Source organism: Nitrosomonas sp. Nm58 (assembly GCF_900107335.1).
In the GTDB taxonomy this organism is placed as follows: Bacteria; Pseudomonadota; Gammaproteobacteria; order Burkholderiales; family Nitrosomonadaceae; genus Nitrosomonas.
Genome location: NZ_FNPQ01000014.1, coordinates 1 through 57,671 on the forward strand (window position 1 = coordinate 1; position 57,671 = coordinate 57,671).

The following is a 57,671-nucleotide window of genomic DNA, read 5'->3' on the forward strand; positions in this document are numbered from 1 at the left end:
AACAATGTCTGTAAGCATCGTAATAGGTTGGCGCTGCGTGAAGAAGTGAAATGGGTGATAACAGCCAGGAGCGTATAAACAAACCAGACACCTCGCTCATCGCCTTTGCAACGGTGATTAAATTCCTGCTGGAGGGGAAAGAAGATATTGCGTAGAATGAACAGGCAGCGATGCCTGTTTTATTATTGGTTTCAATTACTTAACAGATGAAATTATAACAAAAACCGTGCGTTGCTGCAATCATATGTTACTGTATTTAAAGGATAAGTTTCGATATTTACCCTGCATACAACAGGGTTAATATCAACGCTATCTTGCCATTCAAGAAAAAACCCCGTTAATCCAAAAATTCCAGAGAATTGAATCACCGGTCCATAAAAAAAGCGTGAAACTTTAGAAAGGAAACTAATCATGTCCAGAATAAAACGAATAGTAGTAGCCACAGACATGTCCCAATTTGCGAGCTGGGCCGAAGCGCGTGCCGCCATGCTGGCACTTGAACTGGATAGTGAATCGCTGGATGTGTTACATGTAATTGACAATCTAGCATTGGAATCGCTGCGTAACCTGGCACTATCTCCCCTGGATACAGAGCAGCGGCTGATGGAATCAGCCCGCAAACAGATGGATGAAATTGAACGCAATCTCTCTGATAAATACTGTGTTCCGGTTACTACGACAGCGTTGAATGTTGGCCGTACCCACACCGAGATTGAACGCTACGCTAGCTTTGTAGACGCCGGCCTGGTCGTGCTGGGGGCACATGGTGATGGTTTCGTGAGGGAATTGTTTGTTGGTTCCACCGTTGACAAGGTGCTTCGCCAGTTGACCCGACCATTGTTGATCGTCAAGCGGGAGCCCCGGGTACCGTACCGCCAGATACTGATACCAGTGGATTTCTCACGATATTCCCGGCTGGTGATCGAATTTGCTACGAATATCGCTCCGCATGCGAATATTATCGTTCTGCACGCATTTGAGGTGCCTTTCGAAGCCAAGCTGCATTTTGCCGGTATCGGTGGCCAACACATTGAGGGTTACCGTGCCGAACTACAAAAGCAAAAGAGCAGGCAGATGCAGGAACTGGTGTCGGATTTTGAAACTACAGGCGGTTCATTATCTCATTTTGTAGAATGGGGCTCTGCATCTGCTGTAATCCAGGAAAAAGCGAAAGTACTTGAACCCGATCTGATCGTCATTGGTAAACTCGGGCAGTCCGAGAGGGAAGGAATGTTGCTTGGCAGTGTTACAAAGCAAGTGATTCAGCAGTCGGATTGCGACGTGCTGGTAGTGGAAGGGGCAGGCTGAAGCAACCTAATTATTGTAATCAGGTAATAGTCAGTTCGATCTTTTCCAGCAACGCTAAATAAAAACAATCATTAACAGGCCGTTGAAAAACTCGGCATTTTCATTCTGAAATTTCTCTTTTAAAAGACTGCAAACACTTTGGTTGTTTTTGCAGATCTATTTTACCAAAGAGGCTCATTTTTTGATCAGTTTCTGTCCGGGTTTCCTGTAAACCCTGCTCTTGAAGCAGCGATGCTCGCAGCAATCACTCCGGCGGTATCGAAGGACGGCCTTCCCTCAAGTAAACAGCACCAAACTGCTGATCCATTTGCTTGAGTATCCTATCCACCAGCACCTTCAGACGCCGCAGTGCATGATTCAATATAGTAAGGCTTTTGCAAAATTTTACCGGAGCAAGTCCGTTTTTCAACAGCCTGTTAAGATCACCAGTATGGTACCAGTACGATTCTTGGCAGAGTCATACTAATGTGACAGAACCCTGAAAGCTTGGCAGAGCAGTGTGTCTAGCGTTAATTGTAGTGCTTGTTTACGTGACGCGAGGCTGGCGCGGAAATTGGCCAATCTATAGCCACTCGTGTGCGTCAAGGGGTAGCGAGGCAGACATCTTCGTAGCGAGTCACGAGCCCCGATTCTCGGCACCATGCAGCCGACGCCAGAGCAGGTATAGGGGCGTTCCGGCTAAGATAGTCGCGATTCCAAGACATCCTTCTACAGGTCGCTCATAGAGTGCGCTCCCAACTATGACGATTGACACAAACAGGTAGAATGCCGGGACAAACGGATAAAGAGGGGTGCGATAGGGACGAAGCAGGTTCGGTTCCCGTCGACGCAGGATCGGTACTGCCCCCACTGCGAGTGCGCTGAAGAGCATCGACGCGATACCACTGTAAATCACCAGTTGCTCGAAACTCCCCGATAGAATCAAGGCTGAAGCCCAGAGGCTTTGCAGTAGGATGGCATTGATCGGCGTGGATTGCCTGCCAGAGGTGTTTGCAAAGACGGAGGGAATCAAGCCGTCTTGTGCCATGGCATAGTAGACGCGCGGTCCAGCCCACACCATGGCGCTCACGGCTCCTGCAATCGAAAGGCACAGGATGGCGGTCACGAACCGACTTGCTTCGAAGCCCAGCAGAGCTCGTGCGACTTTATCCGCGACAGGCAGGATCGGGGGCTTGGCCAGCTCCGTCACCGGCAGAGCGTAGAAGTAGAATCCGTTCAGTATGAGATAAAGCAGCGCGACGAAGAGTGTGCCGCCGATCATCGTCCGGGGGATTGTGCGGGCAGGATCGATGATCTCTCCCGCCAGATACGCCGAGGTATTCCAGCCAGAATAGGCATAAAGAACAAAGATCAACGACACGACATAGGATCCAATGCCGGAGACAGGATGAGTATTCGTGGGAGCAAGATGCGCCCAATCGCCTGCTCCGACTATCAGTCCCGCCACGATGAATAAGAGAATGGCTCCCACCTTCAGCACTGTCAGGTTTCGTTGGAGAGTCCCTCCTGTCCCACCGCCGGCCAGGTGGAAGCCTGTGATAGACCAGAGGAGGGCCAAAGCTAAGGTCGTTGACAGTAGGCCTTTCTCGTCATCAAGCGGAAGGAGTTGGAGAAAGTAGACGGCAAAGCTCACTGTGCTTGCTGCAATGGCAGCGCTGAAGCCGATGGAGAAGGACGTCCACCCGCTGAGGAACCCAACGAACGGCCCATAGGCTCGGCGAAGGTACGCATATTCTCCGCCGGCTACCGGAAATGCCGCGCCCAACTCACTATAGGAGAGGGCTCCTGCGAGCGCGATCAGCGCCCCCACCAGCCAAATAGAGAGGATCAAACCCGGATGACCGAGGTCGCGGGCCATGAATCCAGTCGTGGTAAAGATGCCGGTGCCGACTACGCTACTGACAAGGACGCAACTGGCCGTGAACCAACCGATGTAGCGGGGAAGTGTGGACGGGTTTCGCTTGGTTTTCTCCATCTGCACGGCCTACTCTTGTTGCCCCTCTCGGATCAGCGGGACAAACCGCACGAACGTGATGACCTTGCGTTCATAACCTTCTGCAGTTCGGCGATGGAGCTCCAAGGTCTGGTAGTGGCGGCCAACCGGCAGAATCAACCGTCCTCCAACGGCGAGTTGATCGAGGAGCGGTTGCGGCACGTGGTCGGGTGCGGCGGTCACGATGATGGCATCGAAGGGAGCTTCTTCCGGCCAGCCTCGATAACCGTTACCGATACGCGTGTGGACGTTACGGTAGCCAAGCTCCGCCAGTGTGCGCGTGGTCTCTATCGCCAGAGGTTCGACGATTTCGATGGTGAAGACATCGGGCACAATCTCAGCCAGGACCGCAGCCTGGTACCCCGAGCCGGTTCCTACCTCAAGCACCTTCTTGGCCCCTTGCAGTGCAAGTGTTTCGGTCATGAGCGCAACGAGAGAGGGTTGCGAGATGGTCTGACCGTAGCCGATCGGGAGAGGACCGTCGTGGTAGGCGAAGGCGGAGTAGCGAGAGGGTACGAACTTGTGGCGGGGAACACGGCGCATCGCGGCAAGAACGATTGGGTCCTTGATACCACTGGGGATGATCTGCTCATCCACCATCCTGTCGCGTTCGACTTGACGTGTGAGATCTGCGAAAAGTGGGCCGCTACCAGATACTCCGCTGCATCCGGGAATGGCAGTCAGACAGAAGAGGAGCATGACGCTGGTCATCCGTAACGATGTCAGCACGCGAGCTGGGAAGTTCATAAGAGATACGGATCCCGGGTGATGATGCGTGGATGAATGAGCAAGCCTAATATATAGAAAAATAAAAGCCATTTCCTATTAAAGTGAAATATACGTAAGGCCTGATATTTAGTCAAACTCGCTATTGAACGTTCAATAAACCGTCTGTTTTTGCATAAAGTACCAATTTGAAAATAGGATTTTCACCGGCTATTATTTTTGGGAAACCGTAGGGGCCGATAAAGATGAAGCACATTTGATCCGCTCCCGCTGCTCCTCCCACAACGCTGGCGGTTACCAGGACGGGACTTCCACCCGTTACACAATACAACATTGCCTAGCCGCTACTACGGAGTGACCTTGTAAAAACTCAGCACGGGCAGGGAAACCTACTTCCGGCCTTAGCATCCGTTCAATCCTTACTGACTGGGCCGGTGATATAATTCAGCTGTATTTGTTCGTTCAGGAGGTTTGACCATGGAAAAGATATTAGCTGCGACCTGGCTTGCGACATTCCTTCTGGCGGGACAGGCAACTGCGACTGACCAGTCCCAGAAGGCGGAATCCGCCAAGAGCAAGGCAGAGGTGCTGGAGGAGAAGGCCGCGCCCGATGGCAGTAAAATGCTTCCGACTCCGACCCAGCTCATCACTAAACCCCAAGCGCAGGCTGTCGATCCGACCGGAGAAGAACCGTTGGACGGTGCGATCACTTGTCTTGCCCGCAGCATCTACTGGGAGGCTAGGGGCAAGGGTGATGCCGGCATGGAAGCCGTCGCCAATGTCGTTATGAACCGAGCCGGCCATGAGGGCTTCCCAAACACCATCTGTGGAGTTGTCAAGCAAGGCCACGAGCAAGGAGCATGCCAGTTCTCGTGGTGGTGCGATGGCCGTTCGGATGACGCAAAGGAGGATGAATCCTACGCGATCGCCAAGGAAATCGCCCGCAAGGCCCTCAACCGCCAACTCAAGGACCGAACCGGTGGTGCCTTATACTTCCACCATCAGAGAGTAGTCCCCGATTGGTCTAAGGAATACATCAGGACGGTCGAGGTCGGCGAGTTTATCTTCTACAAACCGGCTGGCGGCGAGGCTAAATAGGCTCTGCCGATTGACATCGGTGAGACTTCGTAACTCAACTCTTTAAGCAACGAAAAGCGATTTTCGTCACGAAGTTTATCAGATTGAGGGATAAATTATTAATTTCTAGTGATTGAATGAGCCGATGATCAGTTTTAAAGGTGCTCGTTTTCCAAAAGATATTATTCTTTATGCTGTTTTTTTCTATGTCCGGTATGCAGTTTCCTATCGCAACTTAAAGAAATTATGGGGGAAAGGTCAGCTTTATGGAAATATGCTAAGTCAAATATTTGAACAACCTGGCGGAACAGGATCACCGTTTCATTAAGAAAATCACAAGACCCATGGTGGGCGTTAAAGCCTTTCGTTCAGCAAAGGCAATCCTTGATGGAATCGAAGCAACGCATATGACTCGAAAGGGACAGTTATCCGAAGAAAATATTCCCCCTTATAAACAGTTCATGACTTTAGCTGGATAATGCTGCTGCAGATTAGGACTGCTTAACGCTTTCTAACAGGCCGTCGAAAAACGGACTTGCTCCGGTAAAATTTTGCAAAAGCCTTACTATACTGAATCATGCGTTGCGGCGTCTGAAGGTGCTGGTGGATAGGATACTCAAGCAAATGGATCAGCAGTTTGGTGCTGTTTACTCGAGGGACGGCCGTCCTTCGATACCGCCGGAGTGATTGCTACGAGCATCGCTGCTTCAAGAGCAGGGTTTACAGGAAACCCGGACAGAAACTGATCAAAAAATGAGCCTCTTTGGTGAAAATAGATCTGCAAAAACAACCAAAGTGCTTGCAGTCTTTTAAAAGAGAAATTTCAGAATGAAAATGCCGAGTTTTTCAACGGCCTGTTAAAGGGTAATTGCTGGCGCAGAGCAGAGATGATCATCTGCTCTTGCACCTATAATCACTTCCGTCTTGTACAGTCCGATGATGGTCTCTGTTAAGGCGTTATCATAAGAGTCACCCGTGGCGCCGACAGATGACTTTATGCCAGTTCTTACTAGGCGTTCCGCATACCGAATCGACAGATATTGGCGCTCACGGTTATTATAATGAATCCTGCCCTTGGGTGTGCGCTTACCCGCGCTGCCTCTTCCAGGGCATCCAGGACTAGCTCAGTGCACATTGACTTTGCCACCCGCCAGCCAACGGTACGACGGGAAAACACATTAATCACAAAAGCGGCATAGGCAAAGCCTATCCAGGTCGTCACCTAGATAAGATCTGCCATCCACAGCTGGTTGAGTCGCGATGCGAGGAACCGGCGGTTAACGGGTCGACTGGATACTGCGAATCCGATTTGCTTCGTTTGATTCGCTGCAAATCACCACGCCCCTCCTTTACAAGCCTTCCTGGCGCATTAGGCGCGCCACTGCTCAACATACTATTCAGAGAGCTTGCTAGGATTTCTTCCCAGACCCTCAATATTTGCTAAATATCTACCGAAATTAAACTGAACATGAACTAGAGGATTATTGATGAGAATATCGACCAATTTGTACCTGGGAGGAATTGCGGCGATTTATTTGCTGTGGTTGTGTTGCTGGCTGGTTTTGGAGGACCAGGCTTTCGGGCTGGATTTTTACAATTGGGACCAGGGGCTTGTGGCCATAGCAGCCGCGTTTGCAGCTTTCTTTGCCTCATTGAATGTCATCAGGCCTTATGCCATATTCATGGCTATCCAGGGTTTCGGCCTCATTCTGCTGACGATCTCCTGGCTGACCTATGATCCGAATGGGAGTCATGGCTTTTTACATTTTGCTCAGGCCGGTCCCCCCAATTATTCCAATATCAGTTTTAGTGGATTTGTTTTTAGCTGGGCGTGTGCCTGGGGTTATCTGGCGATAGAGCTGTGGCATCGCTATCCTCCGACTGTGCTTACCAAAGCAGTCTTTTCTCTGCTCTTTTTTGGTTTGGCATTGATTCTGGCGAGTTTTTATTATCCTCAGTATGGTTTGAGCCTCAACACCATGACAGGGCGGCTCGATGCGGTGACTGCCGGCCTTGAGTTTCTGGTATTAGTGATCGGTCTGGGGTGTATTTTATTGAAGGCGCCATTTGTTATTAACTGGATGCTGCTGGCAACGGCTTTGCTGATAGCAAGTGATATGGCTTACAGCGAACAGTATGTGCCGACGGGTATTGAACCCGTCTGGATGTTCGGTCAGTTTTTATTATTATCCTCGTATTTACTGCTTTCCGAAATCAGAAAAGAAAATTCTAAGAAAACAAACGATCTGCATTTCCAGGATAGCAAGAGCGGGCGCTCAAGGTCTGATTTATCAGGGATTCTCATTCTGCTCTCCTTGGGTGGAATATTAATGATGGTGGTGCTAAACCTGATTCAGATTCACCTCGTCTGGAAAGCATTTTTTGTAGTTTTGCTTATCGTCGCCTTAGTAGTCAGTGTCGTCTGGTTGACTGACCATTTTGACGATAGTGTGCAGTATCTTAAAAAGTATACAAAGCGCTTGCACCAGAACCGGCTGGAGCATGCAGACTGGCGGACTGAAGATGGACAAATTCAAGCGACACTCCAGTCTACCGGTCTTGGCGGCTATCTTGATACACTCAATCAATCAGCGCGTCAGCTTAAACAGAATGTCATTTTTCTGGGGCCAGAGAGGCTCTATCCCGAGGCGGTCAGGAGCGCTGAGCCAGGTCGGATAAGTTGTTTTATTGTCATGCCATTCAGTCTTGAATGGTCTGGCGATGTTCACCGAATCCTGTCCGGTGTCTGCAAATCGTTAGCTGTTCAGCCTATGCGGGGAGATGATGTGTTTAAGCCCAGCGATATACTGGTTGATATCTGGCAAAGCATCAATGTCGCAGATTTCGTTATTGCCGATATTTCGGGAAGAAATCCTAATGTGCTTTATGAACTCGGTATTGCTCACACGCTCGCCAAGCCGGTGCTGATCATCTCAAAAAATAACGACGATATTCCGATTGACCTCAGTACCCGTCGAGTGATCATCTATGGCCGGAACGAAGCACATTGGCAAGCAGAACTTGAAACTAAAGTAACTTTGGCAGTCCAGGAAATCATCCGTGCTTATTCTTTGGATACATCGGCTAAGCCCAATATCCTCGGCAGAGCCGGAAGTATTTGATTGCTATTTTATTTTTCTGGCGCAGGAATTTGAGTTGGATAATCTTGGCAAGATTATCTTTAACCCGAATATTTCATAAATTCGCGTGATGATCACGCAGGATTTTGATTAATAGGGAAGTTTTGAGAAAGAGGGGTGTAGTGATTCATACACCCGACTGAGCAAAATCTTTCTTATTAATCAAAAGGCAAGTGAGGACACGTGCTAATTTATGAAATATTCGGGTTTAATGCGTTGATTCCTGCATGTGCAGGATAGGGAAAAGGGGAAAGTTGCCGCAACCGGGATATTATTTGGTATGCTGACAATTATTGAGCATTTGATGCTTGTATAGCCTGTGATCAGAGAAAATCTACCATGAACAATGACACTTTCAATCTCGATAAAAATCAACTGATACAACGCGCCTTCGACCAGATGGAGAAAAGTGTGCAGGGTACTGACTATACATTACGCCAGAAGCTGGCATTGACCTGCCGCATCCTGTTCGATAATGGCCATGATTCAGGATTGGCGGGCCAGATTACGGCGCGTACAGAGCAGCCGGGTACTTTTCTGACGCAACGGCTTGGCCTGGGATTCGACGAAATCAGTGTGGGTAATTTATTGCTGGTCGATGAGAATTTGCAGGTACTGGAAGGAGAGGGCATGGCCAATCCCGCCAATCGTTTTCATGCATGGGTCTATCGAGCGCGACCGGAGGTGCATTGCATCATTCATACGCATGCCGTGCATACGGCGGCTTTGAGCATGCTGGAGGTTCCTTTGGAGATTTCTCACATGGATAATTGTGTGCTGTACGATGATGTGGCTTTTCTTTCCAGGTGGCCAGGAGTGCCGGTTGGCAATGAGGAAGGCGAACTGATTGCAGCCGCATTGGGCAGTAAACGTACTTTATTGTTGGCACACCATGGCTTGCTGGTAGCCTGTAGTAGTATTGAAGAAGCTTGCCTATTGGCACTTGCATTTGAGCGAGCTGCGCGCATGCATCTACTGGCTGCTTCAGCCGGCAAGATTCAGCCAATAGAACCCGAGCTTGGATGTGAGGCGCATGACTGGATTCTACGTGCCCAACGCAGTGCGGCTGCATTTGCCTACTATGCGCGTCGTAGCCTAAAACAGCAGCATAATGCAGACTGCTTGCTGGAATGAGTTCGATTCATTTTACTTCTCTGACGCAGCGTTTCGCGATCTGGTTTTTCCTTGTCGCGCTATTACCTATTCTTTTGATTGGCTATAGCTTACTGCAAACGTTTGAAACGGAGATTCACAAAGCAGCTATCCAGCAGGTTTCAGCGATCGCTGATAAGAAGGTCGAGCAAATTAATTCTTACTTGTATGAACGTTTGCATGATGCCAACCTGATTCAGGCGACCGAGACCACGCATCAGGCCATTGATCAATTTACCAATGTGTTTAATCAGCATGGTATTGATGCTGAGGTTTATCGTAAGCTGGATGCAACGTATCGTGAACACTTTGAGCGCTTCGTCGAGGGCGCGGGGTATTATGATGTATTCCTGATTTCCACTGAAGGGTGGGTGGTCTTTAGCTATGCCCATGAGCATGATTTTGCCACTAACTTGCTTACTGGTCCTTATCGAGATACAGGGTTGGGGCAGGTATTTCGTCAGGCATTGGACACGGGTAAGAGCAGCATCTCGAACTTTGAATATTACAACCCTTCAAAAGGTGCTATTGCCGCCTTTGTCGGTGTCCCCATCTTCATTGAAGGCGAAATGCATGGTGTTTTTGCGCTGCAGATTTACAGCGAGCGTGTATTTGAAGTGCTTACCAATAATGTGGGTCTTGGGAAGAGCGGTGAAACGATCGTTACGCGTCTTGAAAACGATCGCATGGCACTGGTGATGGCGCCCTTGAAAGATGAACCGGATGCAGCGTTAAAACGGACGATTTCTCTCGACGACCCCATTCTTTCGGTTACTATCAAAAAAAGCCTGGATGGCCAGACTGGCGGTGGGACGGCTATTGATTATCGTGGCAATGAGGTGGTCGCGGCATGGCGTTACCTTCCACGGATGAGCTGGGGAATGGTCGTGCAGATCGATGTGGAGGAAGCATTTGCATCTGTATTCCGGGTGCGGACCACTGGTCTCGTGATTCTGGGCCTGACCTTTATTCTTGTCATACTGGGTGCGTTATTGTTCAACCGGCGCGTAGTGACACCTTTGAAAAAGCTCAATCAAGGGGCACAGGCGATTGCATTGGGGGATCTGCGGCAGCGAGTACCCATCGAAGGGTGGGATGAGACGGGGAAGTTAGCCGATGCCTTTAATACAATGACCGAGCGCTTGAATACTAGCTATCGCGAGCTGGAAGCGCGGGTCGCAGAACGGACGGCTGAACTGGAATACGCTAATGCCGAGCTGGCCATCAAGGAAGAAGAGACGCGTTCGGTGGTCGAACACATGGTGGATTGTGTCGTCACGACCGATGAAAGAGGTGTTATGCTTTCCGTCAATCCGGTGGTGGAAAAGTTGTTTGGCTATACCAGCGAAGAGGCGATTGGACAGAATGTGGCTATTTTGGTTCCGGAGCCCGATCGGAGTCAGCACGAGTTTTATATGGAGCGATATTGCAAAACTGGTCATGGACAAGAATATATCGGCCGTCCCTATTTGCCTGGATCGCATGGTATTGGCCTTGGGCGCGAGGTGGAAGGGGTACGCAAAAATGGTGAATTGATACCTATTTATCTCGCAGTCAGTGAATATTTCGTAGGGGAAAAACGCCATTTTACTGGTGTGATGCGTGATATTCGCGAGCATGTAAAAATCATGAAGGATCTGGAAAATGCCCGGCTTGAAGCAGAACAGGCCAATCAGGCCAAATCAGCCTTCCTGGCGGCAATGAGTCATGAGATTCGTACTCCTATGAATGGCGTGATTGGGATGATTGAAGTTCTGCAGCAATCAAGCTTGACCAGTTACCAGATGGAAATGACCAGTCTGATCCGTGAATCGGCTTTTGCATTGCTGGAAATTATTGAGGACATCCTCGATTTTTCAAAAATTGAAGCAGGCAGGATAGAGATAGAACTCACACCTATTCCATTGGCGACGGTGGTGGAAAAGGCATGTAGCATGCTGGAGCATATGGCGACCAGCAAGGAAGTAGAGCTGACTTTATTTACTGACCCGGCTATCCCTGAAGAAGTTTTTGGCGATGCCCTGCGCCTGCGTCAGGTACTGGTTAATCTAATCAACAATGCAATCAAGTTTTCCAGTGGGCAGCAGCAGCCGGGGCGGGTTTCAGTGCAGGTGACCATGACTGAATCAAGCCCGGACCGGGTGTCCGTTGCGTTTCAGGTGACGGATAATGGTATCGGGATGAGTGAAGAAGCGCTAAAGCGTCTTTTCATGCCCTTTACCCAGGGGGATGCTTCAACGACACGGCGTTTTGGAGGAACTGGATTAGGACTGACAATCACTCATCATCTGGTGGAATTAATGGGAGGGGAAATTACCGTACAGAGTGCTCCGGGTAAGGGCTCCACCTTTACCGTACACTTATCATTTAAGCCTTCACCAGCCAAACCAGTCAGTAGCGAGAATGTGATTGATCTGACAGGGCTTTCATGCCTGGTGCTGGGTGGCGATGAGGGGTTGAGTAACGATTTGGTCGCTTACTTGAAGTATGCTGGCGCTAATGTAGAGCGTGCCGCTGATCTGATTGCGGCTCGCGAGCGAATCAAAGCACTTCCTGCTACACAGTGGTTGCTGGTAATTGATGCAGGGCATGAAGAACCTCCTGTGGATGAACTGCGTCTGGCTTTCCGCACTCGATCAAGTCTGAATTCGCATGACCACCCCCATTTTGTCATCGTTAAGCGGGGGCGGCGCCATCGGGGACGCATCGAGGAAGATGGAATGGTTACACTGGATGGAAATATCCTCTATCGTCAGTCGTTTCTCCAGGCGGTTGCCGTTGCCGCGGGTAAAGCAAAACTGGAGGAAGAAATACCTTTCCTAGAGGAGGCAAAACGGATTACGCCACCTTCACGCGAAGAAGCTTTGCGGCAAGGGAAGCTGATTCTGGTGGCAGAAGATAATGAGATCAACCAGAAAGTCATCCGGCAACAACTGGCCTTGCTGGGTTATGCAGCCGATGTAGTAGCCGATGGACGCGAAGCATTGCGTCGCTGGGAAAGCGGCGACTATGCTTTGATTCTGACTGATCTGCATATGCCGGAAATGGATGGCTATCAGCTCACTCAATCGATTCGAACTGCCCAGACCCTGCTAAACCGTATTCCAATCGTCGCCTTGACTGCCAACGCGCTTAAGGGTGAAGCCGATAGATGCCGCGCTATTGGCATGGACGATTATTTGAGTAAACCGGTACAGCTGGAGCAACTCAGAGTAACCCTGGGAAAATGGTTACAGGTACCGGAACATAAGCCGGTCATGCCTGATGAGCCTATACCTGCCAGTCAGCCAACCACATCAGTGGATGTAAGTATTCTTGAAACATTGGTAGGCAATGATCCTGCAATCATTCGGGAGTTTTTGCAGGATTTTCATATAAATGCCAAGGAGATTGGTAAGCAACTCCATGCTGCCTACCAAGCCAACCAATTTGACAAAATCAAGGCGGCTGCGCATAAACTCAAATCATCGGCGCGATCGGTTGGCGCGGTGGGGTTGGGAGAATGGTGCGCGAAAATAGAACAAGCGGCTAAAGATAGTAATGAAAAAGAATTAACCAGTCTGCTGCCTCATTTCGAGGCAGAGATGACGGCGGTGGATAGTTACCTTGATACACTGGATAAAACACGCTGAGGGATAATAATGAAAATTCATGAATACCAGGCTAAGGAGATTTTGCGTCGATATGGCGTGATAACACCACAAGGAATCGCTTGTTTTGGCGTAGAGGAAGCCGTTTCTGCCGCTGAAAAGCTAGGCGGTGACAAATGGGTCGTCAAGGCGCAAATCTATGCAGGTGGACGGGGTAAAGGCGGGGGTGTGAAATTGGCGCGATCGCTTGCAGAAGTCCGGTTACTGGCGGAAGCTATGCTGAATAAACCGTTGATCACGCCTCAAACGGGTCCAAATGGTCAGGTGGTTCATCGTCTCTATATTGAGCAAGGCGTGGACATTCATCACGAATATTATGTGGGAATCGTCGTGGATCGCAGCCGTCAGCGTGCCTGCCTGATGGCGAGTTCGGAAGGAGGCATGGATATCGAGCAGGTTGCAGCGAGCACGCCAGAAAAGATCTATAAAATCCTGATTGACCCCATATCCGGGCTGACTGATCAGGACGCAGATGCTGTTGCGAACAAAATCAGTATACCTCCATCCAGCCTAACCGCAGCGCAGTTTCTACTGAAAGGTTTGTATCAGGCTTTTGATGAGACTGATGCCTCACTGCTTGAAATCAACCCGCTCATTGTGACCCACGACGATCAGGTGGTTGCGCTCGATGCAAAAATGAATTTTGATGATAACGCACTGTTTCGTCATCCCGATATCGTCTCTTTACGCGATCTGGATGAAGAAGACCCGATGGAAATTGAAGCAACCGAGCATGGTCTTTCGTACATTTCGCTTGATGGCAATATTGGTTGTTTGGTAAATGGCGCAGGACTTGCCATGGCCACCATGGATATCATCAAGCTTTATGGAGGGAGTCCAGCTAATTTTCTGGATGTGGGAGGGGGAGCGACAGTCGACAAGGTAACCGAGGCATTTAAAATCATGCTGCGCAACCCAAAATTGCGGGCTATCCTGGTTAACATCTTTGGTGGAATCATGAAATGTGATGTCATTGCCGAAGGAGTCACAGTTGCTGCGCGGGAAGTAAAATTATCGGTACCGCTGATTGTGCGCCTGGAAGGAACCAATGTGGAGCTGGGTAAAAAAATTCTCGCTGAATCGGGATTGCCGATTATTTCAGCAACGAATATGGCCGATGCTGCTGAGAAAGCGGTAAGTGCAGCAGTACGAGGAGCTTAGATCATGTCTATCCTGATTAATCGTCATAGCCGGGTGATGACACAAGGAATTACCGGTAAAACAGGACAGTTTCATACCCGACTTTGTCGTGAGTATGCGAATGGGCAGCAATGTTTTGTGGCAGGTGTCAATCCTAAGAAGCCAGGTGAACAATTTGAAGGCATTCCCATTTACGCGACAGTGCGGGAAGCCAAGGAAGCTACCGGGGCGACTATCTCGGTCATTTATGTCCCGCCTGCTTTTGCTGCGGCAGCCATTGATGAAGCAGTGGAGGCTGATCTCGATCTGGTCATTTGTATTACGGAAGGGATACCGGTGCGCGATATGCTGCGCAGCCGCTATAAGATGGAGGGGCGAAAAACGCTGCTGATTGGCCCGAATTGTCCTGGTATCATCACGCCCGATGAGATCAAGATAGGCATTATGCCTGGCTATATTCACAAGAAAGGACGGATTGGTGTGGTTTCCCGATCCGGTACATTGACGTATGAAGCCGTCGCACAACTCATGGCATTAGGACTGGGACAATCGACCTGCATTGGTATTGGCGGTGATCCGATCAATGGATTGAAGCATCTCGATGTGATGAGGCTGTTCAATGAAGATAATGAAACCGATGCAGTGCTGATGGTAGGCGAGATCGGGGGATCGGATGAGGAAGATTGCGCGCGCTGGATCAAAGACAATATGAAAAAGCCAGTGGTGGGCTTTATCGCGGGAGTAGCAGCCCCGCCAGGCAAGCGCATGGGGCATGCAGGTGCGATTATTGCTGGCGGTCAAGGAACGGCGCAGGAAAAAATTGCTGTCATGGAAGCATGTGGTATTCGTGTTACTCGTAATCCGGCAGAGATGGGCAAACTGCTCAAGTCAGTGCTGTAAACCATAAAGATGCCAAGAGGTTATTTAGATAAGATATAAAGAGGAAGCTAACGATGCATCGAATTTCAGTGGTGTTTTTAATCATTTTGCTTGCAAGCTGCGCAGCGACTGGTCCATTTCCGCCTCCTCCTAAACCTTCTGCAAAGCCTCTGCCCGAATCACAAACGGCACCCGCACAACCGCAACGCCCGGCAGGCCCTTTACCACCCAGTGCGCGACCAACTTATAATCTTGGAGGCTATCCGCCAGCCACCAAGGAAGGTTACATCGATGGTTGTGAGACTGCGAAAAAAACCCGCTATGGTTACAAGGATGAACAACGTTATCGCAACGATGGGCAGTACCGGATGGGATGGGATGATGGATTTGCGATTTGCCGAGGTAAACGCTAATTAATTGCAATGCGGGTTACTCGATACATAGCACTAAATCAGTTTCTTTCTGGATTACGACGCAAACTTATTTATTCTTGTTCTAATTCCGATAGGGTGCGTCACTCTTGGTCACCTTAAAATCCAGATTAATAGCGATTCTTGCTTTTTTATTTGCGATTACGACGCTATCTGCGTGGTCTGCCGACATTCCGGATGCAATCCGTCATGCGCTTAAACAAGCAGAGATTCCTGAGACGGCGATTGGCATTTATGTCAAAGACGTGAATGGCAAACAACCTATTCTTGCTGTTAATTCAGATATAGCCCTTAACCCTGCTTCGGTGATGAAACTGGTGACTACGTATGCAGGTCTAGAGCTGCTCGGTCCTGCCTACACTTGGCGAACTGAAATCTATGCACTAGGCAAGGTAGAGAATGGCATTCTACGTGGCGATCTGGCCATTAAGGGATATGGTGACCCCAATCTCAATCTGGAAAACTTCTGGCTACTGGTTCGCCAGATCCGTCAGACCGGCCTGAAAGAGATTACGGGTGATTTGATTTTGGATACCAGCTACTACAACGTCGCTGCGGGTGATCCCGGTGCTTTTGATGGTGATCGGTATAAAACTTATAATATTTTCCCCGAAGCGGTGCTGGTGAATTATCGTGCCTCAGCATTGTATCTGATACCCCACCCAGAAAATAATACCGTGCGTGTGGTGGCTGATCCTGCTTCGGAATTACTTGAATTAAAAAATAATCTGAAACTGACCCGCGGTAACTGTGGCGACTGGCGTAATCAGCTTCATATTGATGTGCGCAAGCATGAGGGGAATAATGGTCGTGTAACCGTTGTCTTGAGCGGCAACTACGCTATTCAATGCGGCCAGAATACCTATCATTTGAGCTTGCACAAAAGTTCCGACTATGTTCACGATTTGTTCAAAAAATTATGGGTACAGCAAGGTGGTTCATTTCGGGGTTCCGTGCGCAGTGGCGGGGTGCCAAACGGAATAGCGCCTCTCAGAGTATATTATTCGCCCTCACTCGCTGACATTATCCGCGGAATCAATAAATTCAGTAATAATGTTGCTGCACGGCAGCTCTATTTGGCGCTGGGGGAAACGACGATTCCGCCAAATAGCAATGCATCGGTTTCACTGGATCAATCCGATATAGCCATTAGACAATGGCTGTTTTCTAAACGCCTAAGTTTTCCTGACTTGGTTGTGGAGAATGGATCTGGGTTATCGCGTAAAGAGCGTATCAGTGCTTACCATATGGGGGAATTGCTGATGGCAGCATTCCACAGCCCAGTGATGCCTGAATTTGTCTCGTCCCTGGCGATTGCCGGGGTGGATGGTACTATGAGAAACCGCTTCAGGGGCACATTGGTTGCAGGTAAAGCGCATCTGAAGACGGGCACGCTCAATGAGGTGATGGCGATAGCGGGTTATCTATTGGACCATAAAGACCGGCGTGTCGTGGTTGTTTTCTTTGTTAATCATCCACAGGCGGGTAGCGCGCGCTCAGCGATCGATGCGCTGATCAGATGGATATATGAAAGATCATAAGAATCTATGCTGTTCTTGTATTTCATTTTGCACTGAGTCGATAGATATAGAGTGGAGAAAAAAATGATGTCTGCACGAATGAGCGCCGCTTTACGGGTGTTGTTGATTGTGTTCGGTATCAGTTGTGCATCTGCGAGCTGGGCGGATAAAGCTAAAGGAGTGTTTTCTGCGCAACAGTCATGTCCGGCCTATGTTTCCAAAAATAAACTGACTAACCCGGATCATATTCAGCTCCAGGTAGGGGTAAATTATGAGACGCTGGAGGTTAACAGGTCCGATCGTCCAAGCTGGTATCGAATTGTGATGCCGGGTGCTAGTCCGAAGGAACGCTGGGTCAGCGCTGACTGTGGTCAGTTCAAATCTAAGGGTGGGAATGGCGGAAATGGAGTGGGAAGCAGTGCTTGCAAGACGGCTGGTCAGGCAGATAGCTATGTGCTCGCGCTCTCGTGGCAGCCTGCATTCTGTGAAACTAAGCCGCAAAAACCAGAATGCCAGATTGCCGATGCTGACTCTTATCAGGCGCGGCATTTTACGTTGCATGGATTATGGCCCAACAAGCGGCAATGTGGCACTCGCTATGAATTTTGTGGTGAGGTCAGCGTTCAGAAAGATAATTTCTGCGATTATCCGGAGGTTAGCTTAGATCCAGATTCTCATGCTTCATTGGCGGAAGTTATGCCGAGTGTCAAGGCAGGCTCTTGTCTTGAGCGTCACGAGTGGCACAAACATGGAACTTGCCAGACAACTGGATCTATGGAGGAATATTTTGACCTGTCGGTAGATTTAGCCCGTCAATTCAATGAATCGGGTATGGCCTATTTTATGAACCGCAGAATTGGCCAGCAAGTACGTACTGAGGATTTTCTGAATCGACTAGCCGCTGTCCTTGGGGCAGCCGCACCAGAGAGGGTGAAACTGAGATGTGAGCAGGGAATGTTAGTGGAAGTTCAGATGAATCTGATCGCTGAGCTGACGTTGGGCGAAGATCTCGAAAAACTGATGGCTAACGCTCCTGCTCAGAGCGGTTCAAATTGTGGCGCAACTTTTCAGATTGATCCAATAGGGCGATCACCAATCAATGTTATGCGATAGAATTACTTGCATCTATCCTGGTTGTCTGACCGGAGAGATACCAGCCAGACAACCAGGATATGAATGAAAACGGAGACTCAGCCAGGTTCACAACTTGTTATCACTCGTCAAATCAAATGTGCCGGTATGTTCCCCATTGACGATGTATTCATAGGTTCCAGCTGGCAAGCCATAGACTTGCAACGGAAAAACTTTCTCGAATGGTCCCAAGGCAGTAGTACAAGCTACCGTCCCATCACGCGGAATCGTGCTAACAGTATGAATCACGACTTCGAGGCGGTTATCTTGCAGGCGTTGGTTGATTTTACCAAGCGCTTGGCAGTCATCAGAAAGACTTCCCTTCACTTTCAGCAATACCTGAACAGGCAATGTATCCGTTACGATAGCTTTGACGCCGTCGCCTTCAACAAGGAATATCTCGGGTGCTGGCGTTGTCTGAAATTCCACTAGGTGCCAAGCATCCGTTAGCGCATCATATTGAAACACACCATTATGAAATAAGCCGGTCTGTTCATCGGTGTCGACCCGCGGAAGTATTAGAAAGCCATCACGATAAGCGGGATAATCGCTTTGGGAATCATCCACCGCCATAAATAAGCCTTCCATGCTCTGATTGGCGTGCAAGACACGCACATCCAGACGCCATCTTTCAGCTTCTTGCGCATTCATTTTTACGACTATTCCATTATTAACTTCAAGAATCCCGATGATTTCACCATTTAATCCCAACGTAGCTGCCAGTTCTTCTTTGCTTTGGCCTGATGAGGGCTGACCTACCGGAACCTTACCCGCATTCTCAGGATCGGGTAGATCGATCACGCCAGCGTCTTCCTTAAAAGTTACAATATAAGAGCCTTCTATAATTTTTGTTTCTGTTGATGGAAATGATACCAACACTTCTTCGGCTGTATCAGGTACTAATATTTCTGTTGCAGATGCTTGATTGGATAGAAACTGGGATAGACTAAAGATTGACGCTAGAATTACAGCTAGAATTTTTCTTCCTTTCTTGCTTATCATTTTAATTCTTTATTTTTTTAGATAGATAAAGCAAGTCGTGAAAAAAAGTGAACTCTATTAGACTTATCTGAATTCATATTGCATGGCTAGACCAGCAGATCTGAAATGTCAATGTTGCAAATAATCTTTATTAGAGCGCTGCGTGAGGTGTGACGAGTGGGCCATACTTCGTTCAAAATCTTAATGAATGTTCTGTTGACTAAAGGTAATGCTTAATCTCTTCGGGTTCAATTCTTTGTCCAATGGGGCGTTAGGAAACTGCAAAGGAAATCTCCTGAAGGGAAAAATGGCGTAATTCCTCGCTACTTGGGGCAGGGGTAGTCGATTTTAGGTTGCTGCTATTTTATTCAATTTTGCTGTCTAGTCCGCTCTCAGCGATTTCAGCAGCACGCAATAAAGCTTTGGCTTTGTTTTGTGTCTCGATCCATTCGTTAAGAGGTACGGAGTCAGCAACAATACCGGCGCCTGCCTGGACATGCAGCTTGCCATCTTTGATCACACCTGTACGGATCGCAATTGCCAGATCCATATCGCCATTGAAGCCCAGGTAACCGACTGCACCTGCATAAATCCCGCGCTTGGAGATCTCCAGCTCATCGATAATTTCCATTGCTCTGACCTTGGGCGCGCCACTGACTGTGCCTGCCGGAAAAGTGGCGCGTAATACGTCGATCGCATTCAGGCCTGGCTTGAGCTTACCTTCCACGTTGGAAACAATATGCATGACATGGGAGTAGTGCTCGATTTTCATGTTTTCGGTCACTTTGACTGTACCGGTTTGGGCAACACGTCCGATATCATTGCGCCCTAAATCCATCAGCATGACATGTTCGGCACATTCTTTGGGGTCAGCCAGTAAATCAGTCGCTAACGCTGAATCCTCCTGCATATTCTTGCCGCGGGGGCGTGTCCCGGCAATTGGGCGCGCCGTTACCATGCCATTTTCAAGTCGTACGAGGATCTCGGGTGAGGCCCCAACGATATGAAAATCATCCAGATGATAATAAAACATGTAGGGAGAGGGGTTAAGGCTACGCAGTGCGCGATAGAGCGCAAGCGGGGAGGCTGAATAAGGTTTGCTGGTGCGTTGTGAAAGGACGACCTGCATGATGTCGCCATCAACGATATATTGTTTAGCGCGTTCTACGGCTGCGATGAAGTCAGCTTCACTAAATTCACAAACAGCAGTGCTTGAATTGCTTGGTTTTTCAACCGGAATGGTTAAAGGTTGCCGTAGCTTGCTCAGTAGCTCTTTGAGCCGATTTTTTCCTGTCTGGTAAGCGTTGTTAGAATCTGGATTGATATAGATGATGAGATAAAGTTTTCCAGAAAGATTGTCTACTACAACCAACTCTTCGGACAGCAATAGCAGTACATCCGGTGTATGCAAGGTATCGAGTCGAGCATGACCGGCCAGTCTTGGTTCGATATAACGTACTGTATCATAGGCAAAATAGCCTACCAGCCCTCCGCAGAAACGAGGTAAACCTTCATGCGGTGCAATTCTAAAATCAGCAAGATAGGATTCGATAAAGTCTAGTACATTCCCGACATTGATTTTCTTAGAACTGGAATCCTTGATGATAGTGACATCATTGCCATATGCTTCTATGCGTGTCTTTGCAGGCAACCCGATAACGGAATAACGCCCAAAACGTTCACCACCCAGTACCGATTCCAACAAATAGGAATAGGGCTGATTGGCGAGCTTGAGATAAACTGAAAGCGGTGTATCAAGATCAGCAAAAGTTTCCAGTACCAGAGGAATGCGGTTGTAACCCTGGGCTGCCAGGTCGTTGAATTCACTTTGAGTCACACACTCACCTCTTCAAAAAGAAAGAAATCAGAGAGTAGCTTGGCGATAGGATACTTATTAATGTGTTCATCGAGCAGGATGTTTATTCGCAATGCAGTGCAGCGTGACCGTTATGAAAAATTATTCGACGCTTTTTTTGTAACTGAAACTAATTTATTTTTTTGATTAATTTCGTTGCTTCAAGCAGTGAAGAAATGATTGCATCGCAGTCCAGCTCATGCGCATCCCGCCCTTCATTATAACCGTAGGGCACGCAGAAGATATTGCATCCCGCCGCACGTGCTGCAATCGTGTCATTGAGTGAGTCGCCAATTAACAGCAATTCACACGGTTCAATTTGAAAGTGCTTGCAGGCATGCAACAAGGGCATGGGGTCTGGTTTCTTTTTGGGCAAACTGTCGCCTGATAATACGATCTCAAAATAACTCAGCAGGTTAGTTGCACGTAGCAGTGGCAAGGTAAATGCTTCAGCTTTATTGGTAATACAGGCCAACTGAAATCCATCCTCCTTGAGTGCATTCAATCCCTCGACAACCCCGGGATAGGGGCGAGTGTGGGTATACAAATGTTCACCATAATTTCGCTCATAAATAGGCAAAGCTTTGCTGAATAATTCAAGATCTGGCTCATCCTCCAGGCTATTCGTTAGCGAACGTTTCACCAGTTTCTGAATACCCTTTCCTATGAAGGATTGGATGGTAGCGAGCGGTAATTCTGGTTTGCCTAGTTCCTGTAGCATCTTATTCGCGGCAAAGGCGAGATCTGTTGCGGTATCAAGCAGCGTACCATCCAGATCGATGACAACGGCTTTAATCTGGATAGGAAACTCAATTTCTGTTGTACGGCAATCACATTGCAAACTGTTCTGATTCATTTGTTTTTGTTCAGGTGATGGGTAATAAAAAGGTAAAAAACAACCATTACTAAATTTTTGCTAACTCTGCTCGCATTGCCGAGATAACCGTATCATAGCGATGCGGGTCACTGTCTTTGCCAGCGCCATAAATAGCCGATCCCGCAACAAAGGTATCCGCACCTGCGCGCGCGATTTCAGCGATATTATCGACTTTTACACCTCCATCAATTTCCAGCAGAATGTCTTTGCCACTTGCATCGATACGTTTGCGGACTTCTGTTAATTTATTGAGTGCTTCAGGGATGAATTTTTGTCCACCAAAACCGGGATTGACAGACATGATCAAGACTAAATCTAGTTTATCCAGAACATGGTCAAGATAGCCAAGAGGAGTAGCCGGATTAAAGACCAAGCCTGCTTTGCATCCTTGTTCCTTGATCAAACCGATGGTACGGTCGATATGCCTGGAAGCCTCCGGGTGGAAAGAAATGATATTGGCGCCTGCTTTGGCAAAATCAGGAATGATACGATCCACGGGCTCAACCATCAAATGGACGTCAATCACTGCTAGGGTTAAAGGGCGTATCGCTTCACACACCAGAGGGCCGATAGTCAAATTAGGGACATAATGGTTATCCATAACGTCAAAGTGAATGATGTCCGCGCCTGAATCCAGGACGTTGGTGATTTCTTCGCCTAGTTTGGCGAAATTTGCCGATAGAATACTCGGAGCGATACGATACATAATTAGTCTCTCTAGAATTAAATGTGACATTTTAACCGTAAATGATCATTTCGCGTTAACGTTAATGGTGCAGACAGTAGTCTTTGAATAAATAAACCTGCCATTTCAGGATTTATCTACATACTGTGAATTTATTAATTTTCTCAGTCTCTGAATTTTCCCGTCGTATATAAAAAGTAATGATTCTTTCATATCTGCAATTTATTCATTGCAAGAATCAACAGTACGCCTTTCATTTGTAATCGCAAAAATTGCTGACACAAACCTACAGTCTTGCATTTGTATTTGGTTCTTGTTTATTGCAGCTACAGGCTGAATTGCCGGAAATGCAATGGGCAGTAGTGTTACTGCCTGCCGCGATACTGTTATTTTTTTACGCTTACTTTCATCCGAATGCATTTGTCGCAATCCGAAAAATTCTATTATTTGGTTTTTTTCTTGGACTGGGTTTTTTCTGGGCAGCGATGTTTGCTCACTGGCGTATGGCAGATACTTTACCGCATGAATGGGAAAGCCGCGATATCGAGCTGATAGGTGTCATCGCGGAATTGCCGCAAGTGACGGATCGAAGTGTGCGCTTCCGGTTTGATGTAGAGCAAGTGCTAACGTCAGAGGCAGAGGTGCCCGCGCATATCATGCTGACTTGGTACAAAATGCGTGAGAGGCATGAGAAAGTTAGCAAATCCGTGCTTCCTCAGGTCAATGCTGGTGAGCGCTGGCGACTGACCGTACGGCTAAAGCGCCCCCATGGCAACGCCAATCCCCATGGCTCCGATTTTGAGGCAAAAGCCATAGAACGCAATATCCGTGCTATGGGCTATGTTCGCATATCAGAAAATAATGTGCGTTTGGATGAGTGGGTTAACTATCCTAAATATTTGATTGAGCATACCCGTCAGCAGATTCACACACGGTTTACACATGTTTTAGCTGATCATCCCTATGCAGGCATTCAAATTGCCTTGGCAGTAGGGGAGCAGCATGCTATCCCCCGCGAGCAGTGGCAGATTTTCACACGTACTGGCACCAATCATCTTATGTCTATCTCGGGGCTTCATGTGACAATGGTATCAGGTATGTTTTTTTCACTGGTCTATTGGTTCTGGCGTCGATGCCCTCGGTTATCCTTCTTACTGCCAGCGCGCAAAATGGCTGTTGCCGCAGGTCTCTTGGCGGCACTGTGCTATGCATTACTAGCCGGTTTCTCAGTTCCCACTAGACGGACATTTCTGATGCTGGCAATCATGGCCATTGCGCTCTGGAGTGATCGTAGGGTATCGCCGCCCGCTGTGCTCGTATGGGCGTTATTGATCGTAGTGGTATTTGATCCATGGGCAGTGATCTCACCCGGTTTCTGGCTATCGTTTGGTGCGATAGCACTGATCACGTTAGTAACCTTTGCTCGTATTGGCAAAATGAGCGCAATAATCAGTTGGATCCGTGTGCAATGGGTAATTACACTGGGGTTGAGTCCTTTACTGCTAGTGATGTTCCAGCAAGTGTCGCTGATCGCACCGATAGCGAATGCAATTGCTATTCCATTAGTGAGCCTAGCGGTGGTTCCGCTGACGCTACTTGCAATTGTGCCGTTTCTTGATTTTTTGCTATTACCCGCCCATGAAATATTAAGCGGCGGCATGGCGCTGCTGAAATGGCTAAGCGAAGCTTCCCAGGTTGTCTGGCAGCAGCATACTCCTCCCTTATGGACGGTGATTGCCGGTATAGCAGGTATCGTTTGGTTGTTTCTGCCAGCTGGCTCAGGTTTGGGCGTTTTCTCGGGCTTTCCTGCGCGATGGCTGGGAGTGGTGGCATTGCTGCCGCTATTTGTAGTTTCCCCACCCAAACCAGGAGTTGGCGAGTTGTGGTTGACTGTGCTGGATGTCGGCCAGGGGTTAGCAGTGGTGGCGCGTACCGAGCATCATGCGCTGTTATACGATACGGGACCCAGTTTTGGAGAAACCGATAGCGGAGAGCGGATTATTGTGCCATTTTTACGCGGTGAAGGAATCAGTCAACTTGATCTTATGATGATATCCCATGCAGACTTAGATCACAGCGGTGGTGCTTTGTCTGTGTCAGAAGCAATGCCCGTGAAGTTATTGTTATCATCATTGAATGCTGATCATCCTATCCAGCAAGCTGCTAAGAATGGGAGGAAATGCTTTGCGGGCGAATCATGGCAATGGGATGATGTTCATTTTGAATTGTTACATCCTTCAGTACAAAACTATGATCTCAATAGGCGAAAAACCAATGAATCCAGCTGCGTACTGAAAATTACTACACATCATGGAAGTGTGCTATTGCCAGCCGATATTGAGAAGAGTTCAGAGCAGGCCTTGCTTGCGCGCGCGAGCCAGCAGCTTCGCTCAACGGTTCTGATCGCACCTCATCATGGTAGCAAGACTTCTTCGACAGAAGCTTTTATACGACAGGTCAACCCCAGGCTTACCTTATTCACTGTTGGCTATCGTAATCACTTTGGGCATCCCAGTGAGGAAGTCGTTGAGCGCTACCGTGCGCTGGGAAGTCAACTGATGCACAGTGATCGTGATGGAGCAATATTGCTGAAGTTTAAAGATAATGGCATTTCGGTTGGCAGCTGGCGTGAGATTAACCGTCGCTACTGGCATGTGCGCTGAACACAGACTCTAGCACAGTGTGCGCGATCAGCTGTTAACGCATTGTTAATATCGGTTTGACAGCGATGCGTTGCGCGATTTCGTCAGCAGTTTTTCTGGCAGCTACCTGACTGAAATAGGGTCCAATATGGATTTTGTATAGACCACCTTCATTGGTGATGTCAGTCTTATGAGTGATGGATGGCAGTTCTGCCCGTATTTGTGAAAGAAAGCTGTGGGCATTACTGGCAGAACCAAATGCGGCAAGTTGCAGGTAGATTTTATTGCTTTGTGTATTAGGTGGTTGTATAGATACGGTTTTTTTTACTTGGGAAGACGATGCGACACCTGGAATGACCGTTTCAACTACCACTGGAGTACTTCCATTTGCGAGGACGTCCAGTTTGTATGCTGCAGTATAGGAAAGATCAATGACTCTATTTGCCAAGAAAGGACCTCGATCATTAACGCGAACGACCACCGATTTGCCATTATTAAGGTTAGTAACCCGAGCATAACTTGGAATGGGTAAGGTTGGATGAGCGGCCGTCATGGCATACATGTCGTACACTTCTCCAGAAGCAGTTTGTTTACCGTGGTAGCGACGCCCATACCAAGAAGCGATACCTTGCTCTTTGTGAGGGGCGAGTGATGTCATGGGTGTAAATGTTTGGCCCAATGCAACATAGGGGCGCATATTGGCTGACCTTAAGGTTTCGATGCGTGGAATGGCATTGGGAATAGAGTCTAGATTGGACGGTGGGTTGTCAGGTGGGCCATCATCAAGATAATAACCTCCTCCTTTGGTTCTTGCAGAGACCGTTGAGACTGTAGCCGCGCTTTTTTCTTGCGACCCGGCATACTTAGATGTGCCACTACAAGCTACTAACGTGATCAGTGCAATAATGGATAGGAGAGGAGTAAGACAAGATGTCCAGAAAGTAGAAAATGAATGAGGTGCATTTGTAAACATGGGTATACCATCCTTATGTTTTTACCAGTTTAGGGTGTGTTTGTATACTCATCAAAATACCAAAGCCCAGTAGCATCGTTACTAGAGATGTTCCTCCAAAGCTGATCAATGGAAGGGGCACACCTACTACAGGCAGGATTCCACTGACCATCCCCATGTTGACGAAAACATAGGTAAAGAAAGTCAATGTGATCGAGCCGGCAACGAGGCGGGTAAACTGTGTCGGTGCATTGGCCGTAATGATCATACAACGCCCGATGACGACTAGATACAATAATAATAACAAACCATTGCCGATTAAACCAAATTCCTCCGAGAATACTGCAAAAATAAAATCGGTACTTTGTTCGGGTAAAAAATCCAGCTGGGATTGTGTTCCTTTTTGCCATCCTTTTCCGGTAATGCCTCCGGAGCCGATGGCAATGCTGGCTTGTATAGTGTGGTAACCTGCCCCTAACGGATCTTGAGAAGGATCAAGCATGGTTAAAATGCGCTTACGCTGATAGTCATGCATTGCTAATGACCAGAATAATGGTAATACACTTGCAGCAGTAGCTAACAAACCAGCCATCACCCGCCAGGATAAACCCGCAAAATAAAGGACATAAAAACCGCTCGTTGTAATCAATAAGGCTGTTCCCAAGTCAGGTTGACGAGCAATCAGTAATACGGGTAATAATAGAATCAAGGTAGCGCCGGCATAATCGCGTAAACGCAGGGTTATTTCGGATTTATCAAAATACCAGGCCATCATGAGGGGAACAGCTATTTTTAACAGCTCGGAAGGTTGAATCCTTGTGATTCCTATGTTTAGCCAGCGTCGTGCGCCATTATGTATCTCACCAAACAGGGCAACACCAATCAATAGAGCGATCCCTATTATGTACAATGGTAAGGCAAGGCGCATAATTTGCTGAAGGGGAATATTGGCTACCAACCACATAATTATGAGCGCTACGACCATATTTAATATTTGGCTGCTAACCCGGCCTAAATTTCCTCCGCTCGCGCTATAGAGTACGATTAGTCCAACCAGCATCAATAAAAAGATCCCGCCTAACAAGAAGTTATCGATATAGCGTGTGAGATAATGCCATAGGCGCTTGAATTCAATCATAACAACTTAATCACCAATACCTATTATGGTTGATCGACGGTAACGATGTGTCAAAGAAGCAATAGCTTTAAGTTAACGTATTAATTATCTGTTACATTTCTAATGCGATCGATTATTTTCTTTTTCAGCAAGTATGGGCTCAGGTGTTTTTCCAAGAAAGAAATAATCCAATATCTGCCGTGCAATAGGTGCAGCAGTCGAGCCGCCAGAGCCACCGTTTTCAACTAGCACCGTCATCACAATTTTTGGATTCTCTGCTGGCGCATAAGCTGTAAATAGCGCATGGTCACGGTGGCGTTCCTGTATTTTGCTGGCAATATAGCGTTCGCCTTGTTTAATATTAATGACTTGTGAGGTGCCTGTTTTTCCGGCAAAAGTATAAGCAGCATTTGCACCTGCTCGTGCTGCTGTTCCACCAGGGCGTGTTACATCAGCTAGTGCATTGTTGACGTGTTTCAAATTTTCTTTTTTTAAATCTAGCGTATGCATCTGATTGGCTTTATTCTCAAATAATTGGCCTATTTTGTTATCTTGAATCTGTTTCACAAAATGCGGACGATAAGCTGTGCCCTTGTTGGCAAGAATCATGGTGGCGAAAGTCAGTTGAAGGGGTGTGGCCAGATTATAGCCTTGACCGATCCCAACGGAAATCGTGTCACCAGGGAACCAGTTTTGCTTAAAACGCTTCATTTTCCACTCAGGTGAGGGAAGGAGTCCAGCCACTTCACCTGGAATATCAACCTCGGTTTTTCTGCCAAATCCAAACTGACTGATAAAGTTGAAAATATTGTTTATTCCTAGATCGTTTGCAAGGGTGTAATAGTACGTATCACAGGAAATAACGAGTGATTTGTGCAGATTTACCCGGCCATGCCCACTTGGTTTCCAGTCCCGGAAGCGGTGTTGACTACCGGGCAGGCTAAAGTAACCTGGATCATTAATCGAATACTCGGACGTGCGCTTGCCTAATTCTAATCCAGCTAACGCCATGAAAGGCTTAAAGGTAGAGCCAGGTGGATATATTCCTCGAAGTGCACGATTATTGAGAGGTCTGTCTATAGATTCATTGAGTAAACGCCAGTTCAAGTGATCGATACCATCTACAAATAGATTGGGATCAAACCCCGGCTTGCTGACAAAAGCGAGGATTTCACCATTTGTTGGATCCATCGCTACTAATGCCCCCCGATAATCACCGAATGCGCGCTCTGCTGCTTGCTGTAATTTGATATCAAGAGAGAGAACTAAATCATTACCAGCTACAGGTGGGGTGCGGGATAATGTTCGTACGTACCGGCCTGCTACATCTGTTTCGACTTGTTCAAAGCCGGTTATTCCGTGTAATTCTTTCTCATAACTTTGTTCAATGCCTATTCTTCCGATATGCAGGGAACCTCGGTAATTTTCTAGCTCATTATTGTTTTCGAGTTGCTCAAGATCCTTATCATTGATACGGCCAATATATCCAATGACATGGGATAAAAGCTCGGCGTGAGGGTAATGACGAAGTAACCGTGCTTTAATTTCCATTCCAGGAAATCGGTAGCGATTTGCTGCGAAGCTGGCTACTTCAGTATCTGATAAACGAGTTCGAATGGGTAAACTTTTAAAGCGCGTGCTCTCCCGCCTCAGTTTATTGAATCGTTGACGATCTTCCGGTGTGATTTCAATTACGGTCGCTAATTCATCTATGGCTGATTCCAGGTTGGCAACTTTATTCGGTACAATTTCCAGGGCATAAGTCGTATGGTTCTGTGCAAGTATTTCTCCATTGCGATCATAAATCAGACCTCTATTAGGAACGAGTGGCATAATGGCTATTCGATTAGCTTCTGCCAGGGTGGTGTAGTGTTCTCCTCGGAGTACCTGCAGATAAAAAAAACGAGTAAGCAGTAGGCAAAATAACAGTACGACAAAGCCTGCGCTGATCGTAAGCCTGATATGGAAATGACGTAATTCACGCAAATGATTACGAAGCTCAACTCCATAATTCATAGTTCGTTAGGATCACTTTTCGGTTTTTGAGGGATACCCAACAAGAATGAAATCACTGGCCACAATAATGCACCTGTAACACTAGGAAAAAAGTAATACCAGTCGAGGAAATAAGTGCCTCCTAGCATACCCGTTAAAAATACAGCAAACTGAGTTATGAGCAGCATCCAGAAAATTTGAGGTGCTTGTTGAAAGACATTGAATAATCGTAGGCGTCGATGCAGTATCATCCCAAAGAATGTGATCAGGCAATAAGCCAATGCATGCTGACCCAAAATACTGCTATTGCTGACATCCATGACTAAACCAGCAATAAAAGCAAGACTCATTCCAATACGCTGCGGGTGGTTAACACTCCAATAGAGTAGCGTAATCGCGACAAAATCCGGACGAAGTAACAAGATGATTTCTTGTAGGGGCAATAGGTTGAATAATAGCGCAATCAACAGGCTGAAAAAGATGAAGCTGCTTTTTGCTTCCAGCGGGAGCTCTTGGCCAAGATAATCATTGGACACGGCTTCTCCTTTGCTTTTCTTGCGGAGCCGTGCTTCTCGGCTCTTCTTCAGGTTGCTTTGGCACGGGTGATGATAAGGAAAGTATCAATACCTGTCTGCTTCTATTCACACCCGCGATAGGAGTGCACTTGATGTGTGCAAAATCACGTGAGCGATCATGCTCAATATTTTCTACTCGCGCTACAGGTAGACCGGGCGGATAAACACCTCCAATCCCGGAGGTAATAAGTAAATCGTCTTTTTGGATATCCGCGTTGACCGATAAATAGCGTAGCTCTAACTCATTATTTTTGCCGGCACCCGAAACGATTGAGCGTAAGCCATTACGGGCAACCTGTACAGGAACAGCATGATCTTTATCAGTGATGAGTGTGACTTCGGATAACCAGGGGTGAACCTGTGTTATTTGTCCGATGACCCCCAAATTATCTACGACTACCTGACCTGCTTCGATCTCACTAAAACTTCCCTTATTGAGGGTTACCTTACGATTAAAGGGATCGCGTGGAACATATAAAATTTCTGCCATGATCGCCTTGGCTTCTGTTTGCCGGGCAGCACCCAGCAATTCGCGCAATTGGGCATTTTCTTCTTCTAGCATTTGTAGCCGGAAGAGCTTTTGTTGGTTAAAGAAATATTGCTGTCTGAGAGAAGCAATTTCTTTTGTCAACCGAAAATCATTTATGAACTCTCCTGCCTGGTCATATAAGGCTGTTGGTATATGTGCGAGCCTTTGCAGAGGATAGATGATCATGCCAACAGTCTGACGTATTTCAGAAAAGGAATTAAAGCGGGTATCCATTACCATCAGGAGGATGGATAATAATACAAAAAAAAATAATCGTACCTGTGGACTCGGACCAGCTCTGAAAAATTGTGGAACTGTCTCCATCGCATTTTAAATTTAAAATTTCGTTACTGAGTTATTTATTTGAATAACCCATGGTAACTGATTGAAATCAGATCAAAATTCGTGAGCAAAAATCCCGATGGATCGATCAATATTTTCAAGCGCGATGCCAGCACCCCGTACTACGCAAGTGAGCGGATCGTCTGCAATAATGACTGATAAGCCTGTTTCTTCCATTAATAGACGATCAATATCACGCAGTAGTGCGCCGCCCCCTGTCATGACCATCCCCATGGCAGCAATGTCCGATCCAAGCTCCGGAGGGGTATGTTCCAAGGCAGTTTTAACTCCGCTGACTATATTGTTCAATGGCTCGGACAATGCTTCCAGAATTTCATTACTGGAAATTGTGAAACTGCGCGGAATGCCTTCTGCCAGATTACGCCCTATGACCTCGATTTCACGTACTTCCGTTCCTGGGTAAGCCGAACCTATTTGTGTCTTGATGATCTCAGCAGTGGCTTCCCCGATCATCATGCCGTAATTGCGACGAATATAATTGATAATCGCTTCATCAAATTTGTCCCCTCCCACCCGTACAGAATTTGAATAAACAACGCCTCCCAGAGAAATCACCGCAACTTCAGTCGTGCCGCCTCCGATGTCAACCACCATGGATCCCGTGGGCGTCTCAACCGGTAAATCGGCCCCAATGGCAGCGGCCATCGGCTCTTCTATGAGTTCTACTTTACGTGCGCCTGCTCCAAAGGCGGCCTCGCGAATAGCACGTCGTTCTACTTGAGTTGAGCCACAAGGAACAGAAATCACAATGCGTGGATTAGCAGAAAACAGACGCGGAGGATTTACTTTTCTGATGAACTGTTTCAGCATCTGCTCAGTTACTGTGAAATCGGCAATTACGCCGTCCTTCATAGGGCGAATGGCTGTAATGTTGCCAGGTGTGCGTCCCAGCATTTGCTTTGCTGCAAGCCCAACTTGCTGGATAACTTTCTTGCCGCTGGATCCGCCTTCTTGCCTAATTGCAACGACTGATGGTTCGTTCAATACGATACCATGACCACGAACATGAATCAGTGTATTGGCTGTGCCTAAATCAACGGCCATATCCGTTGAGAAATAATTTCCTAAAAAGTTATTGTTCAGGAGGTTAAACATGATGGCGAAATTCCATTAATGATGACAGATTCAGTAAAAAAAGAAGTGATTGAAGTACTGTGGATGTGCAAAAAGTATGCGCTCATCAGACATGTCATGATACTCTATTACGTATTTAAATATAAAGCTCTTGACAGCAAATGACTCTATCATTAGATGATGTAAAACGTGTAGCCAATCTCGCTCGTATTGAAATTAGTGAGGATGAAGCACAACAAGCACTTATGCAATTATCTGGTATTTTTGATTTAATCGAACAGATGCAGACTGTTGTGGATACAGCCGATATTGAACCAATGAGTCATGCGCAAGATATGATACAACGGTTGCGTGAAGATGTCGTTACTGAATCTGACCAACATATGCTATTTCAATCTATCGCGCCACAGGTGGAAGCAGGACTTTATTTAGTTCCTAAAGTGATTGAGTAGAGCTTAAGCGCATTGCCCCTTTCCAGTTTATTTTTTGTAATTCACCATTTTGAATCCTCATGTTGAACGCTAGCCTCAAGCAGCTCGCTGCACAACTTGCAGAAAGAAAAATTTCCAGCTTAGAACTGACTAAAGCGTTTCTTAAACGCATTAAGGCGCTTAATCAAGATTTGAATGCCTTTATTACCCTCAATGAAGAGATGAGTCTTGCTCAGGCGCAAATTGCTGACAAAATGATTGCATCAGGACAAGCTTATCCTCTCACGGGAATACCTGTTGCACAAAAAGATATTTTCTGTGCCAAGGGGTGGTTGACGACGTGCGGGTCCAAAATGCTTTCAAATTTTATCTCTCCCTATGATGCGACTGTAATTGAGCGCTTCAATCAAGTAGGTGCCGTTAATATCGGCAAAACCAACATGGATGAATTCGCTATGGGATCCAGTAACGAAACTTCATACTATGGGTCCGTCAAAAATCCTTGGGATATTGCAGCCGTCCCCGGGGGTAGTTCTGGAGGCTCTGCATGCGCAGTGGCTGCGCGTATGGCACCTGCTGCGACGGCTACGGATACGGGTGGTTCCATACGCCAGCCGGCAGCACTGTGCGGTATTTCTGGTATCAAACCTACATATGGATTGGTTTCTCGCTATGGCATGATTGCGTTTGCTTCCAGTTTGGATCAAGCAGGGCCAATGGCCAAATCAGCCGAGGATCTGGCGTTTTTATTGAATGTCATGGCAGGGTTCGATGCGCGTGATTCGACCAGTTTGCAGCGGGAACCCGAAGATTATGCTTGTGATCTGGAAAAACCACTTGGGCAGCTACGTATCGGACTACCCAAGGAATACTTTGCTAAAGGTATGAGCAATGATGTAGCAAGTGCGGTAGAAGCTGCCATTGCAGAGTATCGCAAACTGGGCGCAACGATTGTTGAGATTTCTTTGCCGAATACTGGGCTTGCTATTCCGGTTTATTATGTATTGGCTCCGGCAGAAGCATCCAGTAATCTATCTCGTTTTGATGGGGTGCGCTATGGCTATCGTGCTGCGCAATATACTGACCTTGAGGATATGTATAAAAAAACACGAGCCCAAGGCTTTGGCGCGGAAGTCAAACGTCGTATCCTGATTGGTACGTACGTGCTATCCCACGGTTATTACGATGCTTATTATCTTCAAGCGCAGAAACTGCGCCGTTTGATCGCAAGTGATTTTACTGAAGCATTTAAGCAATGTGATGTCATCATGGGACCGACCGCACCCGCAGTTGCATTCAATTTTGGTGAAAAGAGCAACGATCCGATTCAGATGTATTTATCGGATATTTATACCAGCGCAGCAAATTTAGCTGGATTGCCAGGTATGTCGATTCCGGTGGGATTTGGTGACAAGAACAGGCCGGTAGGATTGCATATCATCGGTAATTACTTCAGAGAAGCTCAGATGTTAAACATCGCACATCAATATCAGCAAGTGACAGACTGGCATCTGCGCGCACCTGCGCGCCTGCCTGAAGCATAGCAAGTAATTATTCATAATTTATCAGCTACTTCAGAAGTAAAAGGGGTTTTTTGAACATGCAATGGGAAATTGTTATCGGTCTTGAGGTACATACTCAACTCTCGACACAATCGAAGATATTCTCAGGTGCCTCTACAGCCTATGGAGCGCAACCCAATACCCAGGCGTGCGCAGTCGATATTGCGTTGCCGGGGGTGCTGCCAGTATTAAACTATGGGGCAGTTGAACGTGCGATCAAATTTGGCCTGGCAGTTGGAGCAAAAATTAACTCCCTTTCAATATTTGCACGGAAAAATTACTTTTACCCTGATTTACCAAAAGGTTATCAAATTAGCCAGTTTGAGCTGCCAGTTGTAGAGGGAGGGAGTATCAAGATCCAGGTGGGTGAGACCGAAAAAACAGTCCGGCTAACACGCGCGCACCTGGAAGAAGATGCAGGCAAGTCATTGCATGAAGATTTTCATGGCATGAGTGGTATTGATCTGAATCGTGCCGGTACACCCTTGCTGGAAATTGTTTCCGAGCCGGATATGCGCAGTAGCGCAGAAGCGGTTGCTTACGCTAAGGCGCTGCATACGCTGGTTCGCTGGATCGGGATTTGTGATGGTAATATGCAGGAGGGATCATTTCGCTGTGACGCCAATGTCTCTGTCCGGCCGCGTGGAGCAGAGAAGTTGGGTACACGCTGTGAGATTAAGAATCTTAACTCGTTCCGCTTCCTTGAAAAAGCAATCGATTTTGAAGCTAGGCGACATATTGAGATCCTGGAAGACGGGGGGAGTATTACCCAAGAAACGCGACTATATGATGCTAACCGGGATGAAACGCGTACCATGCGCAGCAAGGAAGATGCGCATGATTATCGCTATTTTCCAGATCCTGATTTACTGCCTTTGGAGATATCGAAAGAGTGGATTGAACGGGTCGAGGTAATGCTGCCAGAGTTACCAGAAGCAAGACACAATCGTTATGTAGAAGATTTTGGGCTGTCAAGTTATGATGCAAGTGTACTGATTGCAACTAGGGAAATGGCCGATTATTTCGAAAATACGGTTAAGCAGCTCCCTGCACAGGTTAAGCTCTGTGCTAACTGGGTTATGGGAGAAGTTAGTGGCCGGCTCAACAAAGAAGGTATCGAGATCGTACTATGCCCGGTAAGTCCAGCGCAGTTGGCAGAATTACTTACGCGTATCAGCGATGGTACCATCTCAGGAAAAAGCGCCAAGGATGTCTTTGATAGTATGTGGCAGGGTGAGCATGACGGAAGCGCCGATGCTATTATTGCTGCAAAAGGACTCAAGCAGATCTCGGATGATAGCGAAATCGAAAAACTCATTGACGAGGTGCTTGCTGCTCATTCCCAACAGGTTACAGATTATCGTAGTGGAAAAGAAAAAGCCTTCAATTCGCTTGTTGGACAAATCATGAAAGCATCCAGAGGTAAGGCGAATCCGGGGCAGGTCAATACGATCCTCAAGAAAAAGCTGCTGGAGTAAAATTCACCACAAAGTCTGATCTGTGAAAATTCACTAATATCCTGCCACAGATTCATTTTCTTCCTGAATTCAGGAAAATAAGCATTTCGCAGTGGTTTTCCCTACCACTCAGAAAAAAATCGCTATCGTCAGATTATTTGCAATGAATCAGCATGTAGATCGGACAGCAAAAGCGCTTACCAGGGGATGAGTTGCCCGTCGTAGGCGAAAAATTTTCCTGTATCTGCCAATGCCACGCCACTCAATATCCGTCGCATGCCTGTAACGCTTTGTTCCGTCGAAATTAGCGCATCTCGTCCGCCCATATCGGTTTTCACCCAGCCAGGGTGTAGCAATACCGAAGTGATGCCACGAGGTTTCAGATCAATGGCAAGACTCCTGGCGACCATGTTGACTGCCGCTTTGCTTGATCGGTAGATATAGCTTCCACCTCGTTGATTATCAGCAATGCTCCCCATTTTGCTGGTAATTGTAGCTATCGTTTTTAAGTTGCTGCTGCTGATTTGAGTGATAAAAGCTTCTGCCATCTTGAGCGGGGCCATCGTATTGATTTGCATGGCCTGAATCCATGCAGCATAGTCGATACTGCCAAAACCTCCATCGTCAGAAGGCGGATAAATACCGGCATTATTGATCAGCAGATCAATGGTTTCACTGGTCAATGACCTGGTTAATTGGTCAATTTGTTGATGATCTGCCACATCGAGGGCATAAATTCTGATGTGATCGGGGTATTGAGCCGTGAGCCGACTGAGATTTTCCGCTTTTTCAGGTTGACGGCAACAGGCCATCACATACCAACCATCTTGAGCATATTGACGGACAAACTCCAATCCAATGCCACGATTTGTACCGGTAATTAAGGTAGTTGCCATAGTGTGATTACTCCATAATCTTATATATGAATATAGCTTGCTTAATTAAAAATTACGATATAACAAGGTATGTAATCATTTTGATGGAATAAAGCAATGTAATATAGATTGTTTAGTGGAATTCCAAGTCACCACTACAATCAAATGATAATGTTATACTGATCTTTTCAACAGTACTTTTGGAGATAAATATGAAGAAAATACTGACGCTTCTGACATTAGCCATGTTTACTTTTGCCTTGCTGCCATTTGACGCGGAAGCAAGACGGATGGGTGGTGGTAAAAGCATCGGAACACAGCGTGAATCCATCAATCAACAGGCTACTCCAAAACCAGCGCAGTCTCAAGCAGCAGCACCTGCAGCCGCTGCTGCTGCGGGTGGCGCAAGCAAATGGGGTGGCGCATTAGCCGGTTTGGCTGCGGGTGGTTTGCTGGCAGCGCTGTTCATGGGGGGGGCGTTCGAAAACATCAATATGGCGGATATTCTGGTACTGATCGCCCTAGCAGCCGTGATATTCTTTATTGTACGTATGATGCATAAACCCCGAACAGACCAGGAGTCTCGTCCAATGCAGTTTTCGAGTGCCGGTGCAGATCGTGCTAGCAGTATTCTCACTCCGAACTCAATAACACCATCAGCGGTGGGAGAAATGGGTTCAGCGGCTACGGGTAGTAGCGGTACCACAAATAGTATTCCTGCAGATTTTGAAGTAGAGCCATTCTTGCGTAATGCCAAACTCTCGTTCATCCGCTTGCAGACTGCTCATGGTGCATGTGATTTGGATGATATTCGCGAATATACGACACCCGAAATGTTTGCTGAGCTCAGCAAACAAATTAACGAGAGTGGTGATAAGCCTCAGAAAACTGAGGTAACCTATATTGATGCCAATTTATTAGATGTCACGGTCACTGATGATTTGGCCATTGCCAGCGTGCGTTTTAATGGACAATTGCGTGAATCACCTGATGCGCTGCCAGAGCCATTTGATGAGATTTGGCATGTACAAAAAGATCTCAAGGATCGTAATGCAGCCTGGTTACTGGCAGGAATTCAGCAGCCTTCCTAAGGCGGGTGATGGTTGGTTATTCCTGACATTTATCATGTCAGACCCCGTCTGTCTCATCATGGAGTCCGGCGGGGTTACTCCATTATCTTATCGTAAGTAAGAGAGCTTACGCTTTCTAAGCGGGGTTCATATGAGAATTGCTGTTGTTTCAGATATCCACGGTAATTTACCTGCTCTAGAAGCGGTTGTTGCACATTTCAAACACCACGGTGTTGATACTGTGATCAATCTTGGTGATAACTTGTCGGGTCCGCTACTCCCATTGGAAACAGCGCAATACTTGATGACGCAAGATTGGGTACATCTCGCGGGTAATCATGATCGCCAACTTCTTGCACATGGGACGGAACAGTGCACTGATATAGATGAATTAGCCTACTCTCAATTAACTCCGAAGGAGCTGGCATGGCTCAAGACTCTCTTCCCTAAAGGAAACTTGGGTACTGATATCCTGTTTTGTCATGGTACACCAGCAAGTGATTCAGAATATTTTTTGGAAACCGTTGACGTTCATGGGGCACGTATGGCAACGCGTAAAGAGGTTGATGCACGCCTTGGTACAACTCAAGCGAAGTTAGTGCTGTGCGGCCATACTCACAAACCGCGCGCGATTCGTTCCTCATCTGGCCAACTTATCGTTAATCCAGGTAGTGTTGGACTACCTGCCTATGATGATGCAACGCCTTATCGTCATGTTATTGAAAATGGTACACCAGATGCCCATTACGCCATTCTGGAGTTATTGAACGATCATTGGATCGCTTCTCTCGTTTCCGTGCCTTATCACTATCAATCTATGGTCAAATTGGCGAATTCGCACAAATACCCTGACTGGGCACAGGCACTTGCAACTGGTTATATGTCATGAATGGTACTCAATTGAGGAATCTGGATTAAATTTCTGATCAACGCTATCCTTTTCAACAAAGCAGACGTCATTTACGCTGTGTCTGCTTTATAATCTCAGCTTTTGTCATTTTGCTTCAATGAGTGCTGACCAGCCACTGGCGTGGTATCCTGTTCCTGTCACTGCGTCGATTAACATTCGCTGGTGGTTATTGCATCGAGATTCGCTAACACGCTTGATACAACAACGCTGTAGCAAATTTTCTGTTGATCCGCTCTTTCAATCGCTTGCACCCGCATGTACTGACGAATTGGTTATGATGAATTTGCGCCGAGGTGAATTGGCCTTAGTGCGCGAAGTGTATCTTTACTGCGGTGATATCCCGGTAGTATTCGCGCATTCAGTTGTGGCACGAAAACACCTGCAGAGTGCGTGGCGGGGATTGAGTCGTCTGGGCAATCGATCATTAGGCACCATGTTATTTACCAATCCGATGATCAAACGTGCTGAATTTGGCTACAAACAACTGAATATCCATCACCCACTGTTTAAACGAGCCTGCCAAAGATTGCAAACACCTCCAACTAGCTTATGGGCGCGGCGGTCACTATTTACATTACAGGGGCAACCTATTTTGGTGACTGAAGTCTTTTTGCCAGCCATTCTGAGGTTAAAAATATGATGAATAATGAGCGGCTTGCCGCCTATGCAAAACTGATAAGACTGGATAAGCCTATCGGTATTTTGTTGCTGTTATGGCCCACCTTGTGGGGATTATGGCTAGCAGCCGATGGTCTACCTGATTTCATGATTCTGGCCATTTTTATCATGGGTACCATATTGATGCGCTCTGCAGGGTGTGCGATCAATGACTTTGCTGATCGCCGTATCGATCCGTATGTTGAACGCACCAAAAACCGCCCCCTGGCAGCCGGCATAGTCAGTCCCAAAGAAGCAGTGCTGTTGGCGGCTGGATTGAGTTTCTGCGCGTTCTTGCTGGTATTGCCATTGAACCAGCTGACGCTATTACTTTCTGTGTGCGCTCTTTTTCTGGCGGGAACCTATCCATTCACCAAGCGCTTTTTTGTTATGCCGCAAGCGTATCTTGGCATTGCTTTCAGTTTTGGCATTCCCATGGCGTTTGCTGCACAAACCGGTGAATTGCCTGCCATCATCTGGCTGTTGTTAATTGCAAACTTATGCTGGGTCATCGCCTATGATACGGAATATGCCATGGTTGATCGGGTAGATGATCTCAAAATCGGTATCAAGACATCCGCAATTACGCTTGGACATTTTGACGTAATCGGTATCATGCTGTGTCATGCCGTTTTTTTAGGCGTGATGGCCATCGTAGGATGGCTATTACAACGAGGCGCTCCTTATTATCTAGCGCTAGCAATGGTATTGGGCCTGGTAACTTATCAGTATTTTCTGATTCGCGACCGTAACCCTGCCCGCTGCTTCAAGGCTTTTCTGCACAATAACTGGGTCGGCGCTACAGTGTTTGCGGGTATTGCGCTCGATTCCTTCATGACAGCTGACTTCTAAACCTTCTATATCGATGAAATACAAAGATCTGCGAGATTTCCTCACGCAACTGGAAAACCGGGGTGAATTAAAGCGTGTAACGGCCGAGGTTGATCCTTATCTGGAAATGACCGAGATTTGTGATCGATTACTCAAAAAAGCGGGGCCTGCTGTGCTGTTTGAGAAACCCAAAGGGCATGCCATCCCGGTATTGGGTAATCTGTTTGGCACGCCTGAGCGTGTGGCGCTGGGAATGGGACAGGAATCCGTTGCTGCGTTACGAGAAGTGGGCAAACTGTTGGCTTATCTCAAGGAACCTGATCCGCCCAAAGGCCTGAGAGATGCCTGGGAGAAATTGCCGGTGCTGAAGCAGGTACTCAACATGACACCAAAAATCGTTTCCAGCGCCGCGTGCCAGGAAGTTGTGTGGGAAGGGCAGGCAGTTGATCTAACCAAGTTGCCAATCCAGACATGTTGGCCAGGGGATGTCGCTCCTCTGATTACCTGGGGGCTCACGGTCACGCGCGGTCCGCACAAAGCACGGCAAAATCTCGGTATTTACCGGCAACAAGTGATTGCACCGAATAAAGTGATTATGCGTTGGCTCGCGCACCGGGGGGGGGCGCTGGATTATCGCGATTTCTGCATGGTTCATCCAGGCCAGCCTTATCCTGTTGCCGTTGCCCTGGGAGCTGATCCGGCAACAATTCTGGGAGCAGTTACACCGGTGCCGGATAGTCTGAGCGAATATCAGTTTGCCGGTTTGCTGCGCGGTGCAAAAACAGAAGTCGTCAAATGTTTAAGCCATGATTTGCAAGTACCGGCCAGCGCGGAAATCGTACTTGAAGGCTTCATTTACCCCGATGAAACGGCTGTCGAGGGACCTTATGGCGATCATACCGGCTACTATAACGAGCAGGAAACTTTTCCAGTTTTCACCATCGAGCGTATCACCATGCGCCGCAATCCGATTTACCATTCCACCTATACCGGCAAACCACCTGATGAGCCTGCTATTCTGGGAGTAGCTCTGAACGAGGTATTTGTACCCTTGCTACAGAAGCAATTCACCGAGATCGTTGATTTTTATCTGCCACCAGAGGGATGCTCCTATCGCATGGCCGTAGTCAGCATGAAGAAACAATATCCCGGGCATGCCAAACGTGTGATGTTTGGCGTATGGAGTTTCCTGCGCCAATTTATGTACACCAAATTCATCATTGTCACAGACGACGATATCGATATCCGCGACTGGAAAGAAGTCATCTGGGCGATTACGACGCGAGTTGATCCAGCGCGAGATACCTTGATTGTGGAAAACACTCCGATTGATTATCTGGATTTTGCGAGTCCCATCTCAGGTCTGGGTGGGAAAATGGGGCTCGATGCTACCAACAAATGGCCAGGAGAAACAGCGCGTGAATGGGGAAAGCCAATCGAGATGGACGCCGCGGTCAAAGCGCGTATCGATCGACTCTGGGATAAATTTCCTTTCTAAGATAATATTTGGGTAAATTTTCAATGATGAACGGAAAAGATCCAATTAAAGTCTATTACAACTCCGCTTGCCCTGTATGCAAGGCCGGTATAGAGCGCCAGAAAGGCAAAATGGAGGGGTGTGCGATTGAATGGAAAGACGTTCACTTAAACTCCCAATGGGTCTCCGAGATCAACTCGGAGATTGAACCGGTTCGCGAGCGACTACACGTCGTCGATAGGTGTGGCCAGGTGCATATTGGTTTTGATGCGTTTCTGGTGATTTGGCAACATTCTCCCTATGAAAAATGGAAGGCAAGGCTGTTCGGTTTACCCATCATCAAACAACTATGCCGGATTGCCTACAATCTATTTGCAGCAGCTTTGTATAAGTGGAATAGAGCGAAAAAGCATTGGTAGCTTTATAAGGCAGCAAAGGCAAGATGCAACCCTTTTGGTGAGCTTATTGCTATATTCGCAAGTATTTTTGTTCATGCTATTGACACAATACGGCTGATGGATAATTCTGATTAATTGTTTTCTATCGTGCAAATACACATCTCAGCTGCTGAGTCATGTAAATACTGGCATAAGTCGTAATGACTAATCGATGATTCGGCCTAGTAGTGTTGCGCGGGTGTGTTCAGCTTTCTCAGCAATCAACTGAGTAGCGGCCTCGACCTGATTCCAGGTATTCCACAGGAGGACTCCGCGTACATGCCCATCACGCAAATAATAGATCACTCCTTTGCGGAAGGGCTCCTTCCAGTCCTCGATGATATCGAGACCAGCATCAAGCTCGCCAACTGCTTCGTATCCCAGATCAAATAGATCAGAGTAGAAAAAAGGCTGGTGGTGGTAGGGATTCGACTGACCGGCCATGTTCTTGCCAGCTATTTCTCCCATGATATTTGCGTTATCTTCATGTTCTACACGTATCCGTTTTTCCAGGAGTGGACTGTAGAAATTGACTACATCGCCTGCAGCATAAATATCGGGATTACTCGTACGGAGCAACTCATCGACTACGATGCCATTATCGATTCTTAGTCCTGCTTGCTCGGCGAGATCAGTGTTGGGCTGGATTCCCAGTCCGGCCACGATTCCGTCAGCGGATATTTCAGTGCCATTTTCTGTAATCACAGTCCATTTTGTACCTGTTTTCCGAATGGATTTAACCGTATCAGATACATGAATGGTGATGCCTTTTTCCCGATAATAGTTATTCAAGTATTCTGAGAGTGCCTGTGGATAGACACGAGCGCCAATACTGGCTTCAGGAAAAATCATTGTTACCTGTTTATTGTTCATGGCAAGTGCGGCAGCAATTTCTGAACCTATGAAGCCGCCACCGATGACAACAAAATCTGCACCGTGCTCGCATAATTCGCGTAATTTCCGGTAATCATCCACAGTTCTAAAGTAGATGATATTTTCATCTGAATCGGGCAACCGTCGAACTAACCCGCCAGTAGCGAGTAAAAGTTTTTCATAGCTATATACATTTCCGGCATTATCAGTTGCAGTTTTTTTCGCCGGATCAAGGTTCACTATTTTTTTGCCTAAATGTAAGGCAACATCGAGATTATGCTGGCTACGCCAAATCGACTCAAATTGCGCGTCTTTCCATAAAGATTTGGATAGAGGAGGGCGATCATAGGGTGGGTGTAATTCTTCACAGATCATGGCGATCGCACCATTTGAGTCAATTTGGCGGATACCGTGAATAGCTGAATCGGCAGCCATTCCACCGCCAACAATGAGGTATTTGTGATGTTTCATGGTAGCTCCTTTATAGATGCACACTAAAAACTTATCACCTGCGCTTGTCAAAGTGTTTTGAAATATATTACTCCGAAAATTTTGCCTGTATTGACTTTTTAATGGGTTTAAATAACTGGATCGCTCATTAGCTGTCCTGTGTTAATGGCAAAAGGCAAGATGCGCCCCCTACGCGTTGCATTTAATTAGATAAAGCAACAACATAGCTTGACGGTATAATTTACTATGGGCATATTATTTTAATAAAGACTGAAATCAGCAAGATAAATATAAGATGAGATACCCGTCGCAAGGGGTGCTTAGGGTAACGCTGCGATAATGTACATTAAATAAGATCAATGAGTGATCTTCATTGTCTTTGTCCACTAGGAAACATGGAAAAAGTAAGGCTTTCAAAAATCATGTCTGAACGGGGCCTATGCTCACGCCGCGAAGCGGATACCTTCATCGAACGCGGGTGGGTATACGTGGATGGCGTAAAAATCACCGAGCTTGGCACCAAGATCCACTCCAACCAGAACATCACTCTCAACAAGCAAGCGCAAGCCCAACAAACCCAGCGTGTCACCATCCTGCTGCACAAGCCCATCGGCTATGTTTCCGGTCAGCCGGAACCCGGCTACCAGGCGGCAGTGACGCTCCTCACTGCGGGCAATCACTATAAGAACGATCCCTCGCCGCAGCAGTTCTCCTCTGCGCAACTGCGTGGTCTTGCCCCTGCCGGACGTTTAGATATTGATTCTACTGGATTGCTGGTGCTCACGCAGGACGGTCGTATCGCCAAGCAGCTGATCGGCGCCGATTCACAAATTGAAAAGGAATACCTGGTGCGAGTGGAAGGCAAGTTGGACGATAAAAGCCTGCGCTTGCTCAATCATGGTCTCAGTCTTGACGGCGTACTGCTCAAGCCTGCACGCGTGACGTGGCAGAATCAGGATCAGTTGCGCTTTATTTTGAAGGAAGGCAAGAAGCGCCAAATCCGCCGTATGTGCCAACTGGTCGGGCTTAACGTGATGGGCCTCAAGCGTGTGCGTATCGGCAAGGTCAGGCTGGGTGATTTACCGAAGGGACAGTGGCGGTATTTGCGGGAAGACGAGCAGTTTTAGCACCTGGGTTTAGACAGAATTTGTGTTGGCTACTCCTACTGGAATATCTCACCTAAAAAATTGGTAATCGACTGATAAGCCCGTTTTGCTGCTACTTCCTTATAGACTGTACCAAAACTGGGATTGTTCGCCACAGGATTGGTAAAAGCATGCATGGTGCCACCATAGACATGTACCTGCCAGTCTACATTCGCCTCAGTCATTTCTTTTTCAAAAGCGAATACTTGTTCTGGCGGCACCATGGGATCATCATGGCCATGTAGACAGAGGACTTTAGCGGTTATTTTGTCATTGGCTACATTACCTGGTGTAAAAATGCCATGAATGCTGATGACGCCTCGCACATCAGCGCCAGATCGAGCCAGCTCCAGTACACACATACCCCCGAAGCAGTAACCCATGGCAGCGATGCGTGCTGTATCAACTTGTGGCAGCTCACGCACTGCAGGTAATGCAGCGTTAATTCTTTGTCTCAACCGAGTTCGATCACTTGCATAGGGATTCATGAGTGCTGCATTGCCTTCGGTATCCCCATCGCGACCAAAAATACCTTTGCCATACATATCCAGCGCAAAACCCACATAACCCATAGCCGCGACTCTTTCAGCCGCCTTGCAGGCAAATTCGCGCCGACCACTCCAGTCATGCGCAATCAACACGGCCGGTTTGGGGGCGCCTGTTTCGTTATAGGCAAGATAACCTTCCAATTGGGTATCGCCATCCTGATAGTCAATGTATTTTGTGAGCATATTTATTCCTTCCTTTCTAAATTGATGGGGTTTCTTTAATCTATAAATAAAATCACCTAATCCCAAAAAGATCAAGCCACAATACAATATACACAAACGTTGGATACCATTCAGACCAAAACTGTGCGTATCCTCATGAACGATTTCTTTGAAGACCCGTGCTTCACTAATTTTTCTATTAAAGAGAATGAGATAGCCCAGAACAGGTATTGATAGGGCAAGCTTTGGAATCCACTCGTCGGTACACGCTATATAATCTGACCAGCGATAACTGTAAATAAATGCTTGCTCTTGCTATCAGGCTTGCAATGATTTCGGCTATGTAATCTCAGCGCAATAGTACCGGTGCAAGGAACGTCATTTGTTTTTAGCAGAGCCTCCCATTGAGAAATTCCAGCATTCCACCCATTTCTGTGTGGCGAATACGGGTAATTCCACCATTATTGATTTTAATGCGATAGAAACCAGTCGGTGCTGCATGAATTGTTTTTACGATCAGTGCGCGAATGACACCTGCGTGTGCAACGATAAGACAGTGTTTATTGCGATAACGCTCAACGATTTCGTCATAGGCTAAGTCGACCCGATTGACAAATTCATCGAGTTTCTCTGCACCTTGAGGCCGGTGGTTTAGCGGATCTCTCAGGAAAGCCTGAAACTCATCCGCTTTACCCATTTTAATTTCAACGTGACTAAGTCCTTCCCACGAACCTAATCCCACTTCTTTAAATCGAGGTTCAACAGCAACATCTATTCCGTGACGTTCCCCTAGCGCGTGTGCGAACGCCAGGCAACGTTGAAGCGGGGAAGTGATGATCTGCTGCCACGCATTATATTCACCCACAGCATCCCACATCTGAGACCAGCCTTTTTCGGTGAGAGGATCGTCGATGTTATGGCCACGATAACGGTGTCCACCAACAGGTTCGCCGTGACGAATCAAATCAATAACAGTTTCTGTCATAAGTAAAATTGGGGTGCAGATAATTTTTGATGCCGTAGTTTATCTGATCGTAGTGAAAAGTGACATGGACCAATAAAACAGAACTACCTTAGTTATTCAACTAAACTGCAGATTGAGAAACAACTGCAAGAACAGAAGCCGCAAGAAACTTGAGTATCCAGTTAATATATTATACCGTTGGTTCAGAAAAACCCCGCAGCCTGGAATTGAGAAAACTGCTTAGTTTGAAAAAATAAACTGATATTTCATGTGGATACAAAAACAACTCCATCTTAGACCCCGCACACGCGGATTTCACCTGGTAACGGATGAAATATTGCAGCAGCTGCCGGAATTAACAAGTGTCGGCATAGGCATCATGAATATCTTTATGCAGCATACTTCTGCATCGTTAACCCTTAATGAAAATGCAGACCCGACAGTACGCCAGGATTTTGAGGATTACTTCAATCATGCAGTACCTGAGGACGCGCCGTATTACCGACATATGGACGAAGGAAGCGATGATCTTCCTGCGCATTTAAAATCCAGTTTGCTAGGTAGCAGCTTGACCATCCCCATCACTCATGGCCGGTTGAATCTGGGTACATGGCAGGGGATTTATTTGTGCGAGCATCGCAATTATGGAGGAAGCAGGCGCCTGGTTATCACCATCAATGGTGAATAATGCCATCGACCATTCGTATCATATGATGTAAGCGGTAGAAAATATGTACAAACGGGTGATAAAGCTGTGATTGACATTCTCCCCGGCCTGAAGGCCGAGGTTTGCCGCGCAACGGATCAATTAAGCGCTTGTGATAGGTGTGCTTTGAAATAGGGTAGAAAAATGATGAGTCCGATGATGATGGCGCCAATAGCGCTGATCAGTACGGCGCCTGCGGCCACATCTTTTGATTTTTTAATGAGTGGATGCGGAGTGGGGGAAGCGGCATTGCATAAAAACTCAATGGCAGTGTTTAAAGCTTCTGAAACCAATACTGCCAGGATAGCCAAAATAGCAAGGCACCACTCAACAGAATCAATCTGAAAGAACAGTCCGCAACCGATGACAAGAATGGTCGCAAGCAAGTGAATCCGGGCGTTATGCTGACTCTTTATCAATACTGCAATGCCAGCAAAGGCGTAATTGAAACTTTTGATTCTGGCAGCAAATGAGAAGGTAGATCGCTTATTCAAGTTTTTCCTTATTGATCCGGTTGTTGCGTGGCATTCTAACTTCAGTCAGCATTAGATGCTATCCGCTATTTGTATCAACTCACTTCGTCAGTGTTTTTTAGAAGGCTCGTGCCTGATTCGTACCATAGTCCAATTGTTCATGTTGCATGAGTCGCTAAGATGCAGGCAGAGCACAAACAGATCTTTCTCTCCAGAAATATTGCTGCGACCATTTCACACAGGAACCAATATGAACACTTTTTTAGCGAGCATGCTCACCGGAATTTTTTCGCTTAGCCTGGTAACTGAGGCGATCTATGCCTCTCCACGCATAGATAATACACAGGAAACACGTTCCCCTAAAGCTATTGCCGCGAAAGAAACGGATATTATGGCGGATCGAGACAATGACCGGCTGTCGGATGGATTACAGACGCACATTGCAGGTATGGCGAAGGATGATCTTATCAATGTGATTGTTACCTTTGTCGGGCCGGGAAATAATCAATCCAATGCTGCGGCAGCGCAACAAGCAATTGGGCCTTTCACGTTGCAGCGTGAGTTCACCCTTATCCATGGATTCCAGGCAACCATGACAGCTGGGCAGGTTAAAATGCTTTCCCATATTCCTAATATTTTTCGAGTAGAAGAAGAGCCTATCGTTACTACCCAATTATCAGGTGCTGCAAGTGATTTTGGCGCAGTCGCAGCCAGGACTAATTTTGGAGTGAATGGTAGTGGAACCGGTATTTGCATTGTGGATACCGGTATCGATGCGAGTCACGAACAGTTTGCAGGGCGAACGATTCATTTCCTTGATATAGTCAACAGCAAGTCTGCTCCTTATGATGATCATGGTCATGGCACGCATGTTTCCGCCATAGCATTGGGTGGTGGCGGCACAGGTGGAAACTCGAAGATTGCGGGTATCGCTCCTGCAGCTTCCATCTACGCGACCAAAGTGCTTGATGCGGCTGGTAGCGGGAGTGGGGAGTGGTAGCCAGATTATTGAAGGTATCCAATACTGCGCTAATCAGACAGATGTGCAGATTATTTCCATGAGTTTAGGTACGACAAGTGCTTCGGACGGACAGGATGCCATGAGTTTGGCAGTAAACTGCGCATCAGATTCGAATTATCGTGCTAGCTGTAACGTTACGCCTATTAATTCTAAAATTGTCGTTGTTGCTGCAGGAAATTCAGGTTCTGCACCGAGCACAATAGGTGCACCTGGTGCGGCAGAGAAGGCAATTACGGTCGGCGCTGCTGCTAACTGGTCGGAGGATGGCAAGGGTGTTTACTTGGCAGCTTTCTCCAGCCGTGGACCGACGCTTGAGGGTCGCATCAAACCTGATATTACCGCACCTGGCGTACGTATTCTGTCGGCCAAGGCAAGTGACCCGACCGGTTATATCAGCTATAGCGGTACTTCTATGGCGACACCTTTCACAGCCGGATCGATCGCGCCGATGCTGGAGCAAAATCCTTTGCTCATGAATAATGCCGCTCCTGTCGATGCCGTACGTGACTTGCTGATCTCCTCAGCACAGGAGCGTGGTGAGCTATCGAATAATGGACCCATCATGCCTGACAATGAATACGGTGCAGAATTATTGGATGTCAATCGTGCTGTAGCACAAGCAGGAGGGGCGATACTGCTCCCACTTTATTTCCATAAATTTGGTAAAAACCACCGTCTTTAGACGGTGACCTTGACTTTAAATGTGTTGACTCATGCGCGTTTAGCATGGTGCGGGTAGACGACTTTAGTCGTCTGCACCCAAGCTGCGCTAACCCACCTACTTTCAGTAGGTGGTAGTTTAGTTCCTCGCTATCATCGATATAAGGAGGTGGTAAATAATGGAAGTCAACAATTAATTGGCCCCATGTGGCCTATCAGGCGAGTACTGTGGCGTTGGGCGACCGGAAACCATTTATTACCTACCGAAATTGACAGCGGCGGCAGGTAACTATTACATAGGGGTGTCTTCCTATTCTGGCAGTGGTAATTTCTTACTGGAAGTTTCAGGGTCCTCTGCCTCATCCTCCAACAAGCTGCCTGTAGCAAGTTTTACTGAAATATGCACCAACCTGAATTGCGCTTTTTCTGATACTTCCAAAGATGAAGATGGCACTATCGTCTCCTGGCAATGGAATTTTGGCGATGGGTTCGAATCGACACTGCAGCAGCCTAATTACGAATATTCCATAGCGGGCGAGTATATGGTCACACTGATAGTCAAAGATAATCAGGGCGCAAGTAATGGCAGTAGCCACCCGATCAGGGTGATCGCTCCTGCTACTGATAAACAAGCGCCCGTGGCAAATGCCGGTGGTCCTTATGTAGCGACCTTATCCAAAGGAAAAAGCGTTTCTGTTCTAATGGATGGAAGTGGATCAGTGGATAAAGACGGCACTATTGTTTCCTGGAATTGGACGGAGAATGGTCAACCAATTGGGTCAGGTGAGAAAGTAAGTGTTAACTTCAAAGAGGGCTTACATACCGTCCGTCTGACAGTTACTGACAATGATGGACTTACTGGTTTGCACGAGACCACCGTAGCGGTGTTAAAGGGAGGAAACGGTGGGGGAGGTGGGAGGGGTCCTGACTGTTCAGCTAATCCGGCTCATCCAAAATGTAAATAGTTAGGTTTTAGTAAGATAGCTCCCGGCAATGCCGGGGGGGTGATTGCAATTCTCAGCAGCACTTATTTTTATCGACATTTTCTCACCGTATTGTTTACGACTTGCCTTCTTGTCATTTCTGATTTGTTAATGAGGGAATAAAAGCAGTCAACTAGGGTAACCGGGATTAACCCGAATATTTCATAAATTGGCACGTGCCAATTTATGAAATATTCGGGTTAATTGGTGAATGTTAGGGTGCAGTCAGCGCAGGACAAGCGCACTGGGGTGGTGAATTAATATCGAATAATGATCATTTCGACGTGATACCCATCCACGAATTTCCAGTGGTTTATGAAGGTAGCTTTCCAGCGCTGGAAATAAAGCAAGGTTGTCATTGTCGATTCGAATATCGATCTTACTGTTGAAAATCAGACGACTATAACGTTTGGTTCGTTTCAATGAAACGGGCGTTCCCAGGAAACGCTGCCAGCCACGTGATTTCTGCGATATCTGTGTGAGTGGTCGTGGCTTATAGTCAGGCAGCGACCAAATCCCTAATTTTTGTCTTTCTGCTCGTTGTTGTGCTCTGATCATTGCGTCAGCATAACGAAGATTTGGAGGTAACAAATTCACCATAGCCAATCCTTTTTCCACCAGCATGAGATTAAGGTGTTCCCCATTTGACAGGTGTAGATGAGCAAGCAATCTTTCGTAATGATCCTGCTTCTGCCGATCATACTCCAAGGACACATTCCGACCTTGAAGTTTTCTTTGTAGCCATTCTTTCGCGGCCATGCCGCCTGGCTCACCATCGCGATAACGGCTTTCGATTTCAGGTGCATTGATACCGAGTAATCTTACGCGCTCCCCCTTTTTTAGCACGATGGTATCCCCATCCAGCACTTTGGTAACATGATGCAAGGATCGCTGAATGGGAGCTGGCAGTCTGATTGGCTTGGCATCAGGAGTAGGGGCATCTGAATAGGTGACTCTACCTTGTGCATCTTTCGAGCGATAGATTGTGTCGGCAGAACAGGCAGGCAGGTATAAACAAATGAAAACCGCCAATAAGCGGGATGATATTTTTATGGTCGGTTTTATGTATTGCATTACTTTATAATGGATTTGTATAGTACCTTTTATTGGGTAGTGGGCTAGCTGTGGTTCTACTATTTAAGGAAACTTGCAGCCTTTCTCGAAGAGAATGATTTGCCGTGGAAATTGATAAAACGATTGATGCAGCTTCGATCCGATATCGGTATTGAATGCAGTTGCATTGATTATTTTTTTACAGTGCAGCAGTACTGCTGTTTTTTTATTGTAGCCGGTACTTTCGCGGAATTACCAAATATCATTTGGTTCTCAGGTTCGATGGTCTTGGCCATTTTTAATAATATCATTAGCTCGTATATGCGGGTACCTGGGATAAAGCATGATCTCAGAGCGCATCTATCAACATTTTGTAGAAGAATAGTCACGAATCGCTAATTTTTTATAAATAATCAAAAGATGAAGGCATCTTCATAAGGAATCTAGATTAAAATTCAACATTCTGCTTAAATATATAATTCCATAGTTAGTTGTAAGCAATGTCTGAACCTCTGATCGAAATCAAAGATCTCGCCTTTTCCTATAGTGCTCGTCCCATTCTGAAAAGCGTCAATATGACCATGTCTCGAGGCAAGGTCATTGCTATCATGGGAGGAAGCGGTTCTGGTAAGACTACCCTATTGCGTTTGATTGGGGGGGAAGTCAAGCCCACTGCAGGTTACGTCAAAGTCGCGGGTCAGGTAGTACATAAACTCGGGAGGAATGATTTATTTAGATTACGCAGAAAAATGGGTATGTTATTTCAATTTGGTGCTTTGTTTACCGATTTGTCTGTGTTCGACAATGTTGCCTTTCAGATGCGCGAGCATACTAACCTCCCAGAATCTATGATCCGTGATTTGGTATTAATGAAACTACATGCCGTGGGTTTACGCGGCGCATATCATCTGATGCCGGCAGAACTTTCTGGGGGTATGGCTCGGCGTGTTGCCTTAGCTCGTTCAATTGCACTGGATCCCATGCTGATCATGTATGACGAACCTTTTACCGGCCTGGATCCGATTTCGTTAAGCGTCATTGGCAGTCTGATCCGTCGATTGACCGATGCGCTGGGTATGACTTCGATCGTGGTTACCCATGATGTGCAGGAATCCTTAAAAATTGTAGATTATGTTTATTTCCTTGCAGATGGGGTAATCGCTGCTCATGGCACCCCGGCAGAAGTGAAGGAATCAGTCACTCCGTTTGTTCATCAATTTGTTCATGGTGAGGAAGATGGCCCCGTCCCTTTTCATTATCCTGCAGAAATGTATCAAAAAGACTTGAGGTTGGAGACACATTTTGCCTAAACGCATTATTACCAGTATCCAGGCTATTGGGCATCGGGTGATTAACGGCATTTGGCGTTTAGGCTGCGCGGCGCGGTTTTTTGTCCTGGTGTTGCTGAAATCGATGACCAGTTTTCTGCGCTTTACTCTGGTTATACGTGAGATTTATTTCGTTGGGGTATTATCCCTCATCATTATTCTGGTATCCGGCCTGTTCGTTGGAATGGTATTGGGATTGCAGGGGTATGAGACACTGCAGAAGTATGGCTCTGAATCAGCAGTGGGTACGCTCGTGGCACTGTCTCTGGTGCGAGAACTGGGTCCCGTGATGTCGGCGTTGCTGTTTGCGAGCCGTGCGGGTTCTGCGATCACTGCAGAAATCGGTTTGATGAAAGCGACTGAACAGCTATCTGCGATGGGAATGATGGCGGTGGACCCGATTGCACGCATAGTCGCGCCACGCTTTTGGGCGGGAGTCATTTCCATGCCTCTGCTGGCAGCCATGTTTTCTGTGATGGGTGTATTTGGAGGGTATTTAGTGGCTGTTGTTTTTATTGGGGTTGACGAGGGTTCATTTTGGTCGTCAATGCAGAATGCGGTAGATTTTCGTTATGACATCGTAAATGGCGTGATCAAAAGCTGTTTCTTTGGCGTGGCGGTTACAGCGATAGCAGTTTTTGAAGGATTTGATGCCCCTCCTACAGCTGAAGGGGTATCCGGTGCAACGACCCGTACGGTAGTGACCTCTGCACTGGCAATTTTGGGATTGGACTTTGTTTTAACTTCTTTTATGTTCAGGGGAGTGGATTGATGCAGCGAACAATAATGGATTTCTGGGTTGGATTGTTCGTGATGACCGGAATGGGCGCGTTGCTGATACTCGGATTAAAAGTTGGGAACCTGACGACTTATAATACGGGTGAAAGCTATACCCTCATAGGAAATTTTGAGAATATTGGTGGTCTTAAAATTAGAGCACCTGTCAAAAGTGCGGGGGTAGTGGTGGGGCGCGTCACCGATATCCAGTTTAGCTTAGAGACTTACGATGCGGTCGTGACGGTGGGTATCAATTCTTACTATCGATTTCCTAAGGATACATTTGCTAGCATACTGACATCTGGATTACTTGGAGAGCAATATATTGGCTTGTCACCCGGAGGCGATGAAGAAATGTTAGCGGAAGGTGACAAGATCATGAAAACCAATTCAGCTATGGTTCTAGAGGAGATGGTCGGGCGCTTTCTGTTCGACAAGGCTGCCGAGGATTAAAGATTTTTGATGATTGACAAATTTTGGTGAGGTAGACATGAAAGCACTTATTCAAAAAATTATTCTATTGTTGGCTTCTTTTTTGCTGATTCTTCCGTTATCAGCAAAAGAGATGGCACCCGATCAGTTGGTAAAAAGCACAGTTGATGAAGTCATCACCATTCTTAAGCAAGATGATGGTATTAAAAAAGGTAATAAAGATCGTGTGCTTGATCTAATAGAAACTAAAATACTTCCTCATTTCAATTTTACCCGCATGACCCGGCTAGCAATGGGGAAAAACTGGTCTAAGGCTGAGCCTCAGCAACAGAAAGTGTTGGTGAGTGAATTCCAGACTTTGCTCGTGAGAACTTATTCCAATGCATTAACGAATTACCGTGATGAAGTAATTGAAGTTGCGCCCTTAACGCCCCAATCTGATGCCAAGAGTACCACAGTTAAAACACGTGTCATTCAAGGTCGTGGCAGAGAACCTGTTCCAATTGAATACAGCATGGAAAAAACTGATAAAGGCTGGAAGGTATATGATGTAATCGTTGCTGGAGTAAGTCTAGTAACGAACTATCGAAGCTCTTTTAATAGTGAAATTAGAAAAACGGGAGTAGATGGTTTGATTGCAACACTCAGCAAGAAGAATAAATCATTAGAAGGTCAATAAACAATCGTATTTTTTGATAACGCATTCAAAGTAATGGCAATTCAGCGTGAGGGTAGAAGAATTTACGTGCGTGGCTCTATAATCGTCGATAATGTAGTTGAAATTACCCGGCAGGGAATTGCTTTGTTTGATGAAGAGGGTCTGGTAGTCGATCTGGGAGAAGTCACTGAAGTTGATTCATCGGCTATTAGCATGCTACTTGAATGGTTGCGCATGGCTCATGCCAGGAATCAGCAACTCTATTTTGTTAATTTACCAGAGAATCTAAGCAGCCTAGTACAGTTATACAGCGTGGCTGATTTTATCCCGCTCGATACCAGTATCGTAAAATAAATTGCCTTTTCTTTGCTTTATCTGATAGCCGCCACTCTTCAGAGTTAGTTCCTCTATGACCGCAGCGATTGAAATTCAACAGCTTAGTAAGCGCTATGGTGCATTATCTGCGCTGGAAGATATTGATCTTTCCATTAACCCTGGTGAGTTCTTTGCTTTACTGGGTCCGAATGGCGCAGGAAAAACGACGCTCATTAGTATTCTTGCTGGATTGACGCTGGCAACGAGAGGACACGCAAGAATCATGGGACATGATGTAGTAACTGATTACAGTCATTCACGCAAGAACCTTGGAGTGGTCCCCCAGGAACTGGTGTTTGATCCATTTTTTACCGTAAGGGAAGCATTAATCATTCAATCTGGTTATTATGGCATAAGAAAAAATGATGCCTGGGTTGATGAGATCCTGCATCGTCTGGATCTTACTGATAAAGCCGATACCAATATGCGTGCGCTATCAGGTGGAATGAAGCGGCGCGTATTGGTAGCCCAGGCTCTGGTGCACAAACCTCCTGTGATCATTCTGGATGAACCTACGGCCGGGGTCGATGTGGAGCTACGGCAGGCACTGTGGGTTTTTATAAAACAGCTCAATCGAGATGGTCATACAATTGTCCTAACTACGCATTACCTTGAAGAAGCAGAAGCGCTATGCAACCGTGTTGCTATGCTAAAGCAGGGTAAAATTGTTGCATTGGATAGTATCCGTAATCTGATCAATAGTGTTCAGGGTTTCTCCATTCAGCTTCGGCTTTCTACCGAGATATTGCCGGCTGCTTTACAGGAGTGGCCCAAAAGCAGTCATGAGGGTTTGTATATTTTCAAAATAAAAGATTATTTCCAAGTTGAAACATTGCTTGCAGTATTGCGTGCAGAGAATATACAAGTGTTGGAAATGCAATTGCAGCAACCGGATCTAGAAGAGGTTTTTGTGAAAATCATGGGCGTTGAACCTTTGGGGGTATCATGACTGGTTTTTACACATTGTTTTATAAAGAGTTACTGAGATTCTGGAAAGTAAGCTTCCAGACCATACTGGCTCCAATTTTGTCCAGTCTGCTTTATTTGCTGATTTTTTCACATGTACTGGAAACGCGTATACAGATTTACCAAGGTATTGCATATACTGCCTTTTTAGTTCCAGGTTTAGTCATGATGGCTGTGATGCAGAACGCTTTTGCTAATTCATCCTCCAGCCTGATCCAGTCGAAAATATCCGGTAACCTTGTATTTATCCTGTTGTCGCCTTTGTCTTATCTGGAGATTTTTCTGGCCTATGTGTGGGCATCGGTAGTGCGCGGATTATTAGTAGGTTTAGGTGTCTATGGTGTGACGATGATATTGTACGAAGTGCCAGTACAGTTGCCTTTATGGATTTTATTGTTCGCGATTGCAGGAAGTATGCTACTTGGTGCACTGGGTATAATTGCTGGTATTTGGTCAGAAAAATTTGATCAACTCGCTGCTTTTCAAAATTTTATTATCTTGCCACTGACCTTTTTATCAGGTGTATTTTATTCGATTTATTCACTGCCTCCCGTTTGGCAATATATATCACACTTGAATCCTTTCTTTTATATTGTTGACGGACTTCGCCACGGCTTCTTGGGTACATCGGATATTTCACCCTACTTTAGCCTGGCAGTTGTGATATTGTGTTTAGCAGTAGTTTCATGCCTGACATTATGGATGTTAAAGAGTGGTTATAAAATTCGCCATTAGCCCGAGTTTTGTTAGATTTTCTCATTTCCGTTTTAGCAACAATAAAATCTAACGATGTATTTATTTTATCTAAAGGATCAAAAATGATTACCTCAGATCATATTAAACAATGTATTGCAACATCTTTACCCTGTGAATGGGTTCAGGTAGAAGGCGATGATGGGCGTCATTTTAGCGCCGTTATTGTGAGTGAGCAGTTCCGGGGAAAAAGCATGATTCAGCAACATCAACTTGTTTACCGTGCTTTGCAGGATAAGATGGAGCAAGAGGTTCATGCACTATCTATGAAAACGCTCACACCTGAACAATGGGAAGAGTATAAGCGAGTTGGGCAGTAAGCTCAGAGCTTGTCCATGCTATATATTCTCTATTATGAAATGGAGATAATGGAGTGCCACTATGGTTGCTACTATAGGATGCTATTTTCTGCTAAAACTGACCTGCGTTTATTTAAGTTCTTTAAGTAGCTGTGGTTGTGCAATACCTAATCCCTGAGCGAAATCGACACTTATTTCATGTAACTTCTCAATAATTTCAAGTGATTCAACAGATTCTGCAATAGTTTGGATCTTCATGAGATGCGCTATCCGGTTAATTTCATTTACTCTGGCCAGATCTGCTGGATCATTCAACATATTACAGATCAAACTTCCATCTATTTTCAGGAAATCGACTTTGATATTTTTGAGTAAGTTAAATGAAGTTCGATCATGACCAAAGCCAGATAAGGAAACATTACAACCTATCTGTCTGATCTTTTGTGAAAAGATTACAGCATTCGGGAAGTTTGATTTGGCATCTGACTCTTCAATTTCGAAGCATAATGCTTGTGCAGGAATATTGGATTCCTGCAACTGCTTTTTAACAAAATCAATAAACTGTGGATCACCCAGCGTATCTTTGGCAAGGTTAATATAAACGGTTATGCCTGAATTTATTTTGTGCGTGCATAACCATTTGGTCATATAACTGACAACCCAGCGATCTAGTCGTGGCATCAGATGATATTTCTCGACAAAAGATAAAAATGCTCCAGGGGGTATAAGATTATTTTCCTCCTCAACCATCCTGATCAAGATCTCATAGTATGAGCATGGATTTGAGTCTTTTTTTGTCGGTAGGATATTTTGGCAATATAAGTGGAATTTACCTTGTTCAATAGCCTGAATAACCTGTGCTGCAGAGCCAATCGGTACAGATGAAGGATGCTTGTTTTCATTTCCGCTACTTGACTCATCATCATTGCTGCTATCTTGTATCAGAATATTTTCTGATTTTGTTTGTTCTTGGGTTATATCTGAGAATTGCTCGTTCTCTTTCAAAATGCGGGGCGTATACAGGGTATAAAATCCAATGACTTTCCCTTTTGAATCAAAATGTGGCACGAATTGCTCACTAATGAGGCATGTTGAACCGTTGGCTAATTTTTGTATTCGTTTATTTTGTACTATTTCGCCAGCTAAAATATTATTGATGCTGCGCTTAAGTCCATAATAAAAATGCTCACTTAAAAATTCTCGTGTAAATCGATTGTCGATTTGCTCCGCATTCAACCCAAACCAGAGACGATAAGCGCGATTATGGTAACGGCATTGCTGCTCAGTATTAAAGTATGCGAGCATGACTGGAAAGTTTTCATCAACAATTTGTAATCTGGTTTTATTTTCTGAGAAAGTTTTCTCGGCCCAGAGCCGATACTTGATTTCATTAGTAAGTCTTTCTTTATTAGCTATAAATAATGCCAGATGTTTTGCAAAAGCTTTTTCTGTGCGCGTGATCTGAGCGATCATGGCGAATAGCGCTGCGATCAGAATAATCCACAGGATATGAATAATCTGTGGCTCTAGTCCAAGCATAAAGTAG

At 46.5% G+C, this 57,671-nt stretch carries 52 protein-coding genes and 4 pseudogenes; 35 read left to right on the forward strand and 21 right to left on the reverse strand.

The annotated features are described in order from the left end of the window. Positions 1-411: 411 nt before the first annotated feature. Positions 412-1,308: a universal stress protein gene (locus tag BLW34_RS07120; RefSeq protein ID WP_090577493.1), complete on the forward strand. Its 897-nt coding sequence runs from the start codon at positions 412-414 to the stop codon at positions 1,306-1,308. Positions 1,309-1,555: 247 nt separating this feature from the next. Here the strand turns inward: BLW34_RS07120 and BLW34_RS16860 are convergent. From BLW34_RS16860 to BLW34_RS07130, 3 genes and pseudogenes are all read right to left on the reverse strand, one after another. Next, a pseudogene (locus BLW34_RS16860) lies at positions 1,556-1,663 on the reverse strand (IS5/IS1182 family transposase); the annotation flags it as partial. 261 nt (positions 1,664-1,924) lie between these two features. After that, a complete protein-coding gene (locus BLW34_RS07125; RefSeq protein ID WP_090577496.1) occupies positions 1,925-3,283 on the reverse strand; it encodes an APC family permease in 1,359 nt (452 codons plus the stop codon). Positions 3,284-3,292: 9 nt separating this feature from the next. Further along, the gene (locus BLW34_RS07130; protein ID WP_177165980.1) at positions 3,293-3,901 is read right to left on the reverse strand and encodes a protein-L-isoaspartate(D-aspartate) O-methyltransferase; all 609 of its coding nucleotides are present in this window, start codon (positions 3,899-3,901) and stop codon (positions 3,293-3,295) included. A 603-nt stretch (positions 3,902-4,504) separates the two neighbouring features. Between BLW34_RS07130 and BLW34_RS07140 the strand changes: the two genes are divergently transcribed. The 3 genes and pseudogenes from BLW34_RS07140 to BLW34_RS16875 form a co-directional block, all read left to right on the forward strand. Next, on the forward strand, positions 4,505-5,125 hold the full coding sequence (locus BLW34_RS07140; protein WP_090577503.1) for a cell wall hydrolase: 621 nt from the start codon (positions 4,505-4,507) through the stop codon (positions 5,123-5,125). 124 nt (positions 5,126-5,249) lie between these two features. Beyond that, a pseudogene (locus BLW34_RS17360) lies at positions 5,250-5,583 on the forward strand (DDE-type integrase/transposase/recombinase). 97 nt (positions 5,584-5,680) lie between these two features. After that, a pseudogene (locus BLW34_RS16875) lies at positions 5,681-5,788 on the forward strand (IS5/IS1182 family transposase); the annotation flags it as partial. Positions 5,789-6,015: 227 nt separating this feature from the next. Here BLW34_RS16875 and BLW34_RS17365 read toward each other — a convergent pair. After that, positions 6,016-6,386, reverse strand: a pseudogene (locus tag BLW34_RS17365) (DDE-type integrase/transposase/recombinase); the annotation flags it as partial. Between the two features lie 205 nt (positions 6,387-6,591). Here BLW34_RS17365 and BLW34_RS07150 point away from each other — a divergent pair. From BLW34_RS07150 to BLW34_RS07185, 8 genes are all read left to right on the forward strand, one after another. Continuing rightward, on the forward strand, positions 6,592-8,226 hold the full coding sequence (locus BLW34_RS07150; RefSeq protein ID WP_090577505.1) for a hypothetical protein: 1,635 nt from the start codon (positions 6,592-6,594) through the stop codon (positions 8,224-8,226). Between the two features lie 357 nt (positions 8,227-8,583). After that, complete coding sequence (locus BLW34_RS07155) at positions 8,584-9,378, forward strand: aldolase (protein WP_090577508.1); 795 nt, start codon at positions 8,584-8,586, stop codon at positions 9,376-9,378. Beyond that, positions 9,375-13,028: an ATP-binding protein gene (locus tag BLW34_RS07160; protein ID WP_256203656.1), complete on the forward strand. Its 3,654-nt coding sequence runs from the start codon at positions 9,375-9,377 to the stop codon at positions 13,026-13,028. Before BLW34_RS07155 ends, BLW34_RS07160 begins: the two co-directional genes overlap by 4 nt. 9 nt (positions 13,029-13,037) lie before the next feature. Further along, complete coding sequence (gene sucC / locus BLW34_RS07165) at positions 13,038-14,207, forward strand: ADP-forming succinate--CoA ligase subunit beta (protein ID WP_090577511.1); 1,170 nt, start codon at positions 13,038-13,040, stop codon at positions 14,205-14,207. A gap of 3 nt (positions 14,208-14,210) precedes the next feature. Continuing rightward, the gene (gene sucD / locus BLW34_RS07170; RefSeq protein ID WP_090577514.1) at positions 14,211-15,086 is read left to right on the forward strand and encodes a succinate--CoA ligase subunit alpha; all 876 of its coding nucleotides are present in this window, start codon (positions 14,211-14,213) and stop codon (positions 15,084-15,086) included. A 53-nt stretch (positions 15,087-15,139) separates the two neighbouring features. Continuing rightward, positions 15,140-15,478, forward strand: a complete 339-nt coding sequence (locus BLW34_RS07175; RefSeq protein WP_090543273.1) for a hypothetical protein — start codon at positions 15,140-15,142, stop codon at positions 15,476-15,478. A gap of 107 nt (positions 15,479-15,585) precedes the next feature. Then, entirely contained in the window at positions 15,586-17,037 is a 1,452-nt protein-coding gene (gene dacB / locus BLW34_RS07180) for a D-alanyl-D-alanine carboxypeptidase/D-alanyl-D-alanine endopeptidase (RefSeq protein ID WP_256203657.1), read from the forward strand. A gap of 63 nt (positions 17,038-17,100) precedes the next feature. Next, the gene (locus tag BLW34_RS07185) at positions 17,101-18,129 is read left to right on the forward strand and encodes a ribonuclease T2 family protein (protein WP_090577517.1); all 1,029 of its coding nucleotides are present in this window, start codon (positions 17,101-17,103) and stop codon (positions 18,127-18,129) included. An 87-nt stretch (positions 18,130-18,216) separates the two neighbouring features. Here BLW34_RS07185 and BLW34_RS07190 read toward each other — a convergent pair whose 3' ends face one another. The 4 genes from BLW34_RS07190 to rpe all read right to left on the reverse strand — a co-directional run bounded on the left by BLW34_RS07190 (position 18,217) and on the right by rpe (position 22,566). Next, positions 18,217-19,149 carry a hypothetical protein gene (locus tag BLW34_RS07190; RefSeq protein WP_090577520.1) on the reverse strand — a complete coding sequence of 311 codons (933 nt, stop codon included), beginning with the start codon at positions 19,147-19,149 and terminating at the stop codon, positions 18,217-18,219. A 343-nt stretch (positions 19,150-19,492) separates the two neighbouring features. Then, positions 19,493-20,965 (reverse strand): anthranilate synthase component I, encoded by a 1,473-nt coding sequence (trpE, locus tag BLW34_RS07195; RefSeq protein ID WP_090577523.1) that lies wholly within the window; start codon positions 20,963-20,965, stop codon positions 19,493-19,495. 148 nt (positions 20,966-21,113) lie between these two features. Next, positions 21,114-21,839, reverse strand: coding sequence for a phosphoglycolate phosphatase (locus BLW34_RS07200; protein ID WP_090577526.1), 726 nt, complete (start codon positions 21,837-21,839; stop codon positions 21,114-21,116). Positions 21,840-21,888: 49 nt separating this feature from the next. Further along, entirely contained in the window at positions 21,889-22,566 is a 678-nt protein-coding gene (rpe, locus tag BLW34_RS07205; RefSeq protein WP_090577529.1) for a ribulose-phosphate 3-epimerase, read from the reverse strand. 251 nt (positions 22,567-22,817) lie between these two features. Between rpe and BLW34_RS07210 the strand changes: the two genes are divergently transcribed. Continuing rightward, positions 22,818-25,208, forward strand: coding sequence for a DNA internalization-related competence protein ComEC/Rec2 (locus tag BLW34_RS07210; protein WP_256203659.1), 2,391 nt, complete (start codon positions 22,818-22,820; stop codon positions 25,206-25,208). Positions 25,209-25,242: 34 nt separating this feature from the next. Here BLW34_RS07210 and BLW34_RS07215 read toward each other — a convergent pair whose 3' ends face one another. The 6 genes from BLW34_RS07215 to BLW34_RS07240 all read right to left on the reverse strand — a co-directional run bounded on the left by BLW34_RS07215 (position 25,243) and on the right by BLW34_RS07240 (position 31,813). Next, on the reverse strand, positions 25,243-26,160 hold the full coding sequence (locus tag BLW34_RS07215) for a septal ring lytic transglycosylase RlpA family protein (protein ID WP_090577533.1): 918 nt from the start codon (positions 26,158-26,160) through the stop codon (positions 25,243-25,245). A 13-nt stretch (positions 26,161-26,173) separates the two neighbouring features. After that, positions 26,174-27,277: a rod shape-determining protein RodA gene (rodA, locus tag BLW34_RS07220; protein WP_090577536.1), complete on the reverse strand. Its 1,104-nt coding sequence runs from the start codon at positions 27,275-27,277 to the stop codon at positions 26,174-26,176. A gap of 99 nt (positions 27,278-27,376) precedes the next feature. Further along, on the reverse strand, positions 27,377-29,272 hold the full coding sequence (gene mrdA, locus BLW34_RS07225) for a penicillin-binding protein 2 (RefSeq protein ID WP_090577539.1): 1,896 nt from the start codon (positions 29,270-29,272) through the stop codon (positions 27,377-27,379). After that, positions 29,269-29,787 (reverse strand): rod shape-determining protein MreD, encoded by a 519-nt coding sequence (gene mreD, locus BLW34_RS07230; RefSeq protein WP_090577542.1) that lies wholly within the window; start codon positions 29,785-29,787, stop codon positions 29,269-29,271. Before mreD ends, mrdA begins: the two co-directional genes overlap by 4 nt. Next, positions 29,777-30,679, reverse strand: a complete 903-nt coding sequence (gene mreC, locus BLW34_RS07235; RefSeq protein WP_090577545.1) for a rod shape-determining protein MreC — start codon at positions 30,677-30,679, stop codon at positions 29,777-29,779. Before mreC ends, mreD begins: the two co-directional genes overlap by 11 nt. A gap of 72 nt (positions 30,680-30,751) precedes the next feature. Continuing rightward, on the reverse strand, positions 30,752-31,813 hold the full coding sequence (locus tag BLW34_RS07240; RefSeq protein WP_090577548.1) for a rod shape-determining protein: 1,062 nt from the start codon (positions 31,811-31,813) through the stop codon (positions 30,752-30,754). Between the two features lie 140 nt (positions 31,814-31,953). On the opposite strand from BLW34_RS07240, the gene gatC reads away from it, so the two are divergent. The 3 genes from gatC to gatB are packed head-to-tail and all read left to right on the forward strand — an operon-like array spanning position 31,954 to position 35,263. Next, on the forward strand, positions 31,954-32,244 hold the full coding sequence (gatC, locus tag BLW34_RS07245; protein WP_090577551.1) for an Asp-tRNA(Asn)/Glu-tRNA(Gln) amidotransferase subunit GatC: 291 nt from the start codon (positions 31,954-31,956) through the stop codon (positions 32,242-32,244). 59 nt (positions 32,245-32,303) lie between these two features. Further along, positions 32,304-33,767: an Asp-tRNA(Asn)/Glu-tRNA(Gln) amidotransferase subunit GatA gene (gatA, locus tag BLW34_RS07250; protein ID WP_090577554.1), complete on the forward strand. Its 1,464-nt coding sequence runs from the start codon at positions 32,304-32,306 to the stop codon at positions 33,765-33,767. A gap of 56 nt (positions 33,768-33,823) precedes the next feature. Beyond that, positions 33,824-35,263 (forward strand): Asp-tRNA(Asn)/Glu-tRNA(Gln) amidotransferase subunit GatB, encoded by a 1,440-nt coding sequence (gene gatB / locus BLW34_RS07255; protein ID WP_090577556.1) that lies wholly within the window; start codon positions 33,824-33,826, stop codon positions 35,261-35,263. 176 nt (positions 35,264-35,439) lie between these two features. On the opposite strand, the gene BLW34_RS07260 is transcribed toward gatB, so the two are convergent. Then, positions 35,440-36,138, reverse strand: coding sequence for an SDR family oxidoreductase (locus BLW34_RS07260; RefSeq protein WP_090577559.1), 699 nt, complete (start codon positions 36,136-36,138; stop codon positions 35,440-35,442). Positions 36,139-36,329: 191 nt separating this feature from the next. On the opposite strand from BLW34_RS07260, the gene BLW34_RS07265 reads away from it, so the two are divergent. The 6 genes from BLW34_RS07265 (at position 36,330) to BLW34_RS07290 (ending at position 41,481) form a co-directional block, all read left to right on the forward strand. Then, a complete protein-coding gene (locus BLW34_RS07265) occupies positions 36,330-37,208 on the forward strand; it encodes a Tim44 domain-containing protein (RefSeq protein WP_090577562.1) in 879 nt (292 codons plus the stop codon). 130 nt (positions 37,209-37,338) lie between these two features. After that, positions 37,339-38,076: a metallophosphoesterase family protein gene (locus BLW34_RS07270; protein WP_090577565.1), complete on the forward strand. Its 738-nt coding sequence runs from the start codon at positions 37,339-37,341 to the stop codon at positions 38,074-38,076. Positions 38,077-38,194: 118 nt separating this feature from the next. Beyond that, on the forward strand, positions 38,195-38,737 hold the full coding sequence (locus tag BLW34_RS07275; protein ID WP_090542125.1) for a chorismate--pyruvate lyase family protein: 543 nt from the start codon (positions 38,195-38,197) through the stop codon (positions 38,735-38,737). After that, the gene (ubiA, locus tag BLW34_RS07280; protein ID WP_090577568.1) at positions 38,734-39,606 is read left to right on the forward strand and encodes a 4-hydroxybenzoate octaprenyltransferase; all 873 of its coding nucleotides are present in this window, start codon (positions 38,734-38,736) and stop codon (positions 39,604-39,606) included. The genes BLW34_RS07275 and ubiA overlap by 4 nt, the downstream gene beginning before the upstream one ends. Positions 39,607-39,619: 13 nt before the next feature. Then, positions 39,620-41,083 (forward strand): 4-hydroxy-3-polyprenylbenzoate decarboxylase, encoded by a 1,464-nt coding sequence (gene ubiD / locus BLW34_RS07285; protein ID WP_090577571.1) that lies wholly within the window; start codon positions 39,620-39,622, stop codon positions 41,081-41,083. A 23-nt stretch (positions 41,084-41,106) separates the two neighbouring features. Further along, complete coding sequence (locus BLW34_RS07290; protein WP_256203660.1) at positions 41,107-41,481, forward strand: thiol-disulfide oxidoreductase DCC family protein; 375 nt, start codon at positions 41,107-41,109, stop codon at positions 41,479-41,481. 183 nt (positions 41,482-41,664) lie between these two features. Here BLW34_RS07290 and BLW34_RS07295 read toward each other — a convergent pair whose 3' ends face one another. Further along, positions 41,665-42,843: an NAD(P)/FAD-dependent oxidoreductase gene (locus BLW34_RS07295; protein WP_090577574.1), complete on the reverse strand. Its 1,179-nt coding sequence runs from the start codon at positions 42,841-42,843 to the stop codon at positions 41,665-41,667. A gap of 374 nt (positions 42,844-43,217) precedes the next feature. Between BLW34_RS07295 and BLW34_RS07300 the strand changes: the two genes are divergently transcribed. Beyond that, positions 43,218-43,949, forward strand: a complete 732-nt coding sequence (locus BLW34_RS07300) for a pseudouridine synthase (RefSeq protein WP_090542118.1) — start codon at positions 43,218-43,220, stop codon at positions 43,947-43,949. A gap of 35 nt (positions 43,950-43,984) precedes the next feature. Here the strand turns inward: BLW34_RS07300 and BLW34_RS07305 are convergent, their stop codons facing one another. Further along, entirely contained in the window at positions 43,985-44,698 is a 714-nt protein-coding gene (locus BLW34_RS07305; protein WP_090577577.1) for a dienelactone hydrolase family protein, read from the reverse strand. 367 nt (positions 44,699-45,065) lie between these two features. Then, the gene (locus tag BLW34_RS07310) at positions 45,066-45,662 is read right to left on the reverse strand and encodes a histidine phosphatase family protein (protein WP_090577580.1); all 597 of its coding nucleotides are present in this window, start codon (positions 45,660-45,662) and stop codon (positions 45,066-45,068) included. Between the two features lie 247 nt (positions 45,663-45,909). On the opposite strand from BLW34_RS07310, the gene BLW34_RS07315 reads away from it, so the two are divergent. After that, on the forward strand, positions 45,910-46,329 hold the full coding sequence (locus BLW34_RS07315; RefSeq protein WP_090577583.1) for a secondary thiamine-phosphate synthase enzyme YjbQ: 420 nt from the start codon (positions 45,910-45,912) through the stop codon (positions 46,327-46,329). A gap of 116 nt (positions 46,330-46,445) precedes the next feature. On the opposite strand, the gene BLW34_RS07320 is transcribed toward BLW34_RS07315, so the two are convergent. After that, entirely contained in the window at positions 46,446-46,841 is a 396-nt protein-coding gene (locus tag BLW34_RS07320) for a diacylglycerol kinase family protein (RefSeq protein WP_090542110.1), read from the reverse strand. A 229-nt stretch (positions 46,842-47,070) separates the two neighbouring features. On the opposite strand from BLW34_RS07320, the gene BLW34_RS07325 reads away from it, so the two are divergent. From BLW34_RS07325 to BLW34_RS07335, 3 genes are all read left to right on the forward strand, one after another. After that, positions 47,071-47,820 (forward strand): S8 family serine peptidase, encoded by a 750-nt coding sequence (locus BLW34_RS07325; protein ID WP_177165981.1) that lies wholly within the window; start codon positions 47,071-47,073, stop codon positions 47,818-47,820. Beyond that, complete coding sequence (locus tag BLW34_RS07330; protein ID WP_177165982.1) at positions 47,726-48,523, forward strand: S8 family serine peptidase; 798 nt, start codon at positions 47,726-47,728, stop codon at positions 48,521-48,523. Before BLW34_RS07325 ends, BLW34_RS07330 begins: the two co-directional genes overlap by 95 nt. 175 nt (positions 48,524-48,698) lie before the next feature. Continuing rightward, the gene (locus tag BLW34_RS07335) at positions 48,699-49,466 is read left to right on the forward strand and encodes a PKD domain-containing protein (RefSeq protein ID WP_090577594.1); all 768 of its coding nucleotides are present in this window, start codon (positions 48,699-48,701) and stop codon (positions 49,464-49,466) included. Between the two features lie 243 nt (positions 49,467-49,709). Here BLW34_RS07335 and BLW34_RS07340 read toward each other — a convergent pair whose 3' ends face one another. Next, positions 49,710-50,558: a thermonuclease family protein gene (locus BLW34_RS07340; RefSeq protein WP_090577596.1), complete on the reverse strand. Its 849-nt coding sequence runs from the start codon at positions 50,556-50,558 to the stop codon at positions 49,710-49,712. A 479-nt stretch (positions 50,559-51,037) separates the two neighbouring features. On the opposite strand from BLW34_RS07340, the gene BLW34_RS07345 reads away from it, so the two are divergent. The 8 genes from BLW34_RS07345 to BLW34_RS07380 all read left to right on the forward strand — a co-directional run bounded on the left by BLW34_RS07345 (position 51,038) and on the right by BLW34_RS07380 (position 56,146). Next, positions 51,038-51,847, forward strand: coding sequence for an ABC transporter ATP-binding protein (locus BLW34_RS07345; protein WP_090577599.1), 810 nt, complete (start codon positions 51,038-51,040; stop codon positions 51,845-51,847). After that, positions 51,840-52,637: a lipid asymmetry maintenance ABC transporter permease subunit MlaE gene (mlaE, locus tag BLW34_RS07350; RefSeq protein WP_090577602.1), complete on the forward strand. Its 798-nt coding sequence runs from the start codon at positions 51,840-51,842 to the stop codon at positions 52,635-52,637. Before BLW34_RS07345 ends, mlaE begins: the two co-directional genes overlap by 8 nt. Continuing rightward, positions 52,637-53,095 (forward strand): outer membrane lipid asymmetry maintenance protein MlaD, encoded by a 459-nt coding sequence (gene mlaD / locus BLW34_RS07355; RefSeq protein ID WP_090577605.1) that lies wholly within the window; start codon positions 52,637-52,639, stop codon positions 53,093-53,095. The genes mlaE and mlaD overlap by 1 nt, the downstream gene beginning before the upstream one ends. Before the next feature lie 37 nt (positions 53,096-53,132). Then, positions 53,133-53,753 carry an MlaC/ttg2D family ABC transporter substrate-binding protein gene (locus BLW34_RS07360; protein ID WP_090577608.1) on the forward strand — a complete coding sequence of 207 codons (621 nt, stop codon included), beginning with the start codon at positions 53,133-53,135 and terminating at the stop codon, positions 53,751-53,753. A gap of 33 nt (positions 53,754-53,786) precedes the next feature. Further along, positions 53,787-54,086 carry an STAS domain-containing protein gene (locus BLW34_RS07365; RefSeq protein WP_090577611.1) on the forward strand — a complete coding sequence of 100 codons (300 nt, stop codon included), beginning with the start codon at positions 53,787-53,789 and terminating at the stop codon, positions 54,084-54,086. A gap of 55 nt (positions 54,087-54,141) precedes the next feature. Beyond that, positions 54,142-55,056 (forward strand): ABC transporter ATP-binding protein, encoded by a 915-nt coding sequence (locus tag BLW34_RS07370; protein WP_090577614.1) that lies wholly within the window; start codon positions 54,142-54,144, stop codon positions 55,054-55,056. Further along, positions 55,053-55,808 (forward strand): ABC transporter permease, encoded by a 756-nt coding sequence (locus BLW34_RS07375; protein ID WP_090577617.1) that lies wholly within the window; start codon positions 55,053-55,055, stop codon positions 55,806-55,808. The genes BLW34_RS07370 and BLW34_RS07375 overlap by 4 nt, the downstream gene beginning before the upstream one ends. An 83-nt stretch (positions 55,809-55,891) precedes the next feature. Beyond that, positions 55,892-56,146 (forward strand): BolA family protein, encoded by a 255-nt coding sequence (locus BLW34_RS07380; protein WP_090542081.1) that lies wholly within the window; start codon positions 55,892-55,894, stop codon positions 56,144-56,146. Positions 56,147-56,254: 108 nt separating this feature from the next. Here the strand turns inward: BLW34_RS07380 and BLW34_RS07385 are convergent, their stop codons facing one another. Beyond that, a complete protein-coding gene (locus BLW34_RS07385; protein WP_256203661.1) occupies positions 56,255-57,598 on the reverse strand; it encodes a sensor domain-containing phosphodiesterase in 1,344 nt (447 codons plus the stop codon). Between the last annotated feature and the right edge of the window lie 73 nt (positions 57,599-57,671).

Excerpts from the sequence above, each read along its gene's own strand:
- BLW34_RS07120 (WP_090577493.1), top strand. The coding sequence starts at position 412 with ATGTCCAGAATAAAACGAATAGTAGTAGCCACAGACATGTCCCAATTT.
- BLW34_RS07125 (WP_090577496.1), bottom strand. The coding sequence starts at position 3,283 with ATGGAGAAAACCAAGCGAAACCCGTCCACACTTCCCCGCTACATCGGT.
- BLW34_RS07130 (WP_177165980.1), bottom strand. The coding sequence starts at position 3,901 with ATGGTGGATGAGCAGATCATCCCCAGTGGTATCAAGGACCCAATCGTT.
- BLW34_RS07140 (WP_090577503.1), top strand. The coding sequence starts at position 4,505 with ATGGAAAAGATATTAGCTGCGACCTGGCTTGCGACATTCCTTCTGGCG.
- BLW34_RS07150 (WP_090577505.1), top strand. The coding sequence starts at position 6,592 with ATGAGAATATCGACCAATTTGTACCTGGGAGGAATTGCGGCGATTTAT.
- BLW34_RS07155 (WP_090577508.1), top strand. The coding sequence starts at position 8,584 with ATGAACAATGACACTTTCAATCTCGATAAAAATCAACTGATACAACGC.
- BLW34_RS07160 (WP_256203656.1), top strand. The coding sequence starts at position 9,375 with ATGAGTTCGATTCATTTTACTTCTCTGACGCAGCGTTTCGCGATCTGG.
- sucC (WP_090577511.1), top strand. The coding sequence starts at position 13,038 with ATGAAAATTCATGAATACCAGGCTAAGGAGATTTTGCGTCGATATGGC.
- sucD (WP_090577514.1), top strand. The coding sequence starts at position 14,211 with ATGTCTATCCTGATTAATCGTCATAGCCGGGTGATGACACAAGGAATT.
- BLW34_RS07175 (WP_090543273.1), top strand. The coding sequence starts at position 15,140 with ATGCATCGAATTTCAGTGGTGTTTTTAATCATTTTGCTTGCAAGCTGC.
- BLW34_RS07185 (WP_090577517.1), top strand. The coding sequence starts at position 17,101 with ATGATGTCTGCACGAATGAGCGCCGCTTTACGGGTGTTGTTGATTGTG.
- BLW34_RS07190 (WP_090577520.1), bottom strand. The coding sequence starts at position 19,149 with ATGATAAGCAAGAAAGGAAGAAAAATTCTAGCTGTAATTCTAGCGTCA.
- BLW34_RS07200 (WP_090577526.1), bottom strand. The coding sequence starts at position 21,839 with ATGAATCAGAACAGTTTGCAATGTGATTGCCGTACAACAGAAATTGAG.
- rpe (WP_090577529.1), bottom strand. The coding sequence starts at position 22,566 with ATGTATCGTATCGCTCCGAGTATTCTATCGGCAAATTTCGCCAAACTA.
- BLW34_RS07215 (WP_090577533.1), bottom strand. The coding sequence starts at position 26,160 with ATGTTTACAAATGCACCTCATTCATTTTCTACTTTCTGGACATCTTGT.
- rodA (WP_090577536.1), bottom strand. The coding sequence starts at position 27,277 with ATGATTGAATTCAAGCGCCTATGGCATTATCTCACACGCTATATCGAT.
- mrdA (WP_090577539.1), bottom strand. The coding sequence starts at position 29,272 with ATGAATTATGGAGTTGAGCTTCGTAATCATTTGCGTGAATTACGTCAT.
- mreC (WP_090577545.1), bottom strand. The coding sequence starts at position 30,679 with ATGGAGACAGTTCCACAATTTTTCAGAGCTGGTCCGAGTCCACAGGTA.
- BLW34_RS07240 (WP_090577548.1), bottom strand. The coding sequence starts at position 31,813 with ATGTTTAACCTCCTGAACAATAACTTTTTAGGAAATTATTTCTCAACG.
- gatC (WP_090577551.1), top strand. The coding sequence starts at position 31,954 with ATGACTCTATCATTAGATGATGTAAAACGTGTAGCCAATCTCGCTCGT.
- gatA (WP_090577554.1), top strand. The coding sequence starts at position 32,304 with ATGTTGAACGCTAGCCTCAAGCAGCTCGCTGCACAACTTGCAGAAAGA.
- gatB (WP_090577556.1), top strand. The coding sequence starts at position 33,824 with ATGCAATGGGAAATTGTTATCGGTCTTGAGGTACATACTCAACTCTCG.
- BLW34_RS07260 (WP_090577559.1), bottom strand. The coding sequence starts at position 36,138 with ATGGCAACTACCTTAATTACCGGTACAAATCGTGGCATTGGATTGGAG.
- BLW34_RS07265 (WP_090577562.1), top strand. The coding sequence starts at position 36,330 with ATGAAGAAAATACTGACGCTTCTGACATTAGCCATGTTTACTTTTGCC.
- BLW34_RS07270 (WP_090577565.1), top strand. The coding sequence starts at position 37,339 with ATGAGAATTGCTGTTGTTTCAGATATCCACGGTAATTTACCTGCTCTA.
- BLW34_RS07275 (WP_090542125.1), top strand. The coding sequence starts at position 38,195 with ATGAGTGCTGACCAGCCACTGGCGTGGTATCCTGTTCCTGTCACTGCG.
- ubiA (WP_090577568.1), top strand. The coding sequence starts at position 38,734 with ATGATGAATAATGAGCGGCTTGCCGCCTATGCAAAACTGATAAGACTG.
- ubiD (WP_090577571.1), top strand. The coding sequence starts at position 39,620 with ATGAAATACAAAGATCTGCGAGATTTCCTCACGCAACTGGAAAACCGG.
- BLW34_RS07290 (WP_256203660.1), top strand. The coding sequence starts at position 41,107 with ATGATGAACGGAAAAGATCCAATTAAAGTCTATTACAACTCCGCTTGC.
- BLW34_RS07295 (WP_090577574.1), bottom strand. The coding sequence starts at position 42,843 with ATGAAACATCACAAATACCTCATTGTTGGCGGTGGAATGGCTGCCGAT.
- BLW34_RS07300 (WP_090542118.1), top strand. The coding sequence starts at position 43,218 with ATGGAAAAAGTAAGGCTTTCAAAAATCATGTCTGAACGGGGCCTATGC.
- BLW34_RS07305 (WP_090577577.1), bottom strand. The coding sequence starts at position 44,698 with ATGCTCACAAAATACATTGACTATCAGGATGGCGATACCCAATTGGAA.
- BLW34_RS07310 (WP_090577580.1), bottom strand. The coding sequence starts at position 45,662 with ATGACAGAAACTGTTATTGATTTGATTCGTCACGGCGAACCTGTTGGT.
- BLW34_RS07315 (WP_090577583.1), top strand. The coding sequence starts at position 45,910 with ATGTGGATACAAAAACAACTCCATCTTAGACCCCGCACACGCGGATTT.
- BLW34_RS07325 (WP_177165981.1), top strand. The coding sequence starts at position 47,071 with ATGAACACTTTTTTAGCGAGCATGCTCACCGGAATTTTTTCGCTTAGC.
- BLW34_RS07340 (WP_090577596.1), bottom strand. The coding sequence starts at position 50,558 with ATGCAATACATAAAACCGACCATAAAAATATCATCCCGCTTATTGGCG.
- BLW34_RS07345 (WP_090577599.1), top strand. The coding sequence starts at position 51,038 with ATGTCTGAACCTCTGATCGAAATCAAAGATCTCGCCTTTTCCTATAGT.
- mlaD (WP_090577605.1), top strand. The coding sequence starts at position 52,637 with ATGCAGCGAACAATAATGGATTTCTGGGTTGGATTGTTCGTGATGACC.
- BLW34_RS07360 (WP_090577608.1), top strand. The coding sequence starts at position 53,133 with ATGAAAGCACTTATTCAAAAAATTATTCTATTGTTGGCTTCTTTTTTG.
- BLW34_RS07365 (WP_090577611.1), top strand. The coding sequence starts at position 53,787 with ATGGCAATTCAGCGTGAGGGTAGAAGAATTTACGTGCGTGGCTCTATA.
- BLW34_RS07370 (WP_090577614.1), top strand. The coding sequence starts at position 54,142 with ATGACCGCAGCGATTGAAATTCAACAGCTTAGTAAGCGCTATGGTGCA.
- BLW34_RS07375 (WP_090577617.1), top strand. The coding sequence starts at position 55,053 with ATGACTGGTTTTTACACATTGTTTTATAAAGAGTTACTGAGATTCTGG.
- BLW34_RS07380 (WP_090542081.1), top strand. The coding sequence starts at position 55,892 with ATGATTACCTCAGATCATATTAAACAATGTATTGCAACATCTTTACCC.
- BLW34_RS07385 (WP_256203661.1), bottom strand. The coding sequence starts at position 57,598 with ATGATCGCTCAGATCACGCGCACAGAAAAAGCTTTTGCAAAACATCTG.